The sequence below is a fragment of the Pseudomonas sp. SMSB3 genome, from assembly GCF_052041965.1.
Classification (GTDB): domain Bacteria; phylum Pseudomonadota; class Gammaproteobacteria; order Pseudomonadales; family Pseudomonadaceae; genus Aquipseudomonas.
This window is the reverse complement of sequence record NZ_JBKGGV010000008.1, coordinates 170,798-227,143: the sequence shown is the minus strand read 5'-3', so window position 1 is coordinate 227,143 and position 56,346 is coordinate 170,798. Positions and strand designations below refer to the sequence as shown.

50 protein-coding genes and 7 tRNA genes (1 of these 57 running past the window's edge) are annotated in these 56,346 nt (G+C 62.4%); 48 read left to right on the top strand and 9 right to left on the bottom strand.

Translation table 11 applies throughout. The features are described 5' to 3' along the window. Positions 1 to 50 precede the first annotated feature (50 nt). On the bottom strand, positions 51 to 458 hold the full coding sequence (locus tag ACLEJW_RS15305; RefSeq protein ID WP_145193089.1) for a PA2817 family protein: 408 nt from the start codon (positions 456 to 458) through the stop codon (positions 51 to 53). A gap of 68 nt (positions 459 to 526) precedes the next feature. After that, positions 527 to 2,974, bottom strand: a complete 2,448-nt coding sequence (locus tag ACLEJW_RS15300; RefSeq protein WP_440777841.1) for an acyl-CoA dehydrogenase — start codon at positions 2,972 to 2,974, stop codon at positions 527 to 529. Between the two features lie 204 nt (positions 2,975 to 3,178). Between ACLEJW_RS15300 and ACLEJW_RS15295 the strand changes: the two genes are divergently transcribed. From ACLEJW_RS15295 to ACLEJW_RS15285, 3 genes are all read left to right on the top strand, one after another. Next, complete coding sequence (locus ACLEJW_RS15295; protein ID WP_313298223.1) at positions 3,179 to 3,802, top strand: glutathione S-transferase; 624 nt, start codon at positions 3,179 to 3,181, stop codon at positions 3,800 to 3,802. Positions 3,803 to 3,944: 142 nt separating this feature from the next. After that, positions 3,945 to 4,877, top strand: coding sequence for an ABC transporter ATP-binding protein (locus ACLEJW_RS15290; RefSeq protein ID WP_145193095.1), 933 nt, complete (start codon positions 3,945 to 3,947; stop codon positions 4,875 to 4,877). Beyond that, positions 4,874 to 5,653, top strand: a complete 780-nt coding sequence (locus tag ACLEJW_RS15285) for an ABC transporter permease (protein ID WP_145193097.1) — start codon at positions 4,874 to 4,876, stop codon at positions 5,651 to 5,653. Before ACLEJW_RS15290 ends, ACLEJW_RS15285 begins: the two co-directional genes overlap by 4 nt. Here the strand turns inward: ACLEJW_RS15285 and ACLEJW_RS15280 are convergent. Beyond that, positions 5,537 to 6,163 carry a DUF2062 domain-containing protein gene (locus ACLEJW_RS15280; protein ID WP_313459835.1) on the bottom strand — a complete coding sequence of 209 codons (627 nt, stop codon included), beginning with the start codon at positions 6,161 to 6,163 and terminating at the stop codon, positions 5,537 to 5,539. The two genes, ACLEJW_RS15285 and ACLEJW_RS15280, sit on opposite strands and share 117 nt — an antisense overlap. A gap of 141 nt (positions 6,164 to 6,304) precedes the next feature. Between ACLEJW_RS15280 and ACLEJW_RS15275 the strand changes: the two genes are divergently transcribed. From ACLEJW_RS15275 to murB, 8 genes are all read left to right on the top strand, one after another. Next, a complete protein-coding gene (locus ACLEJW_RS15275; protein WP_440777840.1) occupies positions 6,305 to 8,512 on the top strand; it encodes a DNA internalization-related competence protein ComEC/Rec2 in 2,208 nt (735 codons plus the stop codon). Between the two features lie 115 nt (positions 8,513 to 8,627). Beyond that, a complete protein-coding gene (locus ACLEJW_RS15270) occupies positions 8,628 to 9,263 on the top strand; it encodes a MotA/TolQ/ExbB proton channel family protein (protein WP_145193104.1) in 636 nt (211 codons plus the stop codon). After that, a complete protein-coding gene (locus tag ACLEJW_RS15265; RefSeq protein ID WP_145193106.1) occupies positions 9,260 to 9,694 on the top strand; it encodes an ExbD/TolR family protein in 435 nt (144 codons plus the stop codon). Before ACLEJW_RS15270 ends, ACLEJW_RS15265 begins: the two co-directional genes overlap by 4 nt. Then, complete coding sequence (gene lpxK / locus ACLEJW_RS15260; protein WP_145193107.1) at positions 9,694 to 10,695, top strand: tetraacyldisaccharide 4'-kinase; 1,002 nt, start codon at positions 9,694 to 9,696, stop codon at positions 10,693 to 10,695. Before ACLEJW_RS15265 ends, lpxK begins: the two co-directional genes overlap by 1 nt. A 53-nt stretch (positions 10,696 to 10,748) precedes the next feature. Then, entirely contained in the window at positions 10,749 to 10,934 is a 186-nt protein-coding gene (locus tag ACLEJW_RS15255; RefSeq protein WP_003247142.1) for a Trm112 family protein, read from the top strand. After that, positions 10,931 to 11,695 (top strand): 3-deoxy-manno-octulosonate cytidylyltransferase, encoded by a 765-nt coding sequence (gene kdsB, locus ACLEJW_RS15250; RefSeq protein ID WP_313459842.1) that lies wholly within the window; start codon positions 10,931 to 10,933, stop codon positions 11,693 to 11,695. Before ACLEJW_RS15255 ends, kdsB begins: the two co-directional genes overlap by 4 nt. Further along, positions 11,695 to 12,159: a low molecular weight protein-tyrosine-phosphatase gene (locus ACLEJW_RS15245; protein WP_313298243.1), complete on the top strand. Its 465-nt coding sequence runs from the start codon at positions 11,695 to 11,697 to the stop codon at positions 12,157 to 12,159. Before kdsB ends, ACLEJW_RS15245 begins: the two co-directional genes overlap by 1 nt. Further along, positions 12,156 to 13,175: a UDP-N-acetylmuramate dehydrogenase gene (gene murB / locus ACLEJW_RS15240; protein ID WP_313459844.1), complete on the top strand. Its 1,020-nt coding sequence runs from the start codon at positions 12,156 to 12,158 to the stop codon at positions 13,173 to 13,175. The genes ACLEJW_RS15245 and murB overlap by 4 nt, the downstream gene beginning before the upstream one ends. A gap of 109 nt (positions 13,176 to 13,284) precedes the next feature. On the opposite strand, the gene rne is transcribed toward murB, so the two are convergent. Next, positions 13,285 to 16,587 (bottom strand): ribonuclease E, encoded by a 3,303-nt coding sequence (gene rne / locus ACLEJW_RS15235; protein WP_440777839.1) that lies wholly within the window; start codon positions 16,585 to 16,587, stop codon positions 13,285 to 13,287. Positions 16,588 to 17,386: 799 nt separating this feature from the next. Here rne and rluC point away from each other — a divergent pair. From rluC to ACLEJW_RS15220, 3 genes are read left to right on the top strand one after another with little or no spacing between them, the layout of a single operon-like run. Further along, positions 17,387 to 18,343 carry a 23S rRNA pseudouridine(955/2504/2580) synthase RluC gene (rluC, locus tag ACLEJW_RS15230; RefSeq protein ID WP_440777838.1) on the top strand — a complete coding sequence of 319 codons (957 nt, stop codon included), beginning with the start codon at positions 17,387 to 17,389 and terminating at the stop codon, positions 18,341 to 18,343. Then, a complete protein-coding gene (locus ACLEJW_RS15225) occupies positions 18,333 to 18,998 on the top strand; it encodes an HAD family hydrolase (protein ID WP_145193118.1) in 666 nt (221 codons plus the stop codon). The genes rluC and ACLEJW_RS15225 overlap by 11 nt, the downstream gene beginning before the upstream one ends. 18 nt (positions 18,999 to 19,016) lie before the next feature. Then, positions 19,017 to 20,051, top strand: a complete 1,035-nt coding sequence (locus ACLEJW_RS15220; RefSeq protein ID WP_313459852.1) for a S49 family peptidase — start codon at positions 19,017 to 19,019, stop codon at positions 20,049 to 20,051. Between the two features lie 57 nt (positions 20,052 to 20,108). Here ACLEJW_RS15220 and ACLEJW_RS15215 read toward each other — a convergent pair whose 3' ends face one another. Next, positions 20,109 to 20,687, bottom strand: a complete 579-nt coding sequence (locus ACLEJW_RS15215; protein WP_440777837.1) for a Maf family protein — start codon at positions 20,685 to 20,687, stop codon at positions 20,109 to 20,111. A gap of 95 nt (positions 20,688 to 20,782) precedes the next feature. Here ACLEJW_RS15215 and ACLEJW_RS15210 point away from each other — a divergent pair, with 95 nt between their 5' ends. The 15 genes from ACLEJW_RS15210 (at position 20,783) to ACLEJW_RS15140 (ending at position 32,935) form a co-directional block, all read left to right on the top strand. Continuing rightward, the gene (locus ACLEJW_RS15210; protein ID WP_145193122.1) at positions 20,783 to 21,310 is read left to right on the top strand and encodes a YceD family protein; all 528 of its coding nucleotides are present in this window, start codon (positions 20,783 to 20,785) and stop codon (positions 21,308 to 21,310) included. Positions 21,311 to 21,323: 13 nt separating this feature from the next. Next, positions 21,324 to 21,506, top strand: coding sequence for a 50S ribosomal protein L32 (rpmF, locus tag ACLEJW_RS15205; protein ID WP_008096416.1), 183 nt, complete (start codon positions 21,324 to 21,326; stop codon positions 21,504 to 21,506). A 3-nt stretch (positions 21,507 to 21,509) separates the two neighbouring features. Then, a complete protein-coding gene (gene plsX / locus ACLEJW_RS15200) occupies positions 21,510 to 22,520 on the top strand; it encodes a phosphate acyltransferase PlsX (protein WP_145193124.1) in 1,011 nt (336 codons plus the stop codon). 153 nt (positions 22,521 to 22,673) lie between these two features. Then, on the top strand, positions 22,674 to 23,612 hold the full coding sequence (gene fabD, locus ACLEJW_RS15195) for an ACP S-malonyltransferase (protein WP_145193125.1): 939 nt from the start codon (positions 22,674 to 22,676) through the stop codon (positions 23,610 to 23,612). 15 nt (positions 23,613 to 23,627) lie between these two features. After that, entirely contained in the window at positions 23,628 to 24,368 is a 741-nt protein-coding gene (gene fabG / locus ACLEJW_RS15190) for a 3-oxoacyl-ACP reductase FabG (RefSeq protein WP_313647016.1), read from the top strand. A gap of 202 nt (positions 24,369 to 24,570) precedes the next feature. Then, entirely contained in the window at positions 24,571 to 24,807 is a 237-nt protein-coding gene (acpP, locus tag ACLEJW_RS15185) for an acyl carrier protein (RefSeq protein WP_145193129.1), read from the top strand. A gap of 173 nt (positions 24,808 to 24,980) precedes the next feature. Then, the gene (gene fabF, locus ACLEJW_RS15180; protein ID WP_313298271.1) at positions 24,981 to 26,225 is read left to right on the top strand and encodes a beta-ketoacyl-ACP synthase II; all 1,245 of its coding nucleotides are present in this window, start codon (positions 24,981 to 24,983) and stop codon (positions 26,223 to 26,225) included. Further along, a complete protein-coding gene (gene pabC / locus ACLEJW_RS15175) occupies positions 26,225 to 27,040 on the top strand; it encodes an aminodeoxychorismate lyase (protein ID WP_440777836.1) in 816 nt (271 codons plus the stop codon). Before fabF ends, pabC begins: the two co-directional genes overlap by 1 nt. A gap of 4 nt (positions 27,041 to 27,044) precedes the next feature. After that, positions 27,045 to 28,160, top strand: a complete 1,116-nt coding sequence (mltG, locus tag ACLEJW_RS15170) for an endolytic transglycosylase MltG (protein ID WP_440777835.1) — start codon at positions 27,045 to 27,047, stop codon at positions 28,158 to 28,160. A gap of 9 nt (positions 28,161 to 28,169) precedes the next feature. Then, on the top strand, positions 28,170 to 28,802 hold the full coding sequence (gene tmk / locus ACLEJW_RS15165; protein WP_145193135.1) for a dTMP kinase: 633 nt from the start codon (positions 28,170 to 28,172) through the stop codon (positions 28,800 to 28,802). Continuing rightward, positions 28,795 to 29,781, top strand: a complete 987-nt coding sequence (locus ACLEJW_RS15160) for a DNA polymerase III subunit delta' (RefSeq protein WP_440777834.1) — start codon at positions 28,795 to 28,797, stop codon at positions 29,779 to 29,781. Before tmk ends, ACLEJW_RS15160 begins: the two co-directional genes overlap by 8 nt. Before the next feature lie 29 nt (positions 29,782 to 29,810). Beyond that, positions 29,811 to 30,593, top strand: a complete 783-nt coding sequence (locus ACLEJW_RS15155; protein ID WP_145193139.1) for a TatD family hydrolase — start codon at positions 29,811 to 29,813, stop codon at positions 30,591 to 30,593. Between the two features lie 406 nt (positions 30,594 to 30,999). Further along, entirely contained in the window at positions 31,000 to 31,635 is a 636-nt protein-coding gene (locus ACLEJW_RS15150; RefSeq protein WP_145193141.1) for a TetR/AcrR family transcriptional regulator, read from the top strand. A gap of 123 nt (positions 31,636 to 31,758) precedes the next feature. Beyond that, positions 31,759 to 32,364: a DUF4823 domain-containing protein gene (locus tag ACLEJW_RS15145; protein WP_440777833.1), complete on the top strand. Its 606-nt coding sequence runs from the start codon at positions 31,759 to 31,761 to the stop codon at positions 32,362 to 32,364. 10 nt (positions 32,365 to 32,374) lie between these two features. Continuing rightward, complete coding sequence (locus tag ACLEJW_RS15140) at positions 32,375 to 32,935, top strand: DUF1285 domain-containing protein (RefSeq protein WP_313298290.1); 561 nt, start codon at positions 32,375 to 32,377, stop codon at positions 32,933 to 32,935. A gap of 72 nt (positions 32,936 to 33,007) precedes the next feature. Here the strand turns inward: ACLEJW_RS15140 and ACLEJW_RS15135 are convergent. Beyond that, positions 33,008 to 33,083, bottom strand: a tRNA-Asn gene (locus ACLEJW_RS15135). Between the two features lie 63 nt (positions 33,084 to 33,146). After that, positions 33,147 to 34,343, bottom strand: a complete 1,197-nt coding sequence (locus tag ACLEJW_RS15130; protein ID WP_145193147.1) for an amino acid aminotransferase — start codon at positions 34,341 to 34,343, stop codon at positions 33,147 to 33,149. 287 nt (positions 34,344 to 34,630) lie between these two features. Here ACLEJW_RS15130 and uvrB point away from each other — a divergent pair, with 287 nt between their 5' ends. From uvrB to ACLEJW_RS15075, 11 genes are all read left to right on the top strand, one after another. Next, the gene (gene uvrB / locus ACLEJW_RS15125) at positions 34,631 to 36,646 is read left to right on the top strand and encodes an excinuclease ABC subunit UvrB (RefSeq protein ID WP_145193149.1); all 2,016 of its coding nucleotides are present in this window, start codon (positions 34,631 to 34,633) and stop codon (positions 36,644 to 36,646) included. Between the two features lie 121 nt (positions 36,647 to 36,767). After that, positions 36,768 to 38,249: a glutamate--tRNA ligase gene (gltX, locus tag ACLEJW_RS15120; RefSeq protein WP_313298294.1), complete on the top strand. Its 1,482-nt coding sequence runs from the start codon at positions 36,768 to 36,770 to the stop codon at positions 38,247 to 38,249. Between the two features lie 222 nt (positions 38,250 to 38,471). Continuing rightward, positions 38,472 to 38,547, top strand: a tRNA-Ala gene (locus ACLEJW_RS15115). 72 nt (positions 38,548 to 38,619) lie between these two features. Further along, a tRNA-Glu gene (locus ACLEJW_RS15110) sits at positions 38,620 to 38,695 on the top strand. Positions 38,696 to 38,746: 51 nt separating this feature from the next. After that, positions 38,747 to 38,822: transfer RNA gene (locus ACLEJW_RS15105), tRNA-Ala, on the top strand. A gap of 42 nt (positions 38,823 to 38,864) precedes the next feature. Next, positions 38,865 to 38,940 (top strand) — tRNA-Glu (locus ACLEJW_RS15100). 62 nt (positions 38,941 to 39,002) lie between these two features. Further along, positions 39,003 to 39,078: transfer RNA gene (locus ACLEJW_RS15095), tRNA-Ala, on the top strand. Positions 39,079 to 39,120: 42 nt separating this feature from the next. Then, positions 39,121 to 39,196, top strand: a tRNA-Glu gene (locus ACLEJW_RS15090). A gap of 170 nt (positions 39,197 to 39,366) precedes the next feature. After that, entirely contained in the window at positions 39,367 to 39,801 is a 435-nt protein-coding gene (locus ACLEJW_RS15085; RefSeq protein ID WP_313460164.1) for an acyl-CoA thioesterase, read from the top strand. 50 nt (positions 39,802 to 39,851) lie between these two features. After that, positions 39,852 to 40,823 (top strand): tRNA dihydrouridine synthase, encoded by a 972-nt coding sequence (locus tag ACLEJW_RS15080; RefSeq protein WP_440777832.1) that lies wholly within the window; start codon positions 39,852 to 39,854, stop codon positions 40,821 to 40,823. Between the two features lie 135 nt (positions 40,824 to 40,958). Continuing rightward, a complete protein-coding gene (locus ACLEJW_RS15075) occupies positions 40,959 to 41,402 on the top strand; it encodes an Hsp20 family protein (RefSeq protein ID WP_145193157.1) in 444 nt (147 codons plus the stop codon). 51 nt (positions 41,403 to 41,453) lie between these two features. Here the strand turns inward: ACLEJW_RS15075 and ACLEJW_RS15070 are convergent, their stop codons facing one another. Both ACLEJW_RS15070 and ACLEJW_RS15065 read right to left on the bottom strand, forming a co-directional pair. Beyond that, entirely contained in the window at positions 41,454 to 44,750 is a 3,297-nt protein-coding gene (locus tag ACLEJW_RS15070) for a PAS domain S-box protein (protein WP_313460158.1), read from the bottom strand. 61 nt (positions 44,751 to 44,811) lie between these two features. Further along, a complete protein-coding gene (locus ACLEJW_RS15065; protein ID WP_440777831.1) occupies positions 44,812 to 45,690 on the bottom strand; it encodes a LysR family transcriptional regulator in 879 nt (292 codons plus the stop codon). A gap of 131 nt (positions 45,691 to 45,821) precedes the next feature. On the opposite strand from ACLEJW_RS15065, the gene leuC reads away from it, so the two are divergent. From leuC to truA, 8 genes are all read left to right on the top strand, one after another. Further along, the gene (gene leuC, locus ACLEJW_RS15060; RefSeq protein WP_440777830.1) at positions 45,822 to 47,255 is read left to right on the top strand and encodes a 3-isopropylmalate dehydratase large subunit; all 1,434 of its coding nucleotides are present in this window, start codon (positions 45,822 to 45,824) and stop codon (positions 47,253 to 47,255) included. Further along, positions 47,252 to 47,893 (top strand): 3-isopropylmalate dehydratase small subunit, encoded by a 642-nt coding sequence (gene leuD, locus ACLEJW_RS15055; protein WP_145193165.1) that lies wholly within the window; start codon positions 47,252 to 47,254, stop codon positions 47,891 to 47,893. Before leuC ends, leuD begins: the two co-directional genes overlap by 4 nt. Positions 47,894 to 47,963: 70 nt before the next feature. After that, positions 47,964 to 48,728 (top strand): class I SAM-dependent methyltransferase, encoded by a 765-nt coding sequence (locus ACLEJW_RS15050; RefSeq protein ID WP_440777829.1) that lies wholly within the window; start codon positions 47,964 to 47,966, stop codon positions 48,726 to 48,728. Between the two features lie 54 nt (positions 48,729 to 48,782). Beyond that, the gene (leuB, locus tag ACLEJW_RS15045; protein ID WP_313302663.1) at positions 48,783 to 49,865 is read left to right on the top strand and encodes a 3-isopropylmalate dehydrogenase; all 1,083 of its coding nucleotides are present in this window, start codon (positions 48,783 to 48,785) and stop codon (positions 49,863 to 49,865) included. A 63-nt stretch (positions 49,866 to 49,928) separates the two neighbouring features. After that, positions 49,929 to 51,041, top strand: a complete 1,113-nt coding sequence (gene asd / locus ACLEJW_RS15040; RefSeq protein ID WP_145193172.1) for an aspartate-semialdehyde dehydrogenase — start codon at positions 49,929 to 49,931, stop codon at positions 51,039 to 51,041. A gap of 1,193 nt (positions 51,042 to 52,234) precedes the next feature. Next, positions 52,235 to 53,239, top strand: coding sequence for an aspartate-semialdehyde dehydrogenase (locus ACLEJW_RS15035; protein WP_313302660.1), 1,005 nt, complete (start codon positions 52,235 to 52,237; stop codon positions 53,237 to 53,239). Between the two features lie 71 nt (positions 53,240 to 53,310). After that, positions 53,311 to 56,025 (top strand): FimV/HubP family polar landmark protein, encoded by a 2,715-nt coding sequence (locus tag ACLEJW_RS15030; RefSeq protein WP_440777828.1) that lies wholly within the window; start codon positions 53,311 to 53,313, stop codon positions 56,023 to 56,025. Between the two features lie 100 nt (positions 56,026 to 56,125). Then, positions 56,126 to 56,346: the start of a tRNA pseudouridine(38-40) synthase TruA gene (gene truA, locus ACLEJW_RS15025; protein WP_440777827.1), read on the top strand. It continues 634 nt past the right edge of the window; the window shows 221 of its 855 coding nt (coding positions 1-221); it begins with the start codon at positions 56,126 to 56,128; its stop codon lies off the right edge, out of view.

Genomic DNA, 56,346 nt, shown 5'->3' with positions numbered 1-56,346 from the left:
TATAGGCGCAAGTCACAAGCGCCCCTCTGCTGCGGGGCGCTTGCTCGGTGTCAGTGCTGCTGCTGGGTCGCCAGGCTGAGCTGTTGCTTGGCTTGCTGCCAATCGAACGCTTCGCCAGCCTGCTCGGCCTCATGACGCAGCTCTTCCAGGCGCTGGTACAGGTCCAGTTCGTCGTCTGGCATGAAGTGCAGGCAATCGCCAGCGAAGAACCAGAGCAGGTCACGTGGCACCAAATGAGCGATTTGCGGATAACGCTGGATTACCTGGCAAATCAGATCCTGGCCCAGGTATTGGCTTTCCAGCGGCGCCTGCGGCAACAGCGTCAACAGTTCGTCGAAGCGTTCGAGGAACAGGGCGTGGCTTTCTTCCGGCACTTGCTCCGCCTCGCCCAGCGCCACCAGGATGGTGCGCAGGTGCTGAAGCAGTAGCAGGTGATATTCCAGGTTGGGGTTGGCCATGGAATGGGTCCTCGGTATGGCTGAAACGGGGTGCGGAGTATACGCCGCACCCCGTCGCTAGCGAAGGGTCAGCGTACCTTGCCAGGTTCGCCGAGCAACTGCGCCTTATCGAAGGCATCGACATCGATCACCTTCCTTCGCGCTTGCTCGGCCGCATGCAGCCGCTGGGCATCGCCGGGTTGCAGCACACCTGCCTCGACTGCGGCGTCGATGCTGGGCTGGCCGGGTGCTGGCTGGACTTTGCCTTCCTTGATGGCCTGGTGCAGGGCCTTGCTCAGCGTAGCGGTGTCGGCGAGCAGGTCGCTGGCCCGCTGCAGTGCTGCGACAGGGTCGCTTTCTGAAGCAGGGCGGTAGCAACCGCTTAGCAATTCCTCCAGCGCAGGATCTCCTTTGCTGCGGCCAATCAGTGCCGCGACTTCGGCATCCAGTTCATCGCTCGGCCCGGTATGGCGGCGGCCGAAGGGGAACACCAACACGCGCAACGCGCAACCGACGAAGCGGTTGGGGAAGTTGTCCAGCAGCCGGTCCAGGGCTTTCTCCGCCTGGCCCAGGCTTTCTTCCATGGCCCAGCGTAGCAACGGTTGCATGTGCTCGGGCGAGCCGAGGTCGTGGTAACGCTTGAGCGCGGCGCTGGACAGGTACAGATAGCTCAGTACGTCACCCAGCCGCGCACTCAAGCGCTCGCGGCGTTTGAGGGCACCGCCCAGGAGCATCATCGACAGGTCCGCCAGCAAGGCAAAGGCTGCCGCCTGGCGGTTGAGCGCGCGGAAATAGCCTTGGCTCAGGGCATCGCCCGGTACGTGTTCCAAGCGCCCCAGTCCCAGGTTCAACACCAGCGTGCTCGCCGCGTTGCCAGCAGCGAACTTGATGTGCTTCATCAGCAGGCCGTCGAATTCGCGCAGCGCCTGGTCATGGTCTTCTCGACCGGCCAGGGCCATTTCCTTGAGCACGAACGGGTGGCAGCGGATAGCGCCCTGGCCGAAGATCATCAGGTTGCGCGAAAGGATATTCGCCCCCTCGACCGTGATGAAGATCGGCGCCCCTTGCCAGTTGCGCCCCAGGTAGTTGTTCGGGCCCATGATGATGGCCTTGCCACCGTGCACGTCCATGGCGTGCTGGATGCATTCCCGACCACGCTCGGTCAGGTGATATTTGAGGATCGCCGAGAGCACCGATGGCTTCTCGCCCAGGTCCACCGCCTTGGCGGTCAGCAGGCGTGCGCTGTCCATCAGCCAGGCGTTGCCGCCAATGCGCGCCAGCGATTCCTGGATACCTTCGAAGGCGGCCAGCGGAACATTGAATTGCTCGCGGATGCTGGCGTACTGACCGGTGACCAGGCTGGTGTATTTGGCAGCACCCGTGCCCACGGCCGGCAAGGAGATCGAGCGGCCTACCGACAGGCAATTCATCAACATCATCCAACCCTTGCCGAGCATGGCCTGGCCGCCGATCAGGAAGTCCAGCGGTATGAACACATCCTTGCCACTGTTGGGGCCGTTCATGAACGCAGCGCCCAGCGGCAGGTGGCGTTTACCAATGTCGACACCGGGGGTATCGGTGGGGATCAGCGCCAGGCTGATGCCCAGCTCTTCTTCCTCGCCCAGCAGATGTTCCGGGTCGTAGGCTTTGAACGCCAGGCCCAGGAGGGTGGCGACCGGGCCGAGGGTGATGTAGCGCTTTTCCCAATTCAGGCGCAGGCCAAGCACTTCTTCGCCTTGCCATTGGCCCTTGCAGACCACCCCGGTGTCGGGCATGGCGCCGGCATCGGAGCCGGCCAGCGGGCCGGTTAGAGCGAAACAGGGGATGTCCTCGCCGCGCGCCAGGCGTGGTAGGTAGTGGTTGCGCTGCTCATCGGTACCATAATGCAACAGCAACTCGGCAGGGCCCAGGGAGTTGGGCACCATGACAGTGGAGGCCAGGTCGCCGCTGCGGGTGGCCAGCTTCATTGCCACCTGGGAGTGGGCGTAGGCAGAGAAGCCCTTGCCGCCGTATTCTTTTGGGATGATCAGGGCGAAGAAGCCGTTTTCCTTGATATGCGCCCAGGCCTCGGGCGGCAGGTCGAGATCCTGGCCGATCTGCCAGTCACTGACCATGGCGCACAGGGCTTCGGTCGGGCCGTCGATGAACGCCTGTTCTTCCTGGGTGAGCGTAGGCGCTGGGTAGCTGAGCAAAGTGCGCCAGTCGGGACGGCCACTGAACAGCTCGCCATCCCACCAGACGGTGCCGGCGTCGATCGCTTCGCGTTCTGTCTGCGACATTGGCGGAAGGGTGCGCTGGAACCACTTGAAGATAGGCGCCGTGAACACCTTGCGGCGCCATTGCGGCAGCGCGACGAGCGCAAGGTTGACCGCCAGCACCGCCCAGATCAGCGCCAGCAACCAGCCGGGGACGCTGCTGAAGATACCCATCAACAGCACGTAAGCGGCGACGATGCCCAGTATCTGCAGGGACGGCAGGCGCCGGTGCATCAGGTACGCCGTGCCGATCACCAGCACTACCAACCACAACAGCAACATAATCGGTCCTCCTTGGAACCAGGGGCTTGAGCCGTCCAGGACAGCTTAGTCGCAACACTGAGAACGGCAGGGTCAGAACAGTGACAGGGTGTGGCAGCAGGAGTTTCAGCTCGGCAGGGGACGTATCGGCCTGTTCGTGGGTCAGTACAGACAAGCAGGCGCTGGAGTAGACTGAGCCACCTGTTGACTGAAAAGGACGTTGTCATGCTGAAGATCTGGGGCCGCAAGAATTCGAGCAACGTGCGCAAGGCGTTGTGGATTGCCCACGAGCTGGGCCTGGATTTCCAGTCCATCGATGCCGGTGGCGCCTTTGGTGTGGTCGACGAGCCGCAGTACCGAGCCCTCAACCCCAACGGCCTGGTGCCAATGCTGCAAGAGGGTGACCTTACGCTGTGGGAGTCCAATGCCATCGTGCGCTACCTGTGCGCCCAATACGGCGCGGAGCAGGGCTGGTACCTGGAAGACCCACGCCAGCGAGCCCTGGCCGACAAGTGGATGGACTGGACCACATCGGCTTTCGCCGCGCCGTTTCGCCCGTTGTTCTGGGGGTTGTTGCGCACCCCGGAGGATCAACGTGACTGGGTCGCCATCAATGCTGCCCACAAGCAGTGCGCGCAACTGCTGGCCATCGCCGACCAGACGCTTGCCACGCAGCCTTACCTTTCCGGCGAACGCATCGGCATGGGGGACATACCGCTGGGCAGTTTCGTCTACGCCTGGTTCGAAATGCCAATCGAGCGCCCGCCGTTGTACCACCTCGAAGCCTGGTACCAGCGCCTCAAAGCGCGTCCCGCCTACCAACGCGCGGTGATGACGGCGCTAACCTGATCGAACACCACAGCGCTTCGATAGTCACTATCAACATCCTTGACTGTACTTGTGCGGCCTGCGCTTGCAACATGGCCGCATCTCATGCGCCAGTGCTGCACCTGGCGTGTCCCGCACCTTATTTTTCGGTAAGTGACCTGCTATGAGTTCTGCCCTGTCCATTCGACAGTTGACCAAGACCTACGGCAACGGCTTTCAAGCCCTCAAGGGCATCGACCTCGACGTTGCCGAAGGCGATTTCTTTGCATTGCTTGGCCCCAATGGTGCCGGCAAGTCCACCACCATCGGCATCCTCTCCACCCTGGTCAACAAGACCAGCGGCACGGTCAACGTGTTCGGCCACGACCTGGACCGTCAGCCGGCGGCGCTCAAGCGTTGCCTGGGCGTGGTGCCGCAGGAATTCAACTTCAATCAGTTCGAGAAGTGCTTCGACATCGTCGTCACCCAGGCCGGCTACTACGGCATCCCGGCGAGGATCGCCAAGGAGCGCGCCGAGCAGTATCTGACCCAGCTAGGTCTGTGGGACAAGCGTGATGTGCCTTCGCGCTCGCTGTCGGGGGGCATGAAGCGACGTTTGATGATCGCCCGGGCGTTGATCCACGAACCGCGCCTGTTGATTCTCGACGAGCCCACTGCCGGCGTGGACATCGAATTGCGCCGCTCGATGTGGAGCTTTCTGACCGAGCTGAACCAGAAGGGCATCACCATCATCCTCACCACCCATTACCTGGAAGAGGCTGAGCAGCTGTGCCGCAACATCGGCATCATCGACCATGGCACCATCGTCGAGAACACCAGCATGCGCCAGCTGCTGGGCAAGCTGCATGTCGAAACGTTCGTGCTCGACCTCAACCAGGACTTGGCCGCAGCGCCTGTGTTGCAGGGCTACCCGTGCCGGCTGCTGACGCCGCACACCCTTGAGGTGCAGGTGGACAAGGACATCGGCATTACCGCGCTGTTCGGTCAGTTGGCCCTGCAGAACATCGAGGTGCAAAGCCTGCGCAACAAGACCAACCGTCTCGAGGAGTTGTTCGTGTCCCTGGTAGAAAAAAACCTGTCGAAGGTGGCGGTATGAGTGTGGAACTGCGCACCAACTGGGTCGCCCTGAACACCATCGTCTACCGTGAAGTGCGACGTTTTCTACGCATCTGGCCGCAAACCTTGCTACCCCCGGCCATTACCATGGTCTTGTATTTCGTCATTTTCGGGAACCTGATCGGCCGGCAGATCGGTGACATGGGTGGCTTCACCTACATGCAGTACATTGTGCCGGGGCTGATCATGATGTCGGTGATTACCAACTCGTATGGCAACGTGGTGTCGAGCTTCTTTGGCAGCAAGTTCCAGCGCTCGATCGAAGAACTGATGGTCTCACCGGTCTCGCCGCACACCATTTTGATCGGCTATGCGTTGGGTGGCGTACTGCGTGGGCTGGCCGTCGGGGTGATCGTGACCATCCTGTCGATGTTCTTCACCGATTTGCAAGTGCATCACCTGGGCGTGACCGTGATCGTGGTGTTGCTGACGGCGACCATTTTCTCGTTGCTGGGCTTCGTCAATGCGGTGTTCGCGCGCAACTTCGACGATATCTCGATCATTCCGACCTTCGTGCTGACGCCGCTGACCTACCTGGGCGGAGTGTTCTACTCGATCAACTTGCTACCGCCTTTCTGGCAGACGGTGTCCCTGGCCAACCCGGTGCTGCACATGGTCAATTCGTTCCGCTACGGCATTCTAGGGGTGTCGGACATCAGTATCGGGACGGCGATCACCTTCATGCTGGTGGCTACCGCCGTGCTTTATCTGCTGTGCGTTCGCCTGCTGGTCAGTGGCCGCGGCATGCGCGCCTGATAGCCGTTGCTTGCGCCGGCGCCATTGCCGGCCAATCCACCAGCGCCAGTACAGCAGGGTGGTGAAGTAGGCGGCGACGCCCAACACCACCGCGCACACGATCGAGCCCAGCAGGAACGGCTGCCACATCGTGCCAAGCTGGTCGGTGATCCACTCGAACGTGAGCTCTTCGGGCAGGCTGCGCGGCGGTATCTGCATCAGCCAGGCGCCGGTCATGTAGGTCACGAAAAACACCGGCGGCATGGTCAGCGGGTTGGTCAGCCAGACCAGGCTGACCGCGATCGGCAGGTTGCCCCTTACCGGAATCGCCAATGCAGCGGCCAGCAGCATCTGCATGGGGATCGGAATCAACGCTGCGAACAAGCCCACGCCCATGGCCCGGGCCACTGAATGGCGATTGAGATGCCACAGGTTGGGGTCGTGCAGCAACGTGCCGAAAAAGCGTAAGGACTTGTGTTCCCGAATGCTGGTCGGATCCGGCATGAAGCGTTTGAAGAGTCGGCGCGGCATGTGGGCTCCCGGGGCGTTGATCGGGGAAGTATGCCCCGATTCCCGGACTCGCTCGTTTAGAGTTTGTGACAATTGTTGAGCAGGCTCATGCGGCTTTTCAGCTATGCCTGAGTCAGCGATGACGCAGTGGAGCTCTAATGCATGCGCACAGGGATGTTCGCCCTCGCACTCGGGTTGGTTGCCCCGGTGTTTCTACCCGCCTTGCCGTCGGTCGGATGGCTGCTGGCGCTGCTCGTGGCCGGCAGTCTGTGCTTGCCTAGCCGTTACTGGCCGATGGGCATCCTGTTGCTGGGTTTTTGCTGGGCCTGCTGGTCAGCCCAGCGGGCGCTGGATGATCGGCTACCTGCCACGCTGGACGGGCGAACCCTGTGGCTCGAGGGTCAGGTGGTGGGGCTGCCGACGCGTACCGCGCAAGGTGTGCGGTTCGAGCTGGCCCAACCCCATTCACGCCGCGCCGAGCTGCCGCAGCGCCTGCAATTGAGCTGGTTCGATGGCCCAACCCTGCACGCGGGCGAACGCTGGCGCCTGGCGGTCACGCTGCAGCGCCCGGCCGGCTTGCTGAACCCCCATGCTGCCGACCGAGAGGCCCAGTTGCTGGCCAGGCGAATTGGTGCCACCGGCACGGTGAAAGCGGGTCGGGTGCTGGCGGCGCTGCAGCCAGGTTGGCGCGGTGCACTGCGCGAACGCCTGCTTGCGGTGGACGCCTTCGGCCAGCAAGCGGCCTTGGTGGCGCTGATACTGGGTGACGGGGCAGGCCTGGGGCGTGAGCAATGGCAGGCGCTGCAGGCGACCGGCACGGTGCACTTGCTGGTGATCTCCGGGCAGCACATCGGCTTGGTGGCAGGCCTGCTCTACGCCCTGATCGCAGGGCTGGCCCGCTGGGGGCTGTGGCCTGGCCGCTGGCCTTGGCTGCCGTTTGCCTGCGTTATCGCGCTTGGCGCGGCACTGGGCTACGGCTGGCTGGCGGGGTGGGGGGTTCCGGTGCAGCGTGCTTGTCTGATGCTGGCGGTGGTACTGCTCTGGCGCCTGCGTTTTCGCCAGCTTGGCGCAGGGTTCGCGCTGCTGCTGGCGTTCGATCTGGTGCTGCTGGCCGAGCCCCTGGCTGCGCTGCTACCAGGCTTCTGGCTGTCATTCTCAGCGGTGGCGGTGCTGATCTATTGTTTCGCTGCACGGCTGGGCGCCTGGCGGCCCTGGCAAGCCTGGACGCGGGCGCAGTGGGTGATTGCCGTGGGGTTGTTGCCGGTGTTGCTGGCCACCGGTTTGCCGGTGAGCGTGAGCGCGCCGCTGGCCAACCTGTTGGCGGTGCCGTGGGTGAGCGTGGCCGTACTGCCGCTGGCCCTGCTCGGCACGCTGTTATTGCCCCTGGGCGGCGTTGGCGAAGCGTTGCTGTGGATCGCCGGTGGTCTGCTCGAGATCTTGTTTCGCCTGCTGACGTGGATCGCGCACTGGCGCCCGGCCTGGCAACCGCCGGCATTGCCGCTGTGGAGCTGGATCCTGGTAAGCCTGGGCACACTGTTGCTGCTAATGCCTCGCGGGGTGCCACTGCGGGCACCGGGCGGCGCGCTATTGCTGGCTTTGTGGGTGCCACGCGACATGCCACAGTTCGGTGAAGCGCAGGTCTGGCACCTGGATGTTGGGCAAGGACTGGCGGTGCTTTTGCGCACGCAGAATCACAGTCTGTTGTACGACGCAGGCCCCGTTAGAGGCGAAAAAGACCTCGGTGAGCGGGTCGTTCTGCCCACCTTGCGCAAGCTTGGCATCGACCAGCTCGACCTGCTGCTGGTCAGCCATGCCCACGCCGACCATGCCGGCGGCGCCCGGGCCATTGCCAGCGGTTTGCCGGTGCAGCAGGTGCTCGGTGGCGAAGTGCTCGACGATCTGCCGATGCAGCCGTGCCGCAGCGGTCAGCGTTGGACCTGGGACGGGGTGCACTTTTCGTTATGGCGCTGGGCCGATGCCCGCAGCAGTAACGACGGCTCCTGTGTGCTGCTGGTGGAGGCGCAGGGCGAGCGCCTGTTGTTGGCCGGCGATATGGAAGCCGCGGCGGAGCGGGCCTGGCTCGGTGCCCACGACGCGCAGCGCATCGACTGGCTGCAGGCGCCGCACCATGGCAGCCGCAGCTCTTCGACCGAAGCCTTCATCGCTGCCACGGCACCCCGTGGCGTGCTCATATCGCGCGGGCGCAACAACAGCTTCGGTCATCCGCATGCGCAGGTGCTGGAGCGGTACCGACAGCATGGGCTGGCAGTACACGATACGGCCAGGGAAGGGGCGTTGCGTCTGTTGTTGGGTGCCGGCCAGAATGTCGAGAGCGTACGCCAGCAGCGGCGCTTCTGGCGTACGCCGTGACGCTGTGGTCGCCCGCCAGTTGCGCCGGCGCAGTCACATTTCCCTGATCTCTGGCAGATGAGCGGGTGGCGCGCCTATGGTAGAGTGGCGGCCTTTTTGCGAGGGGGCGTTTACTGTGTGGGAATTGGTCAAGTCCGGCGGTTGGATGATGCTGCCGATCATTCTGAGCTCCATCGTCGCCCTGGCGATCGTCGTCGAACGCCTGTGGACCCTGCGTGCCAGTCGCGTCACCCCGCCGCACTTGCTGGGCCAGGTGTGGATGTGGATCAAGGACAAGCAACTCACCAGCGATAAACTCAAGTCACTGCGCGCCGATTCGCCGCTGGGCGAAATCCTGGCGGCGGGCCTTGCCAATTCCCGCCATGGTCGCGAGATCATGAAAGAGTGCATCGAAGAGGCCGCCTCGCGCGTCATCCACGAACTCGAGCGCTATATCAGCACCCTGGGCACCATCGCCGCCATGGCGCCGCTGCTCGGCCTGCTCGGCACGGTGCTGGGCATGATCGACATTTTCAGTGCGTTCATGGGCTCGCAGATGACCGCCAATGCCGCTGTGCTCGCCGGTGGTATATCCAAGGCACTGGTAACCACCGCCGCTGGCCTGATGGTCGGTATCCCCGCCGTGTTCTTTCACCGCTTCCTGCTGCGCCGCATCGACGAACTGGTGGTCGGCATGGAGCAGGAGGCGATCAAGCTGGTCGAAGTGATCCAGGGCGACCGTGAAGTGGAAGTCGCCGGAGGCAAGGTGTGAAGTTTCGGCGCAACCGCCAGCGCGAGAACGTCGACATCAACCTCGCCTCGCTGATCGACGTGGTGTTCGTCCTGCTGCTGTTCTTCGTGGTTACCACCACCTTCACGCGCGAAACCCAACTGCGGGTCGAACTGCCCGAAGCGACCAGCGCCGAGCAGCCGCCGGCCGACCAGGCCAAGCTGGTGGAAGTGACCATCAGCGCCGATGGCGTGTATTCGGTGAACAACCACCTGCTGCCCAAGAGTGACTTGGCGACCCTCAGTGAGGCTATCGAGCGCGAGTCCGGCGGCGACAACACCTTGCCGCTGGCCATCAGCGCCGACGGCAAGACCCCGCATCAGGCCGTGATCACCGCAATGGATGCCGCCGGCAAGCTCGGTTTCAGCCACTTGCGCATGACCACCGTCGAGGCCGCCCAGGGGAATCCGTGATGGCCTTGGCCGATCGCCTGCTTGCCGCCTGGTACGCCGGGCATCCCGCCCTGATGTTGCTGCGCCCGCTCGAAGCCGTGTACCGGCGTGTGGTCATGCGCAAGCGTGCGCGGTTTCTCAACGGCGAAAGCAGCAGTTACCGTGCGCCGGTGCCGGTGATCGTGGTAGGCAACATTACGGTTGGCGGCACTGGCAAGACGCCGATGATTCTCTGGCTGATCGAGCACTGCCGCCGACGAGGGCTGAAGGTGGGCGTGGTCAGCCGCGGCTACGGGGCCAAGCCGCCTCGCTACCCCTGGCGCGTCACGGCGCAGCAGCCAGCCGAGCAGGCCGGCGATGAACCGTTGCTGATCGTGCAGCGCACCGGCGTGCCGCTGATGATCGACCCTGACCGGGCAGCTGCGGTACGGGCACTGCTGGCCAGCGAGCCGCTGGACCTGATCCTGTGTGACGATGGCATGCAGCATTATCGCCTGGCGCGGGATCTCGAACTGGTGCTGATCGACGCCGCACGTGGGCTCGGCAATGGCCGTTGCCTCCCAGCCGGGCCACTACGCGAACCGCGCGAGCGCTTGGCCGAAGCGGATGCTGTGTTGTTCAACGGCGCCGACGGCGACTGTCCCGAGGGTTTCGGCCTGCGCCTGCAGCCCTCTGCCCTGGTCAATCTGCGCAGCGGCGAACGCCGCGACCTCGACTTCTTTCCGGCAGGCCAGCGCATGCACGCGGTCGCCGGGATCGGTAATCCACAGCGTTTCTTCAACACCCTGCAGGCGCTAGACTGGCAGCCGCTGGAACATCCGTTTGCCGACCATGCGCAATTCAACGCCCAGAGCCTGGCATTCAGCCCGGCACTGCCGCTGGTGATGACCGAAAAAGACGCGGTCAAATGCCGAGCCTTCGCGGCCGACGATTGGTGGTATCTGGCGGTCGAAGCTCAACCTACGCCTGCCTTTGGCGCCTGGTTCGATGGGCAGCTGCGACGCTTGCTGCGCACGGCCTGAGCGGCTTTGCGCGTTTTCATCATTTGCGGCCATTTGGCCTATAGGAAGTTCTCATGGACACCAAATTGCTCGATATCCTCGCTTGCCCGATCACCAAAGGCCCGCTCAAGCTCAGCGCCGACAAGACCGAGCTGATCAGCAAGGGTGCAGGCCTGGCCTACCCGATCCGTGACGGCATCCCGGTGATGCTGGAAAGCGAAGCACGGACCTTGACCGATGACGAGCGTCTGGACAAATGAGCGTCGATTTCACTGTGGTGATTCCGGCCCGACTGCGCTCCACGCGTCTGCCGGGCAAGCCGCTATTGGCCATCGCTGGCAAGCCCATGATCCAGCATGTATGGGAACAGGCGCGCAAGAGCGGCGCCAGTCGTGTGGTCATCGCCACCGATGACGCGAGTATCGTCGAGGCCTGCCAAGCATTTGGGGCCGAGGTGCTGATGACCCGTGCCGATCACGAGTCCGGCACCGACCGCCTGGCTGAAGTCGCGGCGCACCTGGGCCTGCCGGTCGAGGCCATCATCGTCAATGTGCAAGGTGACGAGCCGTTGATCCCGCCGGTGATCATCGATCAGGTAGCGGCCAACCTTGCCGCCCACCCGCAGGCCAGCATCGCTACCCTGGCCGAGCCGATCGAGCAACCGCAGACCGTGTTCAACCCCAACGCGGTGAAGGTAGTCAGTGACAAGAATGGCCTGGCCTTGAGCTTCAGTCGCGCGCCCTTGCCTTGGGCGCGCGATGCCTTCGCCACTAATCGCGACGTGCTGCCGCAAGGCGTACCGTACCGTCGTCACATCGGCATGTATGCCTACCGTGTCGGCTTCCTCCAGGACTTCGTCAGCTGGGGCCCATGCTGGCTCGAGCAAACCGAGGCGCTGGAGCAGCTGCGGGCCTTGTGGCATGGCGTGCGGATCCATGTCGAGGACGCGATAGAGGCGCCGGCAGTCGGTGTCGACACCCCTGAAGACCTGGAGCGCGTTCGGCGCTTGCTGGAGGCCTGATGCGCATTCTGTTCGTCTGCCTGGGTAATATCTGCCGCTCGCCGACCGCCGAAGCGGTGCTGCGTCATCAGCTGCAAGCTGCCGGCCTGGCTGATCACGTGCAGGTAGCTTCTGCCGGCACTGGTGACTGGCATGTCGGCAAAGCGCCCGACAGCCGCACCTGCAAGGCGGCGCTGGCGCGCGGCTACGATCTGTCGCAGCAGCGCGCCCAGCAGATCAAAGCCGCGCATTTTGCCGAATACGACCTGATCCTGGCGATGGATGAGAGCAACCTCAGTCATCTGCGCAGTTTGCGCCCACACGCTGCTGCAGGCGAGCTGGACCTGTTCCTGCGCCGCTTTGGCGCGGCAGTGGACGAAGTGCCCGACCCTTACTACGGTGGCAGCGAGGGCTTCGAGCAAGTCCTTGACCTGATCGAGGCGGCCTGCCGTGAGCTGGTCGTGGAAATCAAGGGGCGACTATGACGGCGGCTTGGCAGGAGCAGGTCTCGCTCAAGCCCTTCAATACCTTCGGTATCGGCGTCAACGCCCGCTACCTGGCCCAGCCCAGCAACGATCAGCAAGTGCGCGAGGCCCTGGCCGAGGCGCAACAGCGTGGGTTGGCAGTCCTGGTGATCGGTGGCGGCAGCAACCTGCTGTTGACCCGTGACATCGACGCATTGGTGCTGCACATGGCCAGTCGTGGCCGACGAGTGCTCAGCGATGATGGCGAGCAGGTGGTGGTCGAGGCCGAGGCCGGCGAGGCCTGGCATCCGTTCGTGCAATGGACGTTGGCCCAGGGCTTCTGCGGCCTTGAGAATCTCAGCCTGATTCCGGGCACGGTAGGCGCCGCGCCCATGCAGAATGTCGGCGCCTATGGCGTCGAGATCAAGGACATCTTCGCCGGCCTCACTGCGCTTGACCGCCAGACGGGTGAGCTGCGCGATTTCGATCTGCAGGCCTGTGCTTTTGGCTACCGCGATAGCGTTTTCAAGCGTAATCCGGGGCGCTGGTTGATCCTGCGCGTGCGCTTTGCCTTGAGTCATACGCTGCGAGCACACCTGGATTACGGTCCGGTGCGTCAGCGCCTGACGGAGCAGGGGGTTGATGAGCCGAGCGCCCAGGCGATCAGCGATGCCATTTGCAGTATCCGCCGCGAAAAACTGCCAGACCCTGCCGAGCTTGGCAATGCCGGGAGTTTCTTCAAGAACCCGGTGGTGTCGGCTGAATGCGCAGAGCAGATTCGCAGCCAACATCCGGGCCTTGTGGCCTATCCGCAGGCACAGGGCCAAGTCAAGCTCGCGGCGGGCTGGCTGATCGAGCAAGCGGGCTGGAAGGGTTATCGCGAGGGCGATGCTGGGGTGCATCGTTTGCAATCGTTGGTGCTGGTCAATTATGGCCAGGCGAGCGGGGCGCAGATGCACGCGCTGGCGCTGAAAATCCAGGCTGACGTGCAGCGACGTTTTGGCGTTGAGTTGGAGATGGAGCCCAACCTCTACTGAGTGTCTGGCCCGACATCGCACTGTAGTGTGGCCGCTTGTCTCTTGATACGCAGCCAAGAAAAAGCCCCGCCAGTTCGCACTGGCGGGGCTTTTCATTCAGGCCTGGCTATCAACCGTGCTGAGGCTTTTGCTCATCGGCGGTTTCCAGCACTGGCTCGGCAGCGGCTTGGGCGGCTTTGGCGGCCGCTTCGGCTTCCCGCTTGCGACGGCGCACTTCACGCGGATCGTTCGGCGCACGGCCATTGGGCAGCATGACAGTGGCGGCTTCGGCGGTCTCGACTACCGCCGGCGCCGGGGTTGGCTCAGCGATCACCGGGGCCGATTCGATAGCGACCGGTGCAGGTTCAGCGGTTGCCTCTGGCTGATGGTCGGCCGCAGGTTGCGATGCCTCGAAAGTCGGCGCTTGCTCAGCGGCTGCCTGTGGCTTTTCCGCTTCACCCGCCTCGACCACCGCAGCTTCTGCGACTGCAACCTGCTCATCGGCAGGCGCTTGAAGGGCCGGTACTTCAAGCTGCGCCGGGGTGGCGACTTCAGGCTCGGCAGCGACTGGCGCTTGGTCGGCAGCCGGCTGCGGCACGACTTCTACGACAGGCTTTTCATTGGCTTCGACGGCAGCGACCGGCTCGCTGACTGGCTGCTCGACCACTGGCGCGATGACGAACTCCTCGGTCTGGGCGACGACTTCGGTACGCTCGGTTGGCTGGGCAACCTCGCTGTCCTCGGTAGTGACCGCGACAGCGCTGGCGCGTTCGGCCTGCTGGTTGGCCTGGGCTTCGGCATCGGCGCTGATGTTGCTGCTCGCAACAGCGGCGGTGACCGCAAGACCTGCAGCGAGCTCTGCGCCAAGCTCTGTAGCCTGGTGCTGCTGCGCGGACTCCTCGCTGCCTTCTTCCTCGCTGCCTTCGATCAGATCACCGTTGGCATTGCGCTGGCGCTCACGACGATTGCTGCGACGACGCTGGCCACGCGAGCGGCGACGCGGACGCTCGCCATCGGCGCCTTCGAGCTCCTCCTGCAGCGCTTCTTCGTTCGGCAGTTGTTCCTCAGCAAGCTCGGCAGCCTGTTCGGCAACCTGCTCGGCTGGGCGTGGCTGGCGCTCGTCGCGCGCTGGACGAGGCTGACGCTCTTCGCGAGGCGTACGCTCTTCACGCGGAGCACGTTCTTCACGCGGGGCACGTTCCTCACGCGCTTCACGCGGGGCACGTTCTTCACGCGGCGCGCGCTCTTCACGTGGTGCACGTTCTTCACGCGTTTCACGCGGGGCACGTTCTTCACGCGGGGCACGTTCTTCGCGTGGTGCGCGCTCTTCACGGGCTACGCGTTCTTCGCGCGGCTGACGCTCCTCACGCTCGGTAGGGGTGACGTCCAGCGGCTCGCGCAGCTCACGTACACGCTCTTCGCCACGGTTGCCGCGACGGTCTTCGCGCGGCTGGCGTGGCGCACGCTCTTCCCGCGGGGCACGCTCTTCACGAGGGGCGCGTTCTTCGCGAGGCGCACGTTCTTCGCGTGGTTGGCGCTCTTCACGCGGGGCGCGCTCGGCGCGGTCTTCACGTGGCTTGCGCTCTTCATCGCGGCGGCCGTTGCGGTTGCGGCTTTGCTGGCGACCGTTGCGACGCTCCTCGTTGCGCTGCGGACGTTCGGCTGCTGGCTTCTCGGCAGCGGCGACCACGGGTGCAGCAGGTTCTTCCTTGCCGGCGAACAGGCTGACCAGCGACTTCACCAGGCCCTTGAACAGGCTTGGCTCAGGGGCGCTTGGTGCCGGCGCAGGCGCTGCAGCCGGCTGCGCTTCTTCGTTCGAGGTCGGGACCGGGGCGTTGGCCCGAGCCGGTGCCGTCTTCACCGCAGCCTCCTGGCGAACCAGGGTGCGGGTAGCGGTTGGCTGCGGGGCTTCTTCGGCCTCGGAGGCGGCGATTTCGTAGCTGGACTGGTTGTTCAGCACTTCCGGATTGTCGTCGCGCAGGCGCTGGACTTCGAAGTGCGGGGTTTCCAGGTGGTCGTTCGGCAGGATGATGATGCGGGCGCGGGTGCGCAGTTCGATCTTGGTGATCGAGTTGCGCTTCTCGTTGAGCAGGAACGCGGCAACCGGAATCGGCACCTGGGCGCGAACTTCGGCGGTGCGGTCCTTCAGCGCTTCTTCTTCGATCAGGCGCAGGATCGCCAGCGACAGCGATTCGACGTCACGGATGATGCCGGTGCCGGAGCAGCGCGGGCAGACGATGCCGCTGCTTTCGCCCAGCGAAGGACGCAGGCGCTGACGCGACATTTCCAGCAGGCCGAAGCGCGAAATGCGGCCAACTTGAACGCGGGCGCGGTCGGCTTCCAGGCATTCGCGGACACGTTCTTCCACGGCGCGCTGGTTCTTCGCCGGGGTCATGTCGATGAAGTCGATGACGATCAGGCCGCCAATGTCACGCAGGCGCAACTGGCGGGCGATTTCTTCGGCCGCTTCCAGGTTGGTCTGCAGTGCGGTTTCCTCGATGTCGCTGCCTTTGGTGGCGCGCGCCGAGTTAATGTCGATGGAAACCAGCGCCTCGGTCGGGTCGATCACGATCGAGCCGCCCGACGGCAGGTCGACCACGCGCTGGAAGGCGGTTTCGATCTGGCTTTCGATCTGGAAGCGGTTGAACAGCGGTACGCTGTCTTCGTACAGCTTGACCTTGCTGGCGTACTGCGGCATCACCTGGCGGATGAACGTCAGGGCTTCTTCCTGGGCATCGATGCTGTCGATCAGCACTTCGCCGATGTCCTGGCGCAGGTAGTCGCGGATGGCGCGGATGATGACGTTGCTTTCCTGGTAGATCAGGAAAGGCGCGGCGCGATCCTGGGACGCTTCCTTGATGGCGGTCCACAGTTGCAGCAGGTAGTCGAGGTCCCACTGCATTTCTTCGCTGCTGCGGCCCAGGCCTGCAGTGCGCACGATCAGGCCCATGTCGCCTGGAACGGTGAGGCCGTTCAGCGCTTCGCGCAGTTCGTTGCGTTCTTCGCCTTCGATGCGGCGGGAAATGCCACCGGCACGCGGGTTGTTGGGCATCAGCACCAGGTAGCGGCCAGCCAGGCTGATGAAGGTGGTCAGGGCCGCGCCTTTGTTGCCGCGCTCTTCCTTCTCGACCTGGACGATGACTTCCTGGCCTTCGCTCAGGACTTCCTTGATGTTGACCCGGCCTTCAGGGGCTTTCTTGAAGTATTCGCGGGAGATTTCCTTCAGCGGCAGAAAGCCGTGACGTTCGGAGCCGAAGTCGACGAAGGCGGCTTCGAGGCTGGGCTCGATCCGGGTGATCTTGCCTTTGTAGATGTTGGCCTTTTTCTGCTCACGCGCGCCGGACTCGATGTCCAGATCGTAGAGACGTTGGCCGTCCACCAGGGCTACACGCAACTCTTCGGGTTGAGTTGCGTTAATCAGCATTCTTTTCATGTTGTACCGTCGGTTTCCGGGCTGCCGGAAACGGCGTGCGGCACACACGACTTCTCATGGTCGGTGCCAAGGTGCGCAAAGGGTAGCCGGGGCCACCCCCGTGTCGAGCGACGTTCGGCACCAGCCGGTTGCCCAGCCTGCCGTTGTCGCGACGACGCGTCCTGTTTGCTGCGGTGCCTACCAGGCCCCGGTGGCTTCGAATGGGTATCCGAATCAACCAAGCGGGCCTGGTGCACTCAGTCAGGAGGAGGAATCAACCGTCAGCCGTGGACGCCCGGGGGCATCTGTTCAGGACCTTATCCGCTCGCCGGCATGTTAATGGGCCGGTGGCCGGACGCGGTGCTACACGGTCCGAGGGCTGTGCATCTCCACCCTGCACGTATCCCTGATAATTCGGGTGCTGCCGCGCGCTGAATCCGCAACGGGTTGCATTTTTCGCCAGCTCCGATTCCAGAGCTGACGCCATTACATGTCCAAGGCAGGTATTTCCGAAGTATTCGCCGGGCGGTGCCGGAAGCGACGGGGCGGGCAGAGGTGCAGCGAAAAGAATCGGGAAGCAGGTGAACAACCACACTTGTCGTTTTTTTTCGGTCTTCTCTACACAGCGCTGGTGGCGATTCCAGGCAATTCGGTAAACTGGCGAAAACCCCGTAGGACGGCCTCGCGTCCTGCAGAATTGCGTAGGTCAGGAACCGGCCAAGGGCCTGGTTTCACTGGCCTGCCGCTTATGGCGGCGTTCGCGACTATAGCAGTAATGATTAAGTGCTTCAATTCCATAAAAAATTGTTATGATCCCGCCATGACGACCAATACCCCTCCGACTTCCGGCGTTCAGCTGATCGAAGTCGCGCCGGAGCTTGCCGGCCAACGCATCGATAATTTCCTCATCACGGCGCTCAAGGGCGTGCCCAAGACTTTGGTGTACCGCATCCTGCGCAAGGGTGAAGTGCGGGTCAACAAGGGCCGCATCAAACCTGAGTACAAGCTGCAGGCCGGCGACATCGTGCGGGTGCCGCCGGTGCGGCTCCCTGAGCGCGACGAGCCGGCCCCGGTGGCCCAGGGCCTGTTGCAGCGCTTGGAAGCTGCCATCGTCTATGAAGACAAGGCGCTGATCGTGATGAACAAGCCGGCTGGCATTGCCGTTCACGGCGGCAGCGGCCTGAGCTTTGGTGTGATCGAGGCGCTGCGCCAGTTGCGCCCCGATGCCAAGGAGCTGGAGTTGGTCCACCGCCTGGACCGCGACACCTCCGGGCTGCTGATGATCGCCAAGAAGCGCAGCATGTTGCGCCACCTGCATGCCGCCTTGCGTGGCGATGGTGTCGACAAGCGCTACATGGCCTTGGTGCGCGGTCACTGGCCGACCGCCAAGAAGCAGGTCAATGCGCCGCTGCTCAAGAGCAACCTGCGCTCCGGCGAGCGCATGGTCGAGGTCAACGACGAAGGCAAGGAGGCGCTGACGATGTTCCGTGTGCTGCGCCGCTTTGGCGAGTTCGCCACCATCGTCGAGGCGCGACCGATCACCGGGCGCACCCACCAGATTCGCGTGCACACCTTGCACGCCGGTCACATGATCGCCGGTGACAGCAAGTACGGCGACGAGGACTTCAGTCGCGAAATTCGCGAGCTGGGCGGCAAGCGCCTGTTCCTGCATGCCTACGCCCTGACCGTGCCGCTGCCAGACGGCGGCGAGTTGAAAATCGAAGCGCGGGTCGACGACGTCTGGGCCAAGACGGTGGAGCGACTCAGTGCCTCGTGACTATGAACTGCTGATTTTCGATTGGGACGGTACCTTGGCCGACTCCATCGGCCGCATCGTCGAGTCCATGAACGTGGCTGCCGAGCGCGCCGGCGAGTCACCCAGTGATGAGCAGGCGGTCAAAGGCATCATCGGTCTGTCCCTGGATGAGGCGATCCTGACGCTGTATCCCCATCTCGAGCCGGCGCATGTCGGCAGTTTTCGCCAGCACTACGCAGAGGTCTACACCACGCTCGACCAGGATCCCTCGCCGCTGTTCGATGGCGTGGTCGAATCGCTCGATGCCTTTCGCGCCCAGGGCTATCGCCTGGCGGTGGCGACCGGCAAGGCCCGCCGTGGGCTGGATCGCGTGCTGAAGGCCAATGGCTGGGAGCAGTTTTTCGATATTACCCGCGCTGCGGATGAAACCCGTGGCAAACCGCATCCGTTGATGCTCGAAGAAATCCTCCGCCATTGCCGTGTCGAACCGGCGCAAGCGCTGATGGTCGGAGATTCGGCATTCGATCTGCAAATGGCCAGCAACGCCGGGATGCACTCGGTGGCGGTGGGCTATGGCGCCATGCCGCTGCAGGCGCTGGCCGAGTTCGGTCCGCAGGTGTGCATCGATCATTTTTCCCAGCTGCGCGAGTGGCTGGCTGGTTCAAGGCAGGTCTGAATCCAAGGTAGGTAAAGCATGGCTGACGAGTGGAAAGAGCCGATAAACGAAACCGAGCAAGAGCGTCTTGCTCGTGAACGTCGTCTCGCCGAGGCCGAAGAGGCGCGGGTCGAGCGCAAGAGCTGGCACCTGCTGGAAAAGACCCTCCTGGCCGGTGTGCAGGAGCAGCGCAGGTCGCGACGCTGGGGGATCTTCTTCAAGCTGCTGACCTTCGTCTACCTGTTCGGTCTGCTGGCGCTGTTTTCACCCTTCATGGACATGGACAAGGCGGCGTCGCGCTCGGGCAATCACACGGCATTGATCGAGGTGCGCGGGGTGATCGCCGATCAGGAGTCGGCCAGCGCCGACAATCTGGTCAAGAGCTTGCGCGAGGCGTTCAAGGATGCCAAGACCAAGGCGGTGGTGCTGCGTATCAACAGTCCTGGTGGCAGCCCGGTTCAGGCGGGTTATGTGTATGACGAGATTCGCCGCCTGCGTGCCGAGCATCCGGATATCAAGTTGTATGCAGTGATTGCCGACCTCGGCGCGTCTGGCGCGTACTACATCGCCAGCGCCGCTGATGAGATCTATGCCGACAAAGCCAGTCTGGTGGGTTCGATTGGCGTGACGGCGGCGGGCTACGGGTTTGTCGGTACCATGGACAAGCTGGGCGTCGAGCGCCGTACCTACACGGCCGGAGAGCACAAGGCGTTTCTGGACCCTTTCTCGCCGGAAAAACCTGAAGAGCGTGCATTCTGGCAGGGCGTGCTGAACAACACGCACCAGCAGTTCATCGCCATGGTCAAGCAGGGCAGGGGCGATCGTTTGAAGGACAAGGAGCATCCAGAGCTGTTCAGTGGCTTGGTATGGTCGGGTGAGCAGGCCAAGGCGCTGGGCTTGATCGATGGGCTAGGCAGTGCCAGCTATGTGGCGCGCGAGATCGTCGGGGAGAAGGACCTGGTCGATTACACCGTGCAGGAATCGCCTTTCGATCGATTTTCCAAGCGTGTAGGTGCCAGTGTGGCTGAGCATCTGGCCCTGTGGATGGGGTTCCAGGGGCCGCAGTTGCGCTGAGTTCGCGATGCGTGTTGCGGCGCCCGGTGTCACGGGCGCCGCAACGCTCGAGCCAGGCTAAGGGATGACCACGCCTTCCTCGGTCAGCATGTCCACCAGTCGAATCAGCGGCAGCCCGATCAGGCTGGTCGCATCGCACCCGTGGGTGCTCTGAAACAGGCTCACGCCCAAACCCTCTGCCTTGAAGCTCCCGGCGCAATCGAGCGGTTGCTCTGCTGCTACGTAGCGTTCCACGCGCTCGCGGTCCAGCGCGCGCATCGTCACCGTGAACGGCACGCAATCGACCTGGCAATGCCCGGTCGACGTATTGAGCAGCGCCAGTCCGGTCAGGAAAGTCACCTGTTTGCCGCTGGCTTGGAGCAATTGCTCGCAGGCCCGTTCGGCAGTATGCGGCTTGCCGAGGATCTGCTCGCCGAGCACGGCTACCTGGTCGGAGCCGATGATCAGGTGTGCGGGGTGGCTCGTCGCCAGTGCCTCGGCTTTCTGGCGGGCCAGGCGGCGCACCAGGTCGGCGGCGGGCTCCTGGGCAAGGCGCTGTTCGTCTAGATCGGGGCTCGCCCACTGGAAGGGCAGGCGCAGGCGCGCGAGCAATTCGCGCCGGTAAGAAGAGCTGGAAGCCAGCAACAGAGGCAGCATGATAGACTCCTGATCAGTTGCACCGATTCTAACATGCAAGATGCCGCCTAATTTCCTTTGACAGGTGCGGGGGGCATCCCTAGAATGCTGCGCCTATGTTGAATGACCCGATTCCACCTCACGTTGACCCGCGCAAATTAGCCGATCGAGGCGTATCCATCACCGGTACGCTGCAACTCGCTGATTTGGAAAGACTCTGCGACCCGCTTTCCGACGATGTCGGTACGGTGCAGGCGAAGTTCGATTTTGAACGAGATGAACAGCACGTGGTGGTTATCCACAGCGAGCTGGATGTCGAAGTCAAAATGGTTTGCCAGCGTTGTCTTGAGCTGGTCACCCTGCCGATCCACAGCGAATGTACGTACGCCGTGGTGAAGGAGGGTGCGAATACCCAGTCGTTGCCGAAAGGCTATGACGTGCTGGAACTGGGCGAAGATCCATTGGATCTGCAGGCCTTGGTCGAGGAAGAGCTGTTGCTCGCCTTGCCCATCGTGCCTGCTCATCATCCGGAAGATTGCCAGCAGCCGGCGGGCGCAGACGAGCCCGACTCGAGCAAGGACGAGGTATCGCGGTCCAACCCGTTCAGTGTTTTGGCGCAGTTAAAGCGTGACCCAAACGTTTAGGAGTTAATCAATTATGGCTGTTCAGCAGAACAAAAAATCCCGCTCTGCCCGTGACATGCGCCGTTCGCACGACGCCCTGTCGGAAAACGCGCTGTCGGTAGAGAAAAGCACCGGTGAAGTACACCTGCGCCACCACGTATCGCCTGAAGGCGTATACCGTGGTCGCAAAGTGATCGACAAGGGCGCTGACGAGTAATCCTTGTCCGCTCAGATCATCGCGATCGACGCAATGGGCGGGGACTTCGGTCCCCGCAGCATTGTCCAGGCTAGCATTGCCTGCCTCACGGCTACACCCTCGCTGCACCTGACCCTCGTCGGTCAACCCTCCCTCCTTGAAGATCTTGTCGGCAGCCTTTCGGCGGCGGATCGCGCGCGCCTGCAAATCGTCGCTGCCTCTGAGGTGATCGGAATGGACGAGCGGCCCGCTCAGGCGCTGCGCAGCAAGCCGGACTCGTCGATGCGCATCGCCCTCGAACTGGTGCGTGACGGCAAGGCGCAAGCCTGCGTCAGTGCCGGCAACACGGGCGCGCTGATGGCCTTGTCGCGTTTCGTGCTAAAGACGTTGCCAGGGATCGATCGGCCGGCCATGGTGGCGGCGATTCCCACCCAAGCTGGCTATTGTCAGCTGCTCGACCTGGGCGCGAATGTCGACTGCAGTGCCGAAAACCTCTATCAGTTCGCGGTGATGGGTTCGGTGGCTGCGCAGGCCCTGGGCATTCATCGTCCGCGGGTGGCGCTGCTCAATGTCGGTACCGAAGACATCAAGGGCAATCAGCAGGTCAAGCTCGCAGCCACGCTGCTGCAAAACGCGCGTGGGCTGAACTACATCGGCTTCGTGGAAGGTGACGGGCTGTATCGCGGTGAAGCCGACGTGGTGGTTTGCGATGGGTTTGTCGGCAATATTCTGCTCAAGTCCAGCGAGGGCCTGGCGACTATGATCGGCGCTCGCATCGAGCGGCTGTTCAAGGCTGGGCCGTTGTCCCGCTTGGCTGGAGCGGTCGCCATGCCGTTGCTCAAGCGGCTGCAGGCCGACCTGGCGCCTGCGCGGCACAATGGCGCGAGTTTCCTCGGGCTGCAGGGCATTGTCATCAAGAGTCACGGTTCGGCCGGGGTCGAAGGCTTGCAGAGCGCCATTCAACGCGCGCTGATCGAAATCCAGGAAAACCTGCCTCAACGCTTGCACGGGCGGTTGGAGGATCTACTGCCCTAGTCGCCATGGCGGCAACAAAGCTTTTGGGCATTTCGCCGATGAAGTGCTTAAATGTGACCGCTTGGTCCGTGTTTCCATCCAAGTTCTCAGATTCAGCGCCGGGCCAAAGCCCGGTGCACACCATCCGACGACAAGATCATAAGGGCTTGTTCAATGTCTGCATCCCTCGCATTCGTCTTCCCCGGTCAAGGTTCTCAGTCCCTGGGCATGCTCGCCGAACTCGGCGCTGAAAAGCCGGTGGTCATCGAGACCTTCAAGGAGGCCTCCGAGGCTCTGGGTTACGACCTGTGGAAGCTGGTTCAGGAAGGCCCGGAAGAGCAACTCAATCAAACCGACAAGACCCAGCCGGCGATCCTGACGGCCTCCATCGCCCTGTGGCGCCTCTGGTTGGAAGAGGGTGGTGCGCAGCCCGCCTTCGTTTCCGGTCACAGCCTGGGTGAATACAGCGCCCTGGTTGCCGCTGGTGCGCTCTCGCTCAAGGACGCCGTGCGTCTGGTCGAGCGCCGCGGCCAGTTGATGCAGGAAGCCGTTCCTGCCGGTCATGGCGCCATGGCGGCGATCCTCGGGCTGGACGACGCCATTGTGGTGGGCATCTGCGCCGAAGCGGCCGAGGATGAAGTGGTCAGTGCGGTCAACTTCAACTCTCCAGGCCAGGTGGTCATCGCCGGCAACAAAGCGGCGGTGGACCGCGCCATCGAGCTGTGCAAAGCCAAAGGGGCCAAGCGCGCCTTGCCGCTGGCGGTCAGCGTACCCTCGCACTGCGCCCTGATGAAGCCCGCGGCCGAGCGTTTCGCCGATGCGGTCAACGCCATCGAATGGCAGGCGCCACAGATCCCGGTGGTGCAGAACGTTTCGGCAGCCGTGCCCGCCGACCTCGAGCAGCTCAAGCAGGACCTGCTGGCCCAGCTATACCAGCCCGTACGCTGGGTGGAGTGCGTACAGACCCTGGCCGCCGGTGGCGCGGTCAACCTGGTCGAGTGCGGTCCTGGCAAGGTGCTGGCTGGCCTGAACAAGCGTTGCGCCGACGGCGTGACCACCTACAACCTCAATACCCCCGACGCCATCGCCGCCGCCCGTGCGGCGCTGGCCTGATTTGGAGAAGCTCGCATGAGCCTGCAAGGTAAAGTTGCCCTGGTCACCGGCGCCAGCCGCGGTATCGGCCAGGCTATCGCCCTCGAGCTGGGCCGCCAGGGCGCAACCGTGATCGGTACGGCCACCTCGGATTCCGGCGCCGAACGCATTGCTGCCACCCTCAAGGAGCATGGCATCGCCGGCACCGGCATGGCGCTCAACGTCACCAGCCCCGAGTCGGTCGAATCCGTACTGGCAGCCATCGGCGCGCAGTTCGGTGCCCCGGCCATCCTGGTCAACAACGCCGGCATCACCCGTGACAACCTCATGCTGCGCATGAAGGATGATGAGTGGTTCGATGTGATCGACACCAATCTCAACAGCCTTTACCGTCTGTCCAAGGGCGTGCTGCGCGGCATGACCAAGGCACGCTGGGGTCGTATCATCAGCATCGGCTCGGTCGTCGGTGCCATGGGCAACGCTGGCCAGGCCAACTATGCGGCTGCCAAGGCGGGTCTGGAAGGTTTCAGTCGCGCACTGGCGCGTGAGGTCGGCTCGCGCGGTATCACCGTCAACTCGGTGACCCCGGGCTTCATCGACACCGACATGACCCGCGAGCTGCCAGAGGCGCAGCGTGAAGCCCTGCAGACTCAGATTCCGCTGGGTCGCCTGGGCCAGGCCGACGAAATTGCCAAGGTGGTTTCGTTCCTGGCTTCGGACGGCGCAGGCTACGTTACCGGCGCTACCGTGCCGGTCAACGGCGGGATGTACATGTAAAACCGCAACGCGATGTGACGGATTGCTTTAAAAAAGAGTCATACTGCGAGCCTAAAATCCGTTATAAAGCTGCAACCAGATTCCAGGCAGAGGGTCTGCCGACTGACCGAAGGTGCGTTCCGCTTGAAAAGCGAACGTCTTTCTATAAACTTGGTCACCGGCCAGCTGCCTGACATATGTCCATTAGGAGTGAAAACTAGGTATGAGCACCATCGAAGAACGCGTCAAGAAAATCGTCGCCGAGCAACTGGGCGTCAAGGAAGAGGAAGTGACTCCTGAGAAATCCTTCGTTGATGACCTGGGTGCTGATTCGCTTGACACCGTTGAGCTGGTGATGGCTCTGGAAGAGGAATTCGAGACCGAAATTCCTGACGAAGAAGCCGAGAAGATCACTACCGTTCAAGCTGCGATCAACTACGTCAACAGCCACCAGGCTTAAGACACTGTAGTCGACGCTTTTTGTCGAGAAGAACCGCACTGCCTTCGCTGGCGTGCGGTTTTTTCTTTGCCAGCCGCGGGTGTCGTTGCCCTCGCCGCGAGAGCTTGTTGCCATTTCATTCCGTTGCTTGGATGCAATGGCAAGAAACTCTGTGATTAGAAAAGGAGAGTACTGTGTCGCGTAGACGCGTCGTGGTCACCGGTATGGGTATGCTGTCGCCACTGGGTACCGATGTACCGAGCACCTGGCAGGGCATTCTGGCTGGCCGCAGTGGCATCGGTCCGATCGAGCATACGGACTTGTCTGCCTACTCCACCCGTTTTGGCGGCTCGGTGAAAGGCTTCGAGGTCGAGCAATACCTGTCGGCCAAGGAAGCCCGCAAACTTGATCTGTTCATTCAATACGGCCTGGCGGCCGGCTTCCAGGCGGTACGCAACGCCGGGCTGGAAGTGACCGACGCCAACCGCGAGCGCATTGGTGTGGCCATGGGCTCGGGTATCGGCGGTCTGACCAATATCGAAGAAACCAGTCGTACCCTGCATGAGCAGGGCCCGCGGCGCATCTCGCCGTTCTTCGTGCCAGGGTCGATCATCAACATGATCTCGGGCTTCCTGTCGATCCACCTGGGACTGCAGGGGCCGAACTATGCCATTGCGACCGCCTGCACCACAGGCACCCATTGCATCGGCATGGCCGCGCGCAACATTGCCTACGGCGAAGCCGACGTGATGATCGCAGGCGGCGCGGAAATGGCAGCCTGCGGCCTGGGCATGGGCGGCTTCGGGGCTTCGCGGGCGCTGTCCACGCGCAACGACGAGCCAGCGCGTGCCAGCCGTCCGTGGGATAAAGGCCGTGACGGCTTCGTGCTGTCCGACGGTGCAGGTGCCCTGGTGCTCGAAGAGCTGGAGCACGCCCAGGCCCGCGGCGCGACTATCTACGCCGAGCTGGTGGGCTTCGGCATGAGCGGCGATGCTTACCACATGACCTCGCCGCCTGACAGCGGTGAGGGTGCGGCGCGCTGCATGGCCAACGCCTTGCGTGATGCTGGCGTGCAACCTGAAGAGGTGAGCTACATCAACGCCCACGGCACCTCGACGCCGGCAGGTGATATTGCCGAGGTGGCAGCTATCAAGCGCGTGTTTGGCGAGCATGCCTACAAGCTGGCCGTCAGCTCGACCAAGTCGATGACCGGTCACTTGCTCGGCGCTGCCGGTGCGGTGGAAGCGATCTTCAGCGTGCTGGCGATCAACAGCCAGATGGCCCCGCCGACCATCAACCTCGATGAGCCGGACGAGGGCTGCGATCTTGACTTCGTGCCGCATCAGGCGCGCAGCATGCCGATCGAAGTCGTGCTGTCCAACTCGTTCGGTTTCGGTGGCACCAACGGCTCGCTGGTGTTCCGCCGGTTCGCCGGCTGATGCAGAGCTGGGTCGACGGTCAGCCTGCGGCGGCAGTCGCCTTGCACAACCGCGGCCTGGCCTACGGTGACGGGCTGTTTGAAACCATCGCCGTGCGCGGTGGCCGTCCGAGTCTGCTCGACGGCCACATGGCGCGCCTGGCGCTAGGATGTCAGCGCCTGGGCATCGACGCCGACATGGCGTTGATGCGCGATGAAGTACTGCGCTTTGCCAGCTTGCTTGGCGAAGGCGTTGCCAAGCTGATCGTCACGCGCGGCGACAGCCTGCGCGGCTATGCGCCGGTGCTGGACGCGGCGCCGCGGCGAATCCTGCAGGGCGCTGCGTTGCCCAGCTACCCGGCGCAGCACGCCGAACACGGCATACGGCTTTTCCCTTGCCAGACCCGCCTCGGGGAACAACCGCTGCTAGCAGGCCTCAAACACCTCAATCGCCTGGAGCAGGTGCTGGCCCGCGCCGAATGGCAGGACAGCGAGCACGCCGAAGGCTTGATGCGCGATAGCCAAGGTCGGGTGATCGAGGCGGTCTATAGCAACCTGTTTCTGCTGCGTGAGGGGGCGTTGATCACGGCCGACCTGCGTCGCTGTGGTGTAGCCGGGGTGATGCGCGGCGCTTTGCTCGAGCAGGCGCAGCACCTGGGCATGGCCGTGCAGGTGCGCGATATCGCCTTCGACGAGCTGGCGCAGGCGGACGAACTGTTCGTCTGCAACAGTGTTTATGGCATTTGGCCGGTGCGCGCTTTCGCTGCACTGAACTGGTCGCCGGGCCCGCTCACCCGTAAACTGCAGGCCGTTGCCCGTACGTTACTGGATACCTGAATTCGTGAGACGCAAATTCCTGCTGCTGCTGGAAATGAGCCTGATCCTTGCTGGCCTGACGCTGGGTTGGTCAGCGTGGAAGATCGGCTCGGTGCTCGAGCAGCCCCTGCATGTCAGCGAAGAGCAGATGCTCGACGTGCCCACCGGGACTACGCCCAATCGCATGTTCTATCGCATGCAAGCCGATGGCTTGCTCGATGACGCCTTCTGGCTGCGCCTGTACTGGCGCTTCAACATGGCCGGCACGCCGCTGCATACCGGCGAATATCGCCTGACCCCCGGCATGAGCGTGGAAAACCTGTTCGACGCCTGGCGCCGCGGCGACGTGGTGCAGTACAACCTCACCTTGGTCGAGGGTTGGACGTTCCGCCAGGTGCGCGCGGCAGTAGCCAAGCATGAAAAGCTCAAGCACACGCTCGATGGCCTGAGCGATGCGCAAGTGATGGACAAGCTTGGCCATACCGGCGTGTTCCCCGAAGGGCGCTTCTTCCCTGACACCTACCGCTTCGTGCGTGGCATGAGCGATGTCGAGCTGCTGCAACAGGCCTACATGCGCCTGGACGAAGTGCTGGCCAAGGAATGGGCCGCGCGCGCCACCGATCTTCCTTACCGCGACCCCTACCAGGCGCTCATCATGGCGTCGTTGGTTGAGAAGGAAACCGGTATCCCGCAGGAGCGCGGACAGATCGCAGGTGTGTTCATTCGGCGCCTGCGCCTGGGCATGATGCTGCAGACCGACCCGACGGTCATCTATGGCATGGGCGAGCGCTACAACGGCAGAATCACCCGTGCCGACCTGCGTGAACCTACCCCCTACAACACCTACACCATCACCGGCCTGCCGCCGACTCCCATCGCCATGGTCGGGCGCGAGGCGATCCATGCCGCGCTCAATCCGGCCGATGGCACCAGCCTGTATTTCGTCGCTCGCGGCGATGGCAGCCACGTGTTCTCCGACGACCTGGACGACCATAACTCGGCAGTTCGCGAGTTTCAGCTCAAGCGCCGTGCCGATTACCGCTCTAGCCCGGCCACGCAGCCTGCGCCTGCCGAGCCTGCTGCGCAACCGGCCGAGCAGGCCGAGCCGGCCGACGCGTCGGCGCCAGATCAACCCCAGTAAGGACTGCCTGTGAGCGGCTTGTTTATAACCCTTGAAGGCCCCGAAGGCGCGGGCAAGAGCACCAACCGTGATTACCTGGCCGCACGCTTGCGCGAGCACGGCCTGGACGTGGTGCTGACCCGCGAACCGGGGGGGACGCCCCTGGCGGAAAAAATCCGAGAATTGTTGCTCGCCCCCAGTGATGAGCGCATGGCGGCCGACACCGAGCTGCTGCTGGTGTTCGCCGCCCGTGCGCAGCACCTGGCCGAAGTGATTCGCCCGGCACTGGCGCGTGGTGCGGTGGTACTGTGCGACAGGTTCACCGATGCGACCTATGCCTATCAGGGCGGCGGACGCGGCCTTTCGCTGGCGCGCATTGGCATGCTTGAGCAGTTCGTCCAAGCTGACCTGCGTCCCGATCTGACCCTGGTGTTCGATCTGCCTGTCGAAGTCGGCTTGGCCCGTGCCGCTGCCAGGGGCCGTCTGGACCGCTTCGAGCAGGAAGGCAAAGCCTTCTTCGACGCCGTGCGACACGCTTACCTGCAACGGGCCGAGGCCCAACCGCAGCGCTATAGCCTGCTCGATGCCGCGCAGCCGCTGGAGCGCGTGCAGTCGGCGATCGATGCGTTGCTGCCGGGCATCGTGGAACGCTGCCATGGCTGAAGCCTACCCTTGGCACCAGGCGCTCTGGCAACAACTGGCCGGGCGCGCCCAGCATGCCCACGCCTACCTGCTGCACGGTGCGCAGGGCACCGGCAAGCGGGCTCTGGCCGAACGCCTGATGGCGCGTCTGTTATGCCAGCAGCCAAATGGCCCGGATGCCTGTGGGCAGTGCAAGGCCTGCCTGCTGCTCAAGGCCGGCAGTCATCCAGACAACTTTGTGCTCCAGCCTGAAGAGCCCGACAAGCCGATCAAGGTCGATCAGGTGCGCGAGCTGGTGTCGTTCGTGGTCCAGACGGCGCAATTGGGCGGGCGCAAGGTGGTGCTGATCGAGCCGGTCGAGGCGATGAACGTCAATGCCTCCAATGCCTTGCTCAAAAGCCTGGAAGAGCCATCGGGCGATACCGTGTTGTTGTTGGTCAGTCACCAGTCCAGCCGACTGCTGCCTACCATCAAAAGCCGCTGTCAGCAGATCACCTGCCCGCAGCCTGGCCTCACCCAGAGCCGGGCGTGGCTTGCGGCAGCGTTGCCTGAACAGGGTACAGAGCAACATGCCCAGCTGCTCGCGTTGGCGGCAGGGTCGCCGCTGCGGGCGCTGAGTCTGCATGCCCAGGGAGTGCTCGAACAGCGGGCGTTGGTCGTCGAGGGCGTCAAGAAGCTGCTCAAGCAGCAAGCGTCGCCCAGTCAATTGGCCGAGGCCTGGAACGGCGTGCCGCTGTTGCTGATATTCGACTGGTTCTGCGACTGGGCACAGTTGATCCTGCGTTACCAGTTGACCGAGGACGAAGCCGGGTTAGGCTTGGAGGACATGCGCAAGGTAGTGCAATACCTTGCGCAAAAAACTCGCCAGGGCCGGGTGCTCGATGTCCAGGCATGGATTCTGGAGCAGCGCCAGAAGGTGCTTGGCAAGGCCAACCTCAATCGCGTATTGCTGCTCGAAGCCTTGCTTGCCCATTGGGTTCAGTTGCCGGCTTCGCGCTGATTCTTTCACCTTTCACACGTGCCACCGCCATGCTTGTAGATTCCCATTGCCACCTTGATCGCCTGGACCTGAGCGCCCACCAAGGCTCGCTCGATGCCGCCTTGCAAGCCGCGCGCGAGCGCGGTGTGGGGCATTTTCTGTGTATCGGCGTCAGCGCCGAGAATGCCGGAGCAGTGAAGGCGCTCAGCGAGCACTATGCCGATGTCGACTGCTCGGTAGGCGTGCATCCACTCGACCTGGCGCCCGGCGAGACGCCAGCGCTGGAGTGGCTATTGCGCGAGCTGGCGCACCCGCATGTGGTCGCGATCGGTGAAACCGGCCTGGACTATCACTACGAGCCTGAAGCGGCCGAGTTGCAGCAGGCATCGTTCCGCCTGCACCTTGAAGCATCGCGCCAGACTGGCAAGCCTGTGATCGTGCACACCCGCGCGGCCCGGGCGGACACCCTGGCCTTGCTGCGTGAGGCGGACCTCGCCCAGGCGGGTGTTCTGCACTGCTTCACCGAGGACTGGGACATGGCCAAGGCCGCACTTGATCTGGGTTACTACATCTCCCTTTCCGGCATCGTGACGTTCCGCAATGCCGAGGCGCTGCGCGACGTGGCGCGACAGGTGCCGGTCGATCGCCTGCTGGTGGAAACCGATTCGCCTTATCTGGCGCCGATTCCACATCGCGGCAAGCCCAACCTGCCGCAGTACGTGCGTGAGGTGGCTGAGTACGTGGCGTCGTTGCGCGGCGTGAGCTACGCGCAGTTGGCCGAACAGACCACGGCCAACTTCAAGCGTCTGTTCCCCTTGGCACGGGTGGCCTGAGGCTGCAGCACCTGCAAAAAAAAACCCGGGTTCTGGGGGGGAAACCGGGTTAAGACCATTAGGAGTAAAACAAAGGTACGCGGTCCCTGAGCACCTTTATCGACGCGCCACTCGGGGGGATGCGTCGCGTCGACACTTCAAGTATTGGTCAAGTCCGGCGCGGCGCCAGGGCTTTTTTGTACGTTTTTTAAACAGATTTGGAATACGTGTGCGAGTGCTTCCTTCCTGAAAGCAGTTCACCGTTGCCAAACCCTGCACCACGCGGCCTGAAATTAATGAGTGCACGAGGGTGGAGGCATGCGATTGGGCCATAACGCATCATGAAACACAGGGATCTTTGGATGATCCGTGCAATTTGCTGCAAGTTAGGCATAATAATCCGCTTCAATGTCATCCAGTCCTTCCTATGCAGAAAGAACCTCGTAAGGTCCGTGAGTTTCGCCGTCGCGAACAGGAAATCCTCGATACCGCGCTGAAGCTGTTTCTCGAACAGGGTGAAGACAGCGTCACTGTCGAGATGATCGCCGACGCGGTGGGTATCGGCAAAGGCACCATCTACAAGCACTTCAAGTCCAAGGCAGAAATCTACCTGCGCTTGATGCTCGACTACGAGCGCGATTTGAACGCACTGCTGCATTCGGCCGACGTCGACCGTGACAAAGAGGCGTTGTCGCGCGCCTATTTCGAATTCCGCATGCGTGACCCGCAGCGCTACCGTCTGTTCGACCGCCTCGAAGAAAAGGTGGTGAAGGGCAACCAGGTCCCAGACATGGTCGAGGAGCTGCACAGCATCCGTGCCTCTAATTTCGACCGGTTGACTCAGCTCATCAAGGGTCGTATCAGCGAAGGCAAACTCGAAGATGTGCCGCCTTATTTCCACTATTGCGCGGCCTGGGCCCTGGTGCATGGCGCAGTGGCGCTGTACCACTCGCCGTTCTGGAGCAATGTGCTCGAGGACCAGGAGGGTTTTTTCCAGTTCCTCATGGACATCGGCGTGCGCATGGGCAACAAGCGCAAGCGCGACCCTGAGCCCGCTGGCTGAAGCGGCTTAGGCGCATTCGCCGGCAGCACTGCGGTGACGACGTTGACCAGCGGGTCGAGCTGGCGCAAAAGCTGCATCCCGCGGCTATTCGCCGGTTTTTCGTCACCGGTCACTGGAGGAAAGATGCGTAGCCTGGTCTTGCTGCTGGCGCTGATGGCGCTGGGCGGCTGCATGAATGTCAGCGATATGGGCGAGGGCGTCCGTTACCATATGAGCGATGCGGGTCTGCGGAATCACAGCGATACCCGTCGCACCTTGTCGATCCGCCTGCAGCCGGACTCATTCATCTTCATCGGCCAGGGCGCCTTCATGCCACCCGGCAAAGGGCCGCTGCCCAAGCAGAATGCGGTGGCCGAAGAAGCCTTCAAGAGCTTTGTGGAATATTTCCCGCTGGTGCGACGTGCCCAAGGACCGCTGGGCCTTGAGGAAGCGCTCGCGCAAGCGCGTTCGGTGGGCGCCGATTATGTCCTCTACACCCGCTTTGCCCGCACTGACGATCGCATTGGCAACGGCGATGAGTGGTATGACGAGCAAGCCGTCGATCGTCTGGGTTGGGACAGCGGTGTGGTGCAGATGATGCTGATCGAAACCAATACTCGCTACCTGATCGACACGGCGCGGATCAAGAGCCGTGGCGGATTGTTGACGTTTCACGACCAGACGCCCCAGGGTTTGCTTGCAGCGCCCATGCGCGAGTACGCTCGTAGCCTTCTGGGCATGAGCAGGTAGGGGCAGAGTGATGACTGAAACCGGCAAAGCGAACGATCTCCTGGCGCAACTGCCTGCCGGTAAAGGTTTGCCACCGGTCCATCTGTGGAACCCGGCATTCTGTGGCGATATCGACATGCGTATCGCCCGTGATGGCACCTGGTATTACCTGGGTACGCCGATCGGGCGCAAGCCGATGGTGCGCTTGTTTTCATCCATTATCCGCCGCGACGGCGATGATTACTTCCTGGTAACGCCAGTCGAGAAAGTCGGTATTCGCGTCGACGATGCGCCGTTCGTGGTCGTGTCCCTGGACGTTCAAGGCAGTGGGCCGAGTCAGGTGCTGCGTTTTACCAGCAACGTGGACGATCAGGTTGACGCCGGGCCGCTCAATCCCCTGCGGGTGGAAACCGACCCGTCGACCCAGGAGCCGTCACCTTACGTGCTGATGCGTAGCAACCTTGAAGCGCTGATCAATCGCAACGTGTTCTATCAACTGGTGGAGTTGGCGGTACCCCACACCGTTGACGGCCAGCGATGGCTCGGTGTCTGGAGCCAGGGTGAATTCTATCCATTGGGACGCGACGCCTGAGCGTGTGGCACTGACGATACACGCCCACGAAAAAGCCCCCGATGCTTGCGCATACGGGGGCTTTTCAGTATTTGGCTCCGCGACCTGGACTCGAACCAGGGACCCAATGATTAACAGTCATTTGCTCTACCGACTGAGCTATCGCGGAATCTGCGCGTATCTTAACGTCTGCCAGGAGGAAGTCAAGCCCACCTCCTGGCAAATCAAGCAGTTACAGCACTTCGACGATGGCCTTGGTGACCACGTGGATGTTGCTCTGGTTCAGCGCGGCGACCGCGATGCGACCGGTGTCCAGGGCATAGATGCCGAAGTCGTTCTTCAGCCGTGCGACCTGATCGACGCTCAGGCCCGAGTAGGAGAACATGCCCACCTGGCGCCCGACGAAGCTGAAATCGCGCTTGGCGCCATACTCGGCAAGCAGCAGTACCATCTGCTTGCGCATGCCATGGATGCGCTCGCGCATTTCAGCCAGCTCGGTCTCCCACATGTGACGCAGCTCAGGGCTGTTAAGCACAGTGGCGACGATGGTCGCACCGTGGGTCGGAGGGTTGGAGTAGGTGGTGCGGATGACCCGCTTGACCTGCGACAGCACGCGAGTGCTCTCGTCCTTCGAGGCGGTCACGATCGACAACGCACCGACACGCTCGCCATACAGCGAGAAGGATTTGGAGAAGGAGCTGGAGACGAAGAATTCCAGGCCCGATTCAGCGAACAGGCGCACGGCGAAGGCGTCCTCGTCGATCCCCTCACCAAAGCCCTGGTAGGCCATGTCGAGGAACGGTACGTGACCCTTGGCCTTGACCACGTCCAGGACGTTTTTCCAGTCTTCCAGTGTCAGGTCCACGCCGGTCGGGTTGTGGCAGCAGGCATGCAGTACCACGACCGAGCCCGCTGGCAAGGCGTTGAGGTCTTCGAGCATGCCGGTGCGGTTGACGTCGTTGCTAGGCGCGTCGTAATAGCGGTAGGTCTGCACTGGGAAGCCTGCGCCTTCGAACAAGGCGCGGTGGTTTTCCCAGCTCGGATCGCTGATGGCGACCACAGCGTCAGGCGAGATGCGCTTGAGGAAGTCGGCACCGATCTTCAATGCGCCGGTTCCGCCCACCGCCTGCACGGTCACCACACGGCCCGCGGCCAGCAGCGGCGACTGGGCGCCGAACAGCAGCTGCTGCACGGCCTGGTCATAGGTGGCGATACCGTCGATTGGCAGGTAACCCCGCGAGGCGTGCTGGGCGGCACGCTGAGTCTCGGCTTCGATCACGGCGCGCAGCAGCGGAATGCGGCCCTCTTCATTGCAGTAAACGCCCACCCCGAGGTTGACCTTATCGGTACGCGGATCGGCATTGAAAGCTTCGTTGAGGCCCAGGATAGGGTCGCGGGGTGCCAGCTCGACAGCGGAAAACAGGCTCATTGTTACTTCGGCTCTGATTGGAGAGTGAAAAGGCGTACACGCTCCAGCCGAATGCACTGAAGCGGTGCACAAACGGGGAGTCAGTATAGAGATACCGGCGTGTGGCTGCGACAGCCTGGCGCAGGTTTTGCGGCTATTTGCCCGAATTTTTTTCGACCATTGGTCGAATTGCCCGGTCAACCGTAATGCGCGTTCACAGCTTGGTCTGGATAACGACCCCTGGGAGACGCATAAGGGTATAAACTACTGGCTAAATTTACAGTTGCTGCGTCACCGCGAGGTCTGCCATGTCCGAGTTCCAGCTCGTCACCCGTTTCCAGCCCGCCGGCGATCAGCCCGAGGCCATTCGCCAGATGGTCGAGGGCGTCGAGGCCGGCTTGTCGCACCAGACCCTGCTCGGGGTAACCGGTTCAGGCAAGACTTTCAGCATCGCCAATGTCATCCAGCGGGTGCAGCGACCGACACTGGTGCTGGCGCCGAACAAGACTCTCGCTGCCCAGCTGTACGGCGAGTTCAAGGCGTTTTTCCCGAACAACGCGGTGGAGTATTTCGTTTCCTACTACGATTACTACCAGCCGGAAGCCTATGTGCCGTCGTCCGACACCTTCATCGAAAAAGATGCCTCGATCAACGACCACATCGAGCAAATGCGGCTGTCGGCGACCAAGGCCCTGCTCGAGCGCCGCGATGCCATCATCGTCACGACCGTGTCGTGCATTTATGGCCTGGGCAGCCCTGAAACCTATTTGAAAATGGTGCTGCACGTCGACCGTGGCGACAAGCTCGACCAGCGCGCACTGCTGCGGCGCCTGGCAGACCTGCAATACACCCGCAACGAAATGGACTTCGCCCGCGCCACCTTCCGCGTGCGCGGCGACGTGATCGATATCTTCCCGGCCGAATCGGATCTCGAGGCGATTCGCATCGAGCTGTTCGACGACGAGGTGGAGAACATCGCCGCCTTCGACCCGCTGACCGGCGAGGTGTTTCGCAAGCTGCCGCGCTTCACGTTCTACCCCAAGAGCCACTACGTCACCCCGCGTGAGACGCTGCTGGACGCGGTAGAGGGCATCAAGGCCGAGCTCAAGGACCGGCTCGAGTACCTGCACAAGGCCAACAAGCTGGTCGAGGCCCAGCGTCTCGAGCAGCGCACCCGCTTCGACCTGGAGATGATCCTCGAGCTTGGCTACTGCAACGGTATCGAAAACTACTCGCGCTACCTGTCCGGTCGCCCAGCCGGCGCGCCGCCACCGACCTTGTATGATTACTTGCCGGCCGATGCCTTGCTGGTCATCGACGAATCCCACGTCAGTGTTCCGCAGGTCGGCGCCATGTACAAAGGCGATCGCTCGCGCAAGGAGACGCTGGTCGAGTACGGCTTCCGTCTGCCTTCTGCGCTGGACAACCGGCCAATGCGCTTCGATGAATGGGAAGCGGTGAGTCCGCAGACCATCTTCGTCTCAGCAACGCCTGGGCCCTATGAGGCCGAGCACGCGGGTAGGGTGGTCGAGCAGGTGGTGCGTCCGACCGGCCTGGTCGACCCGCAGGTCGAAATACGCCCGGCGTTGACTCAGGTGGACGACCTGCTGTCCGAGATCCGCAAGCGCGTCGAGCAAGGCGACCGGGTGCTGGCGACCACGCTCACCAAGCGCATGGCCGAAGACCTCACCGATTACCTGGCCGACCACGATGTGCGGGTGCGCTATCTGCACTCGGACATCGACACCGTGGAGCGCGTCGAGATCATCCGCGACCTGCGCCTGGGTACCTTCGATGTGCTGGTGGGCATCAACCTGCTGCGCGAAGGCCTGGACATGCCCGAGGTATCCTTGGTGGCGATCCTTGACGCCGACAAGGAAGGCTTCCTGCGCTCCGAACGCTCACTGATCCAGACCATCGGCCGGGCGGCGCGTAACCTCAATGGTCGCGCGATCCTGTACGCCGACAACATCACCGGCTCCATGCAGCGTGCCATTGACGAGACCGAGCGTCGCCGCGAGAAACAGCTGGCGTTCAACGAAGCCAATGGCATCGTGCCCAAAGGCGTGGTCAAGGACATCACCGACATCCTCGAAGGCGCCACGGTGCCGGGTGCGCGGAGCAAGAAACGCAAGGGCATGGCCAAGGCTGCCGAGGAAACCGCGCGCTACGAAGCCGAGCTGCGTACCCCTGGCGAGATCACCAAGCGCATCAAGCAACTGGAAGAAAAAATGATGCAGTTCGCCCGGGATCTCGAATTCGAGGCAGCCGCACAGTTGCGCGACGAAATCACCCAACTGCGCGAGCGCTTGATCACCACGTGATGACACTGCAGGCATGGCGCCGGGGCAGCAGGGCAGGGCATGCTGAGTACCACCGCTGGAGCCGGGTGCCTGCTCCCTGCTAACATCGCGCCTTTGTTTCATCTTTCGTTCGAGACCCTCCATGACCACCGTTCGTACGCGTATCGCGCCATCGCCCACTGGCGATCCCCATGTTGGCACTGCCTACATCGCCCTGTTCAACTACTGCTTCGCCAAGCAGCACGGCGGTGAGTTCATCCTGCGCATCGAAGACACCGATCAGCTGCGCTCCACCCGTGAATCTGAGCAGCAGATCTTCGACGCCCTGCGGTGGCTGGGCATCGAGTGGAATGAAGGTCCGGATGTCGGTGGCCCCCACGGCCCCTACCGGCAGAGCGAACGCGGCGAAATCTACGCCCAATACGCCAAGCAGCTCGTTGATGCCGGTCACGCCTTCTACTGCTTCTGCACCGCCGAGGAGCTGGAGCAAATGCGCGCCGAGCAAATGGCGCGTGGTGAAACGCCGCGCTACGACGGCCGTGCACTGTTGCTGAGCGATGAGCAAGTGCAGCGCCGGCTGGCCGCAGGTGAGCCGCACGTGATCCGCATGAAGGTGCCGAGCGAAGGCGTCTGTGTGGTGCCGGACATGCTGCGTGGCGATGTCGAGATCCCGTGGGATCGCATGGACATGCAGGTGCTGATGAAGAACGACGGCCTGCCGACCTACTTCCTGGCCAACGTCGTCGATGACCACCTGATGGGTATCACCCATGTGCTGCGTGGAGAGGAATGGCTGCCGTCCGCGCCGAAGTTGATCAAGCTGTACGAGTATTTCGGTTGGGAGCAGCCCAAGCTGTGCTACATGCCCCTGCTGCGTAACCCCGACAAGTCGAAGCTGTCCAAGCGCAAGAACCCGACTTCGGTGACCTTCTACGAACGTATGGGTTTCATGCCTGAGGCGATGCTCAACTACCTCGGCCGTATGGGCTGGTCGATGCCGGACGAGCGTGAGAAGTTCTCGCTGGCCGAAATGGTCGAGCACTTCGACCTGTCGCGGGTATCGCTCGGCGGCCCGATCTTCGACATCGAGAAGCTGTCCTGGCTCAATGGCCAGTGGCTGCGGGAGCTGCCGGTCGAGGCATTCGCCGCTCGCGTGCAGCAATGGGCCTTCAACAGCGATTACATGATGAAGATCGCACCGCATGTGCAAGGGCGGGTCGAAACCTTCAGCCAGATCGCACCGTTGGGCGGGTTCTTCTTCGAGGGTGCACTGAAGCTCGATGCCAAGCTGTTCGAAAGCAAGAAGCTCTCGAGCGATCAGGTGCGTCAGGTGTTGCAGTTGATCCTGTGGAAGCTCGAAGGCCTGCGTCAGTGGGAAAAAGAGCGGATTACCGGCTGCATTCAGGCAGTGGTGGACGCGCTGCAACTGAAGCTACGAGACGCCATGCCGCTGATGTTCGCGGCTATCACTGGCCAAGCCAGCTCGGTATCGGTGCTTGACGCCATGGAGATCCTTGGCCCAGACCTGACCCGTTACCGTCTGCGCCAGGCGCTTGACCTGCTGGGCGGTGTTTCCAAGAAAGAAAACAAAGAGTGGGAAAAGCTTTTGCTGACCATCGCTTGAGGGCCGAGGGGCGCGTCGTAAGGGCGCGCCATCGCTGCCGGGCGGGCAGTTGTGGCAGGGCAGGGCGGTAAGTGATTGTTATCTGTGAAAAAACTTTTGAAGTTTTTGAAAAATTCGTTTGACAGTCTGACCTGCCGATCTTAATATGCGCCCCGTCCACAGCGATGAACGTAAACGATACGCCAGGCACCCAGCCAGCGCTTCGGTTCAGAGTGACATTGTGGGGCTATAGCTCAGCTGGGAGAGCGCCTGCATGGCATGCAGGAGGTCAGCGGTTCGATCCCGCTTAGCTCCACCAAATTCCGTTCGGCAGTCATGGCTGTCGAGCAAGACCGGGTCCAGCAACCAGGTCTTGAAGGTAAGAAGGTTCGTCCCCTTCGTCTAGTGGCCTAGGACACCGCCCTTTCACGGCGGTAACAGGGGTTCGAGTCCCCTAGGGGACGCCAGTATTGCACAAGCGATGTTTCACAATCGCTGGGCCGCGAGGCTAAAAATCCGGGGCTATAGCTCAGCTGGGAGAGCGCCTGCATGGCATGCAGGAGGTCAGCGGTTCGATCCCGCTTAGCTCCACCAATTTTGCCGCGGTTTGCGCAAGCGAACCGGCACGAAGGTTACGTCCCCTTCGTCTAGTGGCCTAGGACACCGCCCTTTCACGGCGGTAACAGGGGTTCGAGTCCCCTAGGGGACGCCACTTTTACCCGCGTTTTGCGGGACTTAAAAGGCTTGTTCGCATATTGAATGAGTCTTTGTTTCGGGGCTATAGCTCAGCTGGGAGAGCGCCTGCATGGCATGCAGGAGGTCAGCGGTTCGATCCCGCTTAGCTCCACCATTTCTGCCAGGGTTCACACTATTGAACCTGCGCGAAGGTTACGTCCCCTTCGTCTAGTGGCCTAGGACACCGCCCTTTCACGGCGGTAACAGGGGTTCGAGTCCCCTAGGGGACGCCATTTTTACCCGCGTTTTGCGGGACTTTTAAGGCTCATTCGCATATTGAATGGGCCTTTTGTTTTTTCCCTGATAAATCCCGGCATTAGCCAGTGGCGGCACAGCGTCACACAAGACTGGACTTTTAGCGCATCTACCCGGCTAAATTCGGTTTTATCTCAAGGAAGCGGGCATGAGCTGGGACTTGGCAGCGCCATTCATCATCGACTTGCGCGTGAGTAGCGAAGACATCGACGGGCTCGGCCACGCCAACAACGCGGTCTATGTCACCTGGCTCGAACGCTGCGCCTGGCGCCACTCTCAGCGTCTGGGCCTGGATCTGGCAGAGTACCGTCGTCTTGATCGGGCGATGGCAGTTGTGCGCCATGAAATCGATTACCACGCCGCTGGCTACGAGGACGACGAGCTGCAACTGGCAACCTGGATCGTCGATTGGGATCAGCGCCTGCGCATGACTCGACGCTTTCAGCTCAAGCGCCCACGTGACGGCGTGACCTTATTGCGGGCGCAGACCACATTCGCCTGCATCGAGCTCTCCACTGGCAAGCCCAAGCGCATGCCCGCCGAATTTCTCGAAGGCTACGGTCCGGCGCTGATCGGTCGCTGAAGCGCGCGCATTGTTTGGTAGACTGCCGCCTTTTTCCGCGAGAACGAGAAATGCAAATTGCCCTGGCCCCCATGGAGGGGCTGGTCGACAACATCCTGCGCGACGTATTGACCCGCGTGGGCGGCATCGACTGGTGCGTCACCGAGTTCATCCGCGTGTGCGACCGCCTGCTGCCCGCTTCCTCGTTCGACAAGTTGGCACCGGAGCTGCGCCAAGGTGCGCGGACAGCCGCTGGCGTGCCCATGCGCGTGCAGTTGCTGGGCTCGGACCCGATGTGCCTGGCCGACAACGCCGCACTCGCCTGCGAACTGGGGGCACCGGTCATCGACCTGAACTTCGGTTGCCCGGCCAAGACCGTCAACAAATCGCGCGGTGGTGCGGTGCTGCTCAAGGAGCCTGAGTTGCTGCATGCCATCGTGCGTGAAGTCCGCCGTGCCGTGCCTGCACATGTTCCAGTCACCGCGAAGATGCGCCTGGGTTTCGACAGCCCCGATGGCGCCATGGACTGCGCCCGCGCGCTGGCCGAAGGCGGCTCGGCGCACCTGGTGGTGCACGCGCGCACCAAGGTAGAGGGCTACAAGCCGCCGGCACATTGGGAATGGGTAGCCCGGGTGCAGCAGGTGGTCGCAGTGCCGGTGTTCGCCAACGGCGAGATCTGGACCGTCGACGACTGGCGCCGCTGCCGCGAAGTCAGCGGCGCCGAGCACATCATGTTGGGCAGGGGGCTGGTGTCTCGGCCTGATCTGGCCCTGCAAATTGCGGCGGCCCGCGACCGGCGCGTTTATCAGCCGTTGAGCTGGGAGCAGTTGCTGCCCTTGCTGCGTGAATTCTGGCGCCAGGCCCAGGCCAAGCTGTCCCCGCGTTATGCGCCAGGGCGCATGAAACAGTGGCTGGCGATGCTGACCCGCAGCTACCCACAAGCCGTGCAGTTGTTCGCCGAGCTGCGTCGTGAAGATGACTGCGGGCGCATCAGCCGCCTGCTTGGAGTCGATCCCGTGGCGCTGGAGCCGTGCGTCGCCTGAGCGCAGGTGCGCCCTGCAAAAAAAAATTTGCAAGGCGCCCTTGAAAGCGTTTACCGCGTCCCTATCTTCTGAGTACGCGATGCCGAAGTCGGGTCGCGTAGTGACTTTACTTGCTGAATCTCAGGAGTTCATGACATGACTACCGCATTTTCCCTCGCTCCACTGTTCCGCCATTCCGTTGGTTTCGACCGTTTCAACGACCTGTTCGAATCCGCGGCACGCAATGAGGCGGGTAGCAGCTACCCTCCCTACAACGTGGAAAAACATGGCGATGACCACTACCGCATCGTGGTTGCTGCAGCCGGTTTCCAGGATCAGGACCTCGACCTGCAAGTCGAGAAAGGTGTGCTGACCGTAACCGGTGGCAAGCGCGAAAACGCCGCCGCTGAGGTGACCTACCTGCATCAGGGCATTGCCCAGCGCGCGTTCAAGCTGTCGTTCCGTCTGGCCGATCACATCGAAGTGAAATCGGCGGGCCTGGCCAACGGCTTGCTTAGCATCGATCTGCTGCGCATCGTGCCTGAAGAAGCCAAGGCCAAGCGCATCCCGATCAACGGCGACAAGCCTGCGCTGAACTGATGCGGGCAGTGTGACACGACAAAGGGCACCTTCGGGTGCCCTTTGTTCGTTTCATTCGCCAGCAGGCGCCTCGAGCAGCATTTGGCGGAACTGCTCGAACGGCAGCGGCCGGCTGTGCAGGTAGCCCTGGTACAGGTGGCAGCCCAGCCGCTCGAGAAAAGCCAGTTGTTCAGTCAGCTCGACACCTTCGGCGATCACCGCAAGGTCTAGACTGCGCGCCATGGCCACGATGGCGCGGACGATCTCGGCATCGTTGGGGTCGTCGGTGGCATCGCGGACAAACGTCTGGTCGATCTTCAAGGCGTCCACCGGCAGGCGCTTGAGGTAGGTCAGCGAAGAGTAGCCGGTACCAAAGTCGTCCATGGCGAAGCTCACACCGTAGCGCTTGAGTTCGCGCATCTTGTTGATGGTGTCCTCCAGGTTCTGGATGACGATGCCCTCGGTAATCTCGAGCTTGAGTATCTGATGTGCCAGGCGGTGGTCGTCCAGGCTGCGCAGCACGCGTTGGACGAAGTCGTTCTGGCGAAACTGCCGCGGGCTGATGTTCACGCACAGGCTGAAGTCATCGGCATCGATCAAGCCGTCATGCAGCAGACGAGCGCAGGCGTCACAGGCTTCATCGAGGATCCAACTCCCCACCTCGAGGATCAGACCGCTTTCTTCCAGAACCTGGATGAACTGTGCAGGGGGTTGCTGGCCCAGCTGCGGGTGGTGCCAGCGCAACAGCACTTCGGCGCCGACGATGCGGTTGTCGCGAGCATCCACTTGCGGCTGAAAGTGCAGCGCCAGCTCGCCACGTGCCAGCGCCAGGCGCAGGTCGTTCTCCATGCGCAGGCGTTCGCTGGCCGCCTTTTGCATGGTGCTGTGGAACAGTTGCGTCGTGTTGCGGCCTGAGTCCTTGGCCCGGTACAAGGCGATATCGGCACGCTTGAGCAGATCCGCCGGGGTGGCGCCATGATCGGGAATCAACGCCACGCCGATGCTGGGCGTCACCTGAAGGCGCTGACCGTCCAGCGACATGGGCTCGGCCAGCAGCTCACGCAAGGTGTCCGCCAAGGCTCGCACTTGTTCCTCGACTGCCTCGCGGCTGCCCTCAAGGCCACTTAGCAGCACCACGAACTCATCGCCACCCAGGCGCGCCACGGTGTCCTCCAGGCGCACACTGGCCTCCAGGCGAGCAGTGATGATTTTCAGCACGGTGTCGCCCACCGGGTGGCCCAGTGAGTCGTTGATGTGCTTGAAGTGGTCAAGGTCCAGGAACAGCAACGCGCCGCGCAGATGGTGGCGGCGCAGCAACGCGATCTGCTGGCTCAGGCGGTCCATCAGCAAGGCCCGGTTGGGCAGGTTGGTCAGCGGGTCGTGATAGGCCAGGTGGCGGATCTGCGCCTGGGCGTTTTTCAGTTGGCTGACATCGCGCGCAGTCAGCAGCAGGCAATCGACCTCGTTGATGCTGATGGGCTCGACCGAGACCTCCACCGTGAGAATATCGCCACGCTTGTTGCGCCCCAGCATCTCGCGGTGATGAACCCGGCCCAGTTCCTTGAGTTCGGTGAGCAGGGCGCTACGCTGCTTGTCGTCCGCCCAGATACCGATCTCATAGGCGCTGCGCCCGATCACTTCGTCGGCGCTGTAGCCGGTCAGACGGCTGAAGCCATCATTGACCTCCAGATAGCGTCCGCTGCGACGCTCGGTAATGATGATGGCGTCGGGGCTGGAGTGAAACGCCTTGGCGAACTTCTCCTCGCTGGACTTCAGTGCAGCTTCCGCACGCTGCTGTTGGGTAATGTCGCGCAGGGTGGTGACGCTGCACGGTTGGTTGTCGACGCTGATCAGGCGGCTGGCGATCACGCAGGTCAGCAGCATGCCATCGCGGTGGTTGACCAGCACTGCGACATTGCTCAGCGCCTGGTCGCGGATCACCCGCTCGATGCGTTGGGCGCGCTCGAGTGGCTCCGACCATAGCCCGATTTCTTCGGCAGTACGGCCGATGACCTGCTCGGCCTTCCAGCCGAACGTCTGGGTGAACGCTGGATTGATCTCGATGAACTGCCCGGTGTCCTGGCGCGTGACGCAGATTGGGTCTGGGCTGACCTGGAACAGGCTGGCGAACTTTTCTTCCGACGCGCTCAAGCGCTGCTCGCGCTCCACCTGCTCGGTGATGTCGAGCAAGGTTCCGGCCATGCGCAAAGGGTTGCCGTGCTCGTCGCGGTACAGCCGTGCCCGGCTCTCGATGTAGCGCGAAGCGCCATTGTCCAGTTGCACGCGGTAGGTGATCTGATAATTGCCGGCCGGCCCTTCGCGCAGGCTGCGGTAGGCATCGCGCATGTTGTCACGTTCATCGGTCGACACACCCTCGAAGAACGATTCGAACGATTCGTGAAACGGCACCGGCTCCAGGCCGTGCAGCTGGGCGGCGCGCGCCGAGCCATAGAGCATGCCACTGGGAATGTGCCAATCCCAGGTCCCTAGCTGAGCCGAGTCCAGCGCCAGGTCCAGGCGTTCCTGGCTGTCCTTGAGGGCAAGCTCGGCGCGTTTGCGCTCGGAGGTGTCGACGAAGGTGCTGATCAGGTAGGTCAGGCCCTCGAGCTCGATGCGCTGGGTGCAGAGTATGCCGTCATGGAGTTTTCCGGAGCTGGCGCGGAACTGCACCTCCATGATCGCCGGGCCGTTGTTGGCGCGGGTCGCCTCCATGACCTGATCGCGCTGCTGCGGGTTGACCCAAAGGCCCAGCTCCAGGCTGGTCTTGCCGACGACCTGGCTGCCGGTCCAGCCGAACATGTCTTCGAAGTGCTGATTGACCTCGATGATCATGCCGTCCTGGCGCCGACTGAGCAGAATCGCGTTCGGGCTCAGGTGAAACAGCGTGGCGAAGCGCTTCTCCGAGTTGATGAGTGCGGTTTCCCGCTCGCGCTGGCGGGTGATTTCACGGATCACCCCGATCATCTGTCGCCGACCCTGGCGATCATGGGTCAGGCTGCCGTTGATCTCCAGCCAATGCAGGCTGCCGTCAGGCCAACGGATGCGGTGGCGCATGGCCTGCTCGACCGGCTCGCCATTGACGGCGGCGTGAAACAGCTGGCGGGTACGGGCGCGGTCCTCTTCCGGCAGTAGGTCCAGATAATCGATGTCGTTGGGCAACGGGCGCCGCGGATCGAAACCGAACAGCGCCTGGGTGCCGCGCGACCAGCTGATGCGGCCGGTGTCGATGTCCCACAGCCAGGCCCCCAGGCGCGCGCCATTGAGCGCGGCGAGCAATTGCGGGGCGTTCTGCCAGGCTTGCTCCGACTCCTGGGGGTCAGCCGCAGGGATACGCGGCAAGCGCGGAAAGCGATTCGCTGATTTGGGCATGGGTACCAGACCTTTGGCGTGTGATGCGTCCTTGAGTTGGAAATGCCGGGCTGACGGGCGGTCAGGCGGACCCCGCGTGGCTGTCGAGCAAGGCCATGAAGGCCCTGGCTGCATTCGATAGCGTGCGCTCAGTGTGCAAAATGTAGCCTAGCTGGCGCGACAGCTGTATGCCGGGTAAAGCGATGGGTGCAACCTGCTCATCGAGCATGGTGCGGGGTAGCACGCTCCAGGCCAGGCCAATCGACACCATCATCTTGATGGTTTCCAGGTAGTTGGTGCTCATGGCGATGTTGGGCATCAAGCCCTGGCTTTCGAACAGGCGCTGGACGATGTGGTGGGTGAAGGTGTTACCACCGGGGAACACCGCCGGGTGGCGAGCAACGTCCGCCAGGCTGACGACGGCGTTGCTAGCCAGCGGATGCTCGGGGGCGGCGACGAAATCCAGGGCGTCATCCCAGACCGTCACCGCCCTGACCAGGTGATGAGGCTCAGGCGCGAGGGTGATTACGGCAATTTCGGCGCGGCCGTGGAGGATCTCATCGTAGGCCTGTTCCGAATCCATGAACTGAATATCCAGCGCCACAGCCGGGTACTGACGGGTAAACGCCCGTAATAGCGGGGGCAGGCGGTGCAGACCGATGTGGTGGCTGGTGGCCAGGGTCAGGCGACCGGCAACTTCACCGGTTAAATTGGTCAGCGCTCTGCGGGTATCATCGAGCACGTTGAGAATCTGGTAAGCGCGCGGCAACAGGGCACGCCCGGCTTCGGTCAGGGTCACCTCGCGGCCCAAGCGGTCGAACAAGCGCACATCGAGCTGTTGTTCCAATCCAGCAATACGTTTGCTGACCGCCGGCTGGGTCAGGAACAGGCGCTCGCCTGCCGCGGAGAAGCTGCCGGTTTCGGCAATGGCGATAAAGGCGCTGAGGTTAGCCAGATCCACGGTTTCGGATTCCTTTTGGTTATCCAAAGCATAAAAAATATGAATTTGAGTTATTCAATCTAACCCCATAGCATCGTCCGTACAAGCCAAGGGGTCTTTGGCATAGAAAGACGCTGATGAGGAACAGTCTGATGGCTGGCAAAACGCTCTACGACAAACTCTGGGAAGCCCATGAGGTCAAGCGCCGCGACGACGGCTCGTCCTTGATCTACATCGACCGCCATATCATCCACGAGGTGACCTCGCCCCAGGCCTTCGAGGGCCTGCGTCTGGCCCGGCGCAAGCCGTGGCGCATCGATGCCAACATCGCCACGCCCGACCACAACGTGCCCACCACGCCAGAGCGCAAGGGCGGCATCGAAGCCATCGCCGACCAGGTTTCGCGCCTGCAAGTGCAGACCCTTGATGAAAACTGTGACGAATACGGCATCGTCGAATTCAAGATGAATGACGAGCGCCAGGGTATCGTCCACGTCATCAGCCCCGAGCAGGGCGCGACCTTGCCGGGCATGACCGTGGTCTGTGGCGACTCGCATACCTCCACCCATGGTGCCTTCGCTGCCTTGGCCCATGGCATCGGGACTTCGGAAGTCGAGCATGTGCTCGCCACCCAGTGCCTGGTCGCCAAGAAGATGAAAAACATGCTGGTGCGCGTCGAAGGCCAATTGCCAGCCGGCGTCACCGCCAAGGACATCGTCCTTGCCGTGATTGGCAAGATCGGCACCGCCGGTGGTAACGGCCACGCCATGGAATTCGCTGGCAGCGCCATTCGCGAATTGTCGATGGAAGGGCGCATGACCATCTGCAACATGTCCATCGAAGCGGGCGCCCGCGTCGGTCTGGTCGCCGTCGATGACACCACCGTCGCTTATGTCGAGGGGCGTCCCTATGCGCCTAAAGGCGCCCAGTGGGAGCAGGCTCAACAGGCCTGGAAGGCCTTGGTGTCCGACGCCGATGCGGTGTTCGACACCGTGGTCGAGCTCGATGCCGCGCAGATCAAGCCGCAGGTCAGTTGGGGGACCTCCCCGGAAATGGTTCTGGCTGTCGACCAACGCGTACCGGACCCTGCTGCCGAGCCTGACCTCATCAAGCGTGGCTCGATCGAACGCGCCTTGAAATACATGGGCCTTGCCGCCAATCAGGCGATCACCGACATCAAGCTCGATCGCGTTTTCATCGGCTCGTGCACCAACTCGCGCATCGAAGATTTGCGTGCTGCCGCCGAGATCGCCAAGGGCCGCAAGGTCGCTGCCAATGTCAAGCAGGCCCTGGTGGTGCCAGGCTCTGGCCTGGTCAAGGCTCAGGCCGAACGCGAAGGGCTGGACAAGATCTTCCTCGAAGCCGGCTTCGAATGGCGTGAGCCCGGCTGCTCGATGTGCCTGGCGATGAACCCGGACCGCCTGGAAAGCGGCGAGCACTGCGCCTCGACCTCCAATCGCAATTTCGAGGGACGTCAGGGTGCCGGCGGCCGTACTCACCTGGTCAGCCCGGCCATGGCCGCCGCCGCCGCGGTCACCGGTCACTTCATCGACGTACGCGAGTTGATCCAAGGGAGCGCAGCATGAAAGCCTTTACCCAGCATACCGGTCTCGTCGCGCCGTTGGACCGTGCCAACGTCGACACCGACCAGATCATTCCCAAGCAGTTTCTCAAATCGATCAAGCGCACCGGCTTTGGCCCGAACTTGTTCGACGAGTGGCGCTATCTGGATGTAGGCCAGCCGTATCAGGACAACAGCAAACGTCCGCTGAACCAGGACTTCGTGCTCAACCACGCACGTTATCAGGGCGCCAGCGTGTTGCTGGCGCGGGAAAACTTCGGTTGTGGCTCGAGCCGCGAACACGCGCCATGGGCGTTGGACGAGTACGGCTTTCGCAGCGTGATCGCTCCTAGCTTCGCCGATATCTTCTTCAACAACAGTTTCAAGAACGGCCTGCTGCCGATCATCCTCAGCGACGATGAAGTCGATGAGCTGTTCAGGCAGGTGGAAGCCGCGCCCGGCTACCAGCTGACCATCGATCTGCAGGCTCAGGCGGTAACCCGGCCGGATGGCAAGGTGCTGCATTTTGAAATCGATGCGTTTCGCAAGCACTGCTTGCTCAACGGCCTGGATGACATCGGCCTGACCTTGCAAGACAGCGAGGCGATCAAGGACTTCGAGGGCAAGCACCGCAGCAGCCAGCCGTGGTTGTTCCGCGACTGAGCCGTACCGTAAGGCCATGCGTGCCGCCCAGCGCGCTGGCCCGTGCGACCTACAGCTAAAGGACTGACAGATGACCAGCACTACCCACACCGACGTGGTACAACGCCAGTTCGGCGAGCAGGCCAGCGCTTACCTGAGCAGTGCCGTACACGCCCAAGGCCATGAGTTCGCCCTGCTACAAGCTGAGCTGGCAGGGCGGGGTGATGCGCGGGTGCTGGACCTTGGCTGCGGCGCCGGTCACGTCAGTTTCCAGGTCGCGCCGCTGGTGACCGAGGTGGTTGCCTATGACCTGTCGCAGTCGATGCTCGAAGTAGTGGCCAGTGCTGCCAGCGAGCGTGGCCTTGGCAATATCGTTACCCAGTGCGGTGCCGCCGAACAGCTGACCTTCCCCGATGCGAGCTTCGATTTCGTCTTCAGCCGTTACTCGGCTCATCATTGGAGCGACCTGGGGCTGGCCTTGCGCGAGGTGCGCCGGGTGCTCAAGCCAGGTGGGGTGGCTGCTTTCATCGATGTGATGTCGCCGGGCAGTGCGCTGCTCGACACGTACTTGCAGAGCGTCGAAGTGCTGCGCGACACCAGCCATGTACGCGATTACTCGGCTGCCCAGTGGCAGCGTCAGGTCAGCGAGGCGGGCCTGCATGTGCGCAGCCATAGCCGTCAGCGCCTGCACCTGGAATTCGACAGCTGGGTCCAGCGCATGCGTACACCTGAGCCGATGCGTGTGGCCATCCGCCATTTGCAGCAAGCCATGGGTGAGGAAGTGCGGCAGTATTACCAGATCGAAGCCGATGGCTCGTTCAGCACCGACGTAATAGTGCTGTGGGCAGAGCGTTAAGAACTTTTCGGCGAGGCTGACACGGCCGCGCCGCGTGAATGAATAGAGGAAAGCATGAGCAAGCAGATTCTGATTCTCCCTGGTGACGGCATTGGCCCGGAAATCATGGCCGAAGCGGTCAAGGTCCTGGAGCTGGCCAACGACAAGTTCCAGCTCGGCTTCGAGCTGGAGCATGACGTGATCGGCGGCGCGGCTATCGACAAGCATGGCGTACCGCTGGCCGATGAGACGCTTGAGCGTGCGCGCAAGGCAGACGCCGTATTGCTGGGCGCCGTAGGCGGGCCGAAGTGGGACAAGATCGAGCGTGACGTGCGCCCCGAACGGGGGCTGTTGAAAATCCGTTCGCAGCTGGGCCTGTTCGCCAACCTGCGGCCTGCCATTCTCTATCCGCAACTGGCCGACGCGTCGTCGCTGAAGCCGGAAATCGTCTCGGGCCTGGACATTCTGATCGTCCGTGAGCTGACCGGTGGCATCTACTTCGGCGCGCCTCGCGGCCAGCGCGAGCTTGAGGGCGGCGAACGCCAGGCTTACGACACCCTGCCATACAGCGAAAGCGAAGTACGCCGGATTGCCCGCGTCGGCTTCGACATGGCGCGCGTGCGTGGCAAGAAGCTGTGTTCGGTCGACAAGGCCAACGTGCTGGCCTCCAGCCAGTTGTGGCGCGAAGTGGTGGAGGAGGTGGCCAAGGACTATCCGGACGTAGAGTTGAGCCACATGTACGTCGACAACGCGGCCATGCAGCTGGTGCGAGCGCCGAAACAGTTCGACGTGGTGGTGACCGATAACATGTTCGGTGACATTCTGTCGGACGAAGCTTCGATGCTGACTGGCTCCATCGGCATGCTGCCGTCGGCCTCCCTTGACGCCAATAACAAGGGCATGTACGAACCTTGCCATGGTTCGGCTCCGGACATCGCCGGGCAGGGCATCGCTAACCCATTGGCGACCATTCTCTCGGTGTCGATGATGCTGCGCTACAGCTTCAATCAGCACCTGGCGGCTGGGGCGATCGAGCAGGCGGTCAGCCTGGTTCTCGACCAGGGCCTGCGCACCGGTGACATCTGGTCGGCGGGTTGTAACAAAGTCGGCACGCAGGAAATGGGCGACGCAGTAGTCGCAGCGCTGCGGAATCTGTAATCTCTCTGGCCCGCCACGGCAAACTTGAGGTGGCGGCCCACTTTTAGCAAAGGTGTAGTTGCGATGAAACGTGTAGGTCTGATCGGTTGGCGCGGTATGGTCGGTTCCGTGCTCATGCAGCGGATGCTGGAGGAGCAGGACTTCGACCTTATCGAGCCAGTGTTCTTCACCACTTCCAATGTGGGTGGCCAAGGCCCTAATGTGGGCAAGGACATTGCTCCGCTCAAGGACGCTTATTCGATCGATGAGCTCAAGACCCTCGACGTGATCCTGACCTGCCAGGGCGGCGACTACACCAACGAGGTGTTCCCCAAGCTGCGCGAAGCCGGCTGGCAGGGCTACTGGATCGACGCCGCTTCGTCGCTGCGCATGCAGGATGATGCGGTAATCGTGCTGGACCCGGTCAACCGCAAGGTGATCGATCAGCAGCTCGATGCCGGGACCAAGAACTACATCGGTGGCAACTGCACCGTCAGCCTGATGTTGATGGGCCTGGGCGGTCTGTTCGAAGCAGGCCTGGTCGAATGGATGAGCGCCATGACCTACCAGGCCGCCTCTGGCGCCGGTGCGCAGAACATGCGCGAGTTGATCAAGCAGATGGGCGCTACCCACGCGGCGGTTGCCGATGACCTAGCCAACCCGGCCAGCGCCATCCTCGACATCGACCGCAAGGTAGCCGAGGCCATGCGCGGCGAGGCATTCCCAACCGAGAACTTCGGTGTGCCGTTGGCCGGCAGTTTGATTCCGTGGATCGACAAGGAATTGCCGAACGGCCAGAGCCGTGAGGAGTGGAAGGCCCAGGCCGAGACCAACAAGATTCTCGGTCGCTTCAAGAGCCCGATTCCGGTCGATGGTATCTGCGTTCGCATCGGTGCCATGCGCTGCCACAGCCAGGCGCTGACCATCAAGCTGAACAAGGATGTGCCGCTGGCGGACATCGAAGGCATGATCAGCCAGCACAACCCTTGGGTTAAACTGGTGCCGAATCAGCGCGAGATCAGCATGCAGGAGCTGGCGCCTACCAAGGTGACTGGTACTCTGAATATCCCAGTTGGTCGTCTGCGTAAGCTGAACATGGGGTCGCAGTACCTCGGTGCGTTTACCGTTGGTGACCAGTTGTTGTGGGGTGCTGCCGAGCCGCTGCGTCGCATGTTGCGGATCTTGCTGGAACGTTGATTTACGCTCGCCGCAAAAAAACCGTGCCGGTCGGCGCGGTTTTTTTTCGTCCTGCTAATATCCATCTCGGCACTTGTACTTGCAGTCTAGTTGACTAGCTTTTGCTTTTGCTTTTGCTTTTGCTTTTGCTTCTAAGTGCGCGATAGTTCAGGCAGCACAAATTGCGACCTCAGGAGGCCGAGCGTAGGCGTCTGGAGGGCCCAGGGTGCGCAGCACCCCCGACGGCGTAGCCGGAGGACGCGAGCTGTACGACTTGCGTAGCAAGTTGTGGCCGCGCAGGGCCCGCAAGACGCCGGAGCGAGGGGACCCCGGAGCGCAGCGCAGGGGCCGGATGTGGGAGCGAGGGGTTTTTGGTTCCTTTTTGCCCCGTCAAAAAGGGGCTCGCCGTAAAGGCGAAAAGGTGATTGAGCGTCGCCATCGCCAATGAATACCGCTGAGCTATCAAAACAATCTCGCCTTTCAGCTCCTGGCTTTTAATTCCAATTCAAAGATTAAAGTTATAAGTTTGAAGTTTGAAGTTTGAAGTTTGAAGTTTGAAGTTTGAAGTTTGAAGTTTGAAGTTTGAAGTTTGAAGTTTGAAGTTTGAAGTTTGAAGTTTGAAGTTTGAAGTTTGAAGTTTGAAGTTTGAAATTTGAAGTTTGAAACGTGGGGCTTTGGCATCCGATGCGCATTCATTAGCGATGATTGCGCACAATCACCTTTTCGCCCTTACGGCGAGTCACTTTTTGTCAAACGCGACAAAAAGTAACCAAAAAACGCTGCGCTCCCACATACGGCCCCTGCGCTGCGCTCCGGGGTCCCCTCGCTTCGGCGTCTTGCGGGCCCTGCGCGGCCACAACTTGCTACGCAAGTCGTACAGCTCGCGTCCTCCGGCTACGCCGTCGGGGGTGCTACGCACCCTGGGCCCTCCAGACACCTACGCTCGGCCTCCTGAGGTCGCAATTTGCGTTGCCTGGACTACCGTGCGCTTAGAAGCCGAAGCAAGAGCAAGAGCAAGAGCAAGAGCAAGAGCAAGAGCAAGAGCAAGAGCAAGAGCAAGAGCAAGAGCGAGAGCGAGAGCAAGAAAAAGAGCGAGAGCGGAGGTGAACTCGAAAGCGAAGCTTGCAGCAACGCTGCGGTTCTGCTGCGACAGACAAAACCGCACAATACGCGTAAAGTGCCGCCCCCGCCGTAACAGCTAAAAGGATCCTCCCATGAATACCTCGTTGGACATCGCCGTCGTTGGCGCCACCGGCAGCGTCGGTGAAACCCTCGTACAGATCCTCGAAGAACTGGCCTTCCCTGTAGGCACCCTGCACCTGCTGGCAAGCATGGAATCGGCGGGCAGCAGCGTCATGTTCGCCGGCAAGAAACTCAAGGTGCGCGAAGTCGACAGTTTCGATTTCGCCCAGGTCAAACTGGCCTTTTTCGCCACCAGCCCCGCTGTCAGCCGCAGCTTCGCAGACAAGGCCCAGCAAGCAGGCTGCAGCGTCATCGACCTGTCAGGCGGCCTCGACGACGCCCTCGCCGTGGTACCCGAGGCAAACGCCCACTGCCTGGCCGAGCTGCCATTGCCAGCACGCATCACCAGCCCCAGCTGCGCAGCCGTGGCCCTGGCTGTTGCCCTGGCCCCGCTCAAAGACCAGCTCGACATCCAGTGTGTACAGGTCATGGCTGCCCTGGCCGTTTCCGCGCAAGGCCGCGAAGCGGTCAATGAGCTTGCCAGACAAACGGCCGAACTGCTCAACGCCCGGCCGCTGGAGCCACGCTTCTTCGACCGCCAGGTCGCGTTCAACGTGCTCGCCCAGGTCGGCGCTGTCGATGAAGACGGCCACACTGCCCTCGAGCGTCGCCTGGTCAGCGAATTGCGCGTGTTGCTGAACCTGCCCGAATTGAAAATCGCCGTCAGTTGCATTCAAGTCCCAGTGTTTTTCGGCGATAGCTTCAGTGTGTCGGTACAAAGCAGTGCCCCTGTCGACCTGACGCAGGTCAATCACGCCCTGGAACAGGCCGAAAGCATCGAAACCGTCGAAAACGACGATTATCCAACCCCGGTTGGTGACGCAGTCGGCCAGGACGTGGTCTATGTTGGTCGTGTACGCCACGGAATTGACGAACCTCAGCAACTCAATCTCTGGCTGACCACCGACAACCTGCGCAAGGGCGCCGCGTTGAACGCTGTGCAAGTGGCACAATTGTTGATTAAACACATGGTGTAAAAGATACTGGCGAGCACTGTGTTCCGCGCCACCCGCCGGTTTTCGGGACGATTCATACAAGGGAAGAGGTCATGCTTCGAATTCGCAAACTGGTTCTGGCCATGGCGGCAGCTTCCGCGCTGACGTCGGGCATGGCGAATGCCCTCGGGTTGGGCGAGCTGACGCTGAAGTCGGCGCAGAACCAGCCCCTGGACGCCGAGATCGAACTACTCGATGTGCGCGACCTCACTGCAGCCGAAGTGGCGCCAAGCCTGGCGCCGCCTGAAGAATTCAGCAAGGCCGGGGTCGAGTTTGCCAACTACCTGCAAGACCTGACCTTCACCCCCGTGATCAATCCCAATGGCAAGAGCGTGCTGCGCGTCACCTCCAGCCAGCCGCTGCCCGGGTCGGTGGTCAAGTTCCTGGTTCAGGTGATGTGGCCGCAAGGTCGCTTGCTGCGCGATTACAGCGTGTTGCTCGACCAGGCCAGCGCCCAGGGCCAGCAGCCTGGCGCCGCCAACGTCAATCCAGCAACCAGCAGCGCTGGCAGCTATACCACCAAGCGTCGCGACACACTGTGGCAGATTGCTGCACGCAATACCCAGGGTGGCGGCTCGGTGCAGCAGACCATGATCGCCATCCAGGCACTGAACCCTGATGCCTTCATCGGCAACAATATCAACCAGCTCAAGGTCGGCCAGGTATTGCGCTTGCCCGACCCGCAGCAGATCCAGAGCATCCCGCAAGGCGAAGCCAACCGTGAAGTGGCCGAGCAATACGCCGCCTGGCGTGAAGGCCGCCGCCTCGGGCCACGCGCACGGCAGCTCGATGCTACCCGCCGCGGCGCTGCCGATGCTGCCCCGGAGCGCATCGCCCAGGGCGACAACCTGCGCCTGGTCAGCCCCGCCAATCAGCCTGCTGGCAACAATGCCAAGGCGCTCAACGACAAGCTTGCCGTGGCTCAGGAAAGCCTGGATACCAGTCGTCGCGACAACGACGAGCTGAAGAGCCGCATGAGCGACCTGCAAAGCCAGCTGGACAAGCTGGAAAAACTGATCCAGCTGAAGAACGACCAACTCGCGCGCCTGGAAGCTCAAGGCGCAGCGCCCGAATCCGCACCGGCACCGGCAGCCGATGCGCCAGCGGTCGCCACCTTGCCCGGCGAGCCGGCACCGGCGCAGCCCGTGGAAGCCCAGCCAGCCCCTGTCGAGCCGGTCGTGACCCCGGCGCCGGCGGCGGTGGATACCGCGCCACCAGCGCTCGCCAGCGAAGCACCTGCCCCGGTGGCCGATCAGCCGGCTCAGGGTCAGCCCAGTGCCTTGGACGAAATGCTCGGCAATCCGCTGATACTCGGCTTGATCGCCGGCTCCGCGTTCCTGGTGTTGTTGCTGCTGCTGTTGCTGCTGGCGCGTAAACGCAAAGCCCAGCAGGAAGCCGAAAAACACCTGCGGATGGCCCGCGCCTTGGCCGAGGAAGGCGAGCGCAACCCTGATCTCGACCTGCCGCCGAGCAGCTTCGATGGCCTTGAGGTGTCAGCGCCAAGCGTTACCCTGTCGCCAGCCGTGGTTGCGGCCTCGGCTGCCGCTGCCACTGCTGCTGAACGCCCAGCGACGCCGGCCGCAGTCGCTGCCGTCGATGAGGGTCCGAGCAGCCTCGATCCGAATGAAGCGCTGCTCGCCGAAGTCGATCTGAGCATCTCGCGCGGCCGGCTGAACCATGCCGCGGATCTTCTGGAAGGCGCGATTGCAACGCAGCCGCAGAATGAAACGCTGCGCCTGAAGCTGATGGAGGTCTACGCGCGTCAGGGCGACCACAGCGGCTTCGTCGAGCAGGAGCGTACATTGCCTGACAGCCCCGCCAACGCGGCCCAGGTCAATGACCTCAAGGCGCGTTTCCCGGCCATGCTGGGCCTGGCTGCCGCAGGTCTGGGTGCTGCAGCGCTGGCCGCAGAGAGGGATCAGCAGTACGTCGAGGACCTGCTCCAGGACACGCCGCCAGCAGCGGTCGATAGCGCGGCTGAAGCTGCAGATGCGCTCGAAACGCAGGTCCCGGTGGAACCCGAGCAAACGTCCCAGGCCGAGCTCGACGCGGCGGCAGAAGCGTTCAGCGAAACCTCGGTACTCGACGACCATGCGCTCGCCAGTGCCTTTGATCTGAGCCTGGATGACGATTTACCGGTCGATGATCCACTCGAGCCGCCGGTGCTGGGGCAGACGCCACCCCTGGAGTCTGCAGTCACCGCGCCAGCCGATGCCGATGACGATTTCGAAGCCATGCTCGCCCAGGCTCAAGCGCTGACGCAAAGCGCCGATGACCTGGCCGATTTCGACCTGGACATTGCCGAGCCGAGCAGCGCTGGGGCTGATGAAACGCCCGTGGACGTTGCCGCCGAGCTCGCTGCGTTCGATACCTTGCCCGAATTCGATCCGATCTCCGAACTCGAACTGCCCGATGATTTCGATCTTTCGCTGTCGCTTGAGGACGATTCACCGGCGGCCCAGAGCTTCGCCTCGGAAATGAGCGACGTCAACGCCGAACTGGACAAGCTGTCGCAAAGCCTGGAGACGCCGTCGTTGGAGCCGCATTTCGGTGCAGAAGACGCCGCCGCCGAGCTTGAACCGCTGGACGATTTGGATTTTGACTTCTTCTCCGGGGCCGACGAGGTGGCGACCAAGCTGGACCTGGCGCGGGCCTACATCGACATGGGTGATCAACAGGGCGCTCGCGATATCCTCGATGAAGTGGTCAAGGATGGTGACGACGGTCAGCGTTCAGAGGCCCAGGACATGCTCTCACGCCTGGTCTGAATTGCGCGTGCGACCCCATGGAAGTTGCAACGGCAGCCCAACGAGGCTGCCGTTGTCGTTATAATCCCCGCCATTTCGCAGACCCACAGGTTTCAGGCTCTTGGATATCATCGACCCCGCCGCCACCGAATCGGCCGCCGAAGGCTTCACCCGCATAGCCCTGGGGGTGGAATACAAAGGCTCGCGCTACCGCGGTTGGCAACGTCAGGCCAGTGGCGTGCCGAGTGTTCAGCAGGCGCTGGAACAGGCGCTGTCGAAAGTCGCCGACGAGCCCATCAGCGTCATCTGCGCCGGGCGCACCGATGCCGGCGTGCACGGCTG

Excerpts from the sequence above, each read along its gene's own strand:
- ACLEJW_RS15145 (WP_440777833.1), top strand. The coding sequence starts at position 31,759 with ATGCGTAGCCTGGTCTTGCTGCTGGCGCTGATGGCGCTGGGCGGCTGC.
- rpmF (WP_008096416.1), top strand. The coding sequence starts at position 21,324 with ATGGCTGTTCAGCAGAACAAAAAATCCCGCTCTGCCCGTGACATGCGC.
- gltX (WP_313298294.1), top strand. The coding sequence starts at position 36,768 with ATGACCACCGTTCGTACGCGTATCGCGCCATCGCCCACTGGCGATCCC.
- fabD (WP_145193125.1), top strand. The coding sequence starts at position 22,674 with ATGTCTGCATCCCTCGCATTCGTCTTCCCCGGTCAAGGTTCTCAGTCC.
- ACLEJW_RS15080 (WP_440777832.1), top strand. The coding sequence starts at position 39,852 with ATGCAAATTGCCCTGGCCCCCATGGAGGGGCTGGTCGACAACATCCTG.
- leuC (WP_440777830.1), top strand. The coding sequence starts at position 45,822 with ATGGCTGGCAAAACGCTCTACGACAAACTCTGGGAAGCCCATGAGGTC.
- rne (WP_440777839.1), bottom strand. The coding sequence starts at position 16,587 with ATGAAAAGAATGCTGATTAACGCAACTCAACCCGAAGAGTTGCGTGTA.
- ACLEJW_RS15290 (WP_145193095.1), top strand. The coding sequence starts at position 3,945 with ATGAGTTCTGCCCTGTCCATTCGACAGTTGACCAAGACCTACGGCAAC.
- uvrB (WP_145193149.1), top strand. The coding sequence starts at position 34,631 with ATGTCCGAGTTCCAGCTCGTCACCCGTTTCCAGCCCGCCGGCGATCAG.
- ACLEJW_RS15210 (WP_145193122.1), top strand. The coding sequence starts at position 20,783 with ATGTTGAATGACCCGATTCCACCTCACGTTGACCCGCGCAAATTAGCC.
- kdsB (WP_313459842.1), top strand. The coding sequence starts at position 10,931 with ATGAGCGTCGATTTCACTGTGGTGATTCCGGCCCGACTGCGCTCCACG.
- ACLEJW_RS15160 (WP_440777834.1), top strand. The coding sequence starts at position 28,795 with ATGGCTGAAGCCTACCCTTGGCACCAGGCGCTCTGGCAACAACTGGCC.
- ACLEJW_RS15220 (WP_313459852.1), top strand. The coding sequence starts at position 19,017 with ATGGCTGACGAGTGGAAAGAGCCGATAAACGAAACCGAGCAAGAGCGT.
- ACLEJW_RS15050 (WP_440777829.1), top strand. The coding sequence starts at position 47,964 with ATGACCAGCACTACCCACACCGACGTGGTACAACGCCAGTTCGGCGAG.
- rluC (WP_440777838.1), top strand. The coding sequence starts at position 17,387 with ATGACGACCAATACCCCTCCGACTTCCGGCGTTCAGCTGATCGAAGTC.
- lpxK (WP_145193107.1), top strand. The coding sequence starts at position 9,694 with ATGGCCTTGGCCGATCGCCTGCTTGCCGCCTGGTACGCCGGGCATCCC.
- ACLEJW_RS15155 (WP_145193139.1), top strand. The coding sequence starts at position 29,811 with ATGCTTGTAGATTCCCATTGCCACCTTGATCGCCTGGACCTGAGCGCC.
- ACLEJW_RS15295 (WP_313298223.1), top strand. The coding sequence starts at position 3,179 with ATGCTGAAGATCTGGGGCCGCAAGAATTCGAGCAACGTGCGCAAGGCG.
- murB (WP_313459844.1), top strand. The coding sequence starts at position 12,156 with ATGACGGCGGCTTGGCAGGAGCAGGTCTCGCTCAAGCCCTTCAATACC.
- ACLEJW_RS15085 (WP_313460164.1), top strand. The coding sequence starts at position 39,367 with ATGAGCTGGGACTTGGCAGCGCCATTCATCATCGACTTGCGCGTGAGT.
- ACLEJW_RS15215 (WP_440777837.1), bottom strand. The coding sequence starts at position 20,687 with ATGCTGCCTCTGTTGCTGGCTTCCAGCTCTTCTTACCGGCGCGAATTG.
- leuD (WP_145193165.1), top strand. The coding sequence starts at position 47,252 with ATGAAAGCCTTTACCCAGCATACCGGTCTCGTCGCGCCGTTGGACCGT.
- acpP (WP_145193129.1), top strand. The coding sequence starts at position 24,571 with ATGAGCACCATCGAAGAACGCGTCAAGAAAATCGTCGCCGAGCAACTG.
- ACLEJW_RS15130 (WP_145193147.1), bottom strand. The coding sequence starts at position 34,343 with ATGAGCCTGTTTTCCGCTGTCGAGCTGGCACCCCGCGACCCTATCCTG.
- ACLEJW_RS15070 (WP_313460158.1), bottom strand. The coding sequence starts at position 44,750 with ATGCCCAAATCAGCGAATCGCTTTCCGCGCTTGCCGCGTATCCCTGCG.
- ACLEJW_RS15300 (WP_440777841.1), bottom strand. The coding sequence starts at position 2,974 with ATGTTGCTGTTGTGGTTGGTAGTGCTGGTGATCGGCACGGCGTACCTG.
- ACLEJW_RS15030 (WP_440777828.1), top strand. The coding sequence starts at position 53,311 with ATGCTTCGAATTCGCAAACTGGTTCTGGCCATGGCGGCAGCTTCCGCG.
- ACLEJW_RS15140 (WP_313298290.1), top strand. The coding sequence starts at position 32,375 with ATGACTGAAACCGGCAAAGCGAACGATCTCCTGGCGCAACTGCCTGCC.
- asd (WP_145193172.1), top strand. The coding sequence starts at position 49,929 with ATGAAACGTGTAGGTCTGATCGGTTGGCGCGGTATGGTCGGTTCCGTG.
- ACLEJW_RS15150 (WP_145193141.1), top strand. The coding sequence starts at position 31,000 with ATGCAGAAAGAACCTCGTAAGGTCCGTGAGTTTCGCCGTCGCGAACAG.
- fabG (WP_313647016.1), top strand. The coding sequence starts at position 23,628 with ATGAGCCTGCAAGGTAAAGTTGCCCTGGTCACCGGCGCCAGCCGCGGT.
- ACLEJW_RS15305 (WP_145193089.1), bottom strand. The coding sequence starts at position 458 with ATGGCCAACCCCAACCTGGAATATCACCTGCTACTGCTTCAGCACCTG.
- pabC (WP_440777836.1), top strand. The coding sequence starts at position 26,225 with ATGCAGAGCTGGGTCGACGGTCAGCCTGCGGCGGCAGTCGCCTTGCAC.
- ACLEJW_RS15035 (WP_313302660.1), top strand. The coding sequence starts at position 52,235 with ATGAATACCTCGTTGGACATCGCCGTCGTTGGCGCCACCGGCAGCGTC.
- leuB (WP_313302663.1), top strand. The coding sequence starts at position 48,783 with ATGAGCAAGCAGATTCTGATTCTCCCTGGTGACGGCATTGGCCCGGAA.
- ACLEJW_RS15280 (WP_313459835.1), bottom strand. The coding sequence starts at position 6,163 with ATGCCGCGCCGACTCTTCAAACGCTTCATGCCGGATCCGACCAGCATT.
- ACLEJW_RS15245 (WP_313298243.1), top strand. The coding sequence starts at position 11,695 with ATGCGCATTCTGTTCGTCTGCCTGGGTAATATCTGCCGCTCGCCGACC.
- ACLEJW_RS15285 (WP_145193097.1), top strand. The coding sequence starts at position 4,874 with ATGAGTGTGGAACTGCGCACCAACTGGGTCGCCCTGAACACCATCGTC.
- ACLEJW_RS15275 (WP_440777840.1), top strand. The coding sequence starts at position 6,305 with ATGCGCACAGGGATGTTCGCCCTCGCACTCGGGTTGGTTGCCCCGGTG.
- ACLEJW_RS15255 (WP_003247142.1), top strand. The coding sequence starts at position 10,749 with ATGGACACCAAATTGCTCGATATCCTCGCTTGCCCGATCACCAAAGGC.
- ACLEJW_RS15075 (WP_145193157.1), top strand. The coding sequence starts at position 40,959 with ATGACTACCGCATTTTCCCTCGCTCCACTGTTCCGCCATTCCGTTGGT.